A 57,671-nucleotide genomic window follows, 5' to 3' on the forward strand; every position below is an offset into this window, starting at 1 on the left:
TCGTCCGAGCATACAGCAGGAGCTATGCGTTGCAGCAGCTCTACCTTCAACGTCACATTGCGCTTTGCACAGATCGCTTCTGCCCGTTCGTAAATGCGCTGTTCCACTTCATCGCGGATCGCTTCGTCCACATCGCGCAAATCAAGCGAAAACTCGACTCGTCCCGGAATAACATTCACCCCGCCCGGGAAAGCTTGCAGCCTTCCAACCGTCCCTACACTGGTTCCTGTCCGTCCGGCTTCTTCCTCGATGACAAGCATCACTTGAGCGGCTGCTGCCATCGGATCACGGCGCAAATTCATCGGCGTTGCCCCGGCATGACCGGCTTCTCCCTCTATCACGAAATTCAACCAGAGCGGGCCCGCCACTCCTGTCACGATCCCCACAGATAGCCCACGGCTCTCCAGTACCTTGCCTTGCTCGATATGTAGCTCTACATACGCTTTCACACTTCCCGGCGTTCTCGCGGCGAGACTGGTGCGATCCGGATCAAGCCCCGTTTTCCGCATTGCTTCGGCAATCGTGACCCCATTCTTGTCTGCTTGTTCCAGCTCGTCACGCTTGATCAGACCAGCGATACCACGACTGCCGATCATCCCGTAACCAAAACGTGTTCCTTCTTCATCCGTGAACGCGATGACTTCGATCGGATGCTCTGTTTCGATTCCCTGTTCCTGCATCGTCTGTAAAACTTCTACCCCAGCCAGTACGCCAAGGGGACCGTCATAATCGCCGCCATTTGGTACGGAGTCGATATGCGAACCAACCAAAACGACAGGAGCGGCTGGATTTTTCCCTTCTTTTCGGCCAATCAAGTTCCCTACCTCATCTTCGCGAACGGTGAGACCCGCTTCCTTCATAAAGCCTGTGACGAGATCTTTTGCCGCCCGTTCCTCAGGCGTAAAAGACAACCGCGTAATGCCGCCCGCCTCTTGTTTCCCAATGTTGCCAAGCTGTCCCAATCGATCCCACAATCGATCCGAATTGATCATGACGCGTCTCTCCCCTTCTATGTAGAGCCAATAACGGTTGATTAACGGTTATGTCCTTAATTGTATAATAGTCTGTCTATTTTGAAAAGGAGGCATAACTCGTCAAGTAGCGCCACAAACCTCAACATTTTTCTCCGTTATAATTGATTTCCTCCAAAGCTTCTGCGGCAGCTTGCCTAATATTTTCCGTAGGGGAATGTAAGTACGGCTCGATTACTTTTATAAATTTTCGGTTTTTTGATCAACCAAGAATGCTTAATGCATAATCAAGGATAGCGTCGTCTAGCGTTGGCAGAACGTTCTCTAATGGATCCCATTCTACCTTTCTTGCGGCTCCTAGTAACGTCAATCATGTTAATCTCCCTCAACCTTACTCAATTCCCCTTTCAAATGCCTGATCGTCCCTACTCGATCCTCTTCCTCCTGCTCATCAAACAAAAGCTGCTCTAACAGTTCACATATATCTTCCAACCTACGTCGGATTTGATAGAATTTCAGGGCTTGTCGATTGACGACATAATTTGTATGTGTCTTCAGATAGGTAGCCATAAACTCTTCTAAAAACGGCTGATCTACCAAAAACATCAGATCTGCTTCAACCGGAGCCAGCTTCAATCCTTCCCAGTCTATGAGAATGAGCTGTTGACCAGATTGCATCAAATTCCAGTTGTGAATGTCCGTATGACAAAGCTTCATTTCCACCTCACTGCCTCGCAATTCCTCGGCAATCATCTCCAAATCATTCATGCGAGTAGCCAGTATGCTGGCAAAAGGTTTGACGATTTCACTCACATCATCAGGCAGACGATGGATATCTTCGTTCAGCATTTCTCTAAACTGCTCGGCAAATGGGATGCGGAAGTCTTCCTTGATCGCAGCCGTACTGATCGGGATTTCTTCCCCGTACAAATGCAATTGCGCGATGATTTCTGCTAGCTGGCGGACTTGCATCGTGCTTAATGCTTGGCTCCCAATGGTTTTCCCCTCAATATATTCAAACAGCTGATAGATGCCCATGTCGTCTTCATGTTTATACGCTGCGTTTCTTGTCAGCAGCGGCACTGGAAGTTTGCCTTGTAGTCCGGTCTGGCAGGATAGCCACTGGATGATGGGAACGTACTTATCGATCAGCGCTGTCCACTTGGGCGTTGATGCTCTGCTTTTTTCATAGACCTTCAAGAAATAGGAATGCTGGTCGCTGATGACTTTATAAGCAAGTGCAGACCATCCTCCTTGTTGAGGGATAACATCAGCAGCGTCTCTATCATAATGGTGTCGCAATATGGTTTTGAAATGATCCATGAGCTACTCCTTTCTAACTCCTTATTCACACGCTGTAAATTACCACCAACATACAAAAAATTGCCTTACCCCACAAGGAGCAAGACAATTTTTACTAGTATGAAAATTGTTTCGCGTCACGAAATATCTCAGTAATTATTGCACGCCTACTGCATCATACGCGGCTTTTACTGATTTTACTTGTTGGGAATTAGCACCGAAAAGAGCTGTTGCGGATTGAATGGCTGCTTGTCGCATAGCGGAGAAATTAGAGTTTGGATTGAGGTAGTTTGTTAGGGCGTAGTAGTAGATTTTTGCTGTGTCATTGCGACCAATGCCTGTGACAGTTACACCGGTGTGTGTGCCACCCTCTGCGAGGAGATATGCTGCTTTGTTGTTGATACCGCTGTTCGTGTGTACGCCTCCGTTGTCATTTGGACCTGTGTATCGATCGCTGTAGTGATCAGGATCACCAGCAACAGTTGGATCTTCGAGAGAGCGCAGTGCATCTCCAGGCGTTCCTGGCGTGTATACATCTTCACCCATGAGCCAATCGTCGTCGTCAATCATAGCCCCGAAGATATCAGAAATGGATTCGTTCAGTGCACCGGACTCGTTTTGATAGATCAGATTGGCTGTTCGTTCTGTGACAGCATGAGTTAATTCATGAGCAACGACATCCAATCCGGCGGACAATGGGCGGAATACGCTTCCATCTCCATCCCCGTATACCATTTGCGTACCGTTCCAGAATGCGTTGTTATATCTGTTGCTGTAGTGGACTGTGGAGATCAATTTCGCCCCATTGTTGTCAAAGCTGTTGCGGTTATGTGCGTTTTTGTAGTAATCGTAGGTTTTCTGTGCATACGCATGTGCGTCGACAAGCGCTCCATCTGTCCAATTGTTATCCGTGTCAGAACCAAGAGTACCTGGCAGGGTGGTTCTATTGCGTGCAGTGTACGTCTCAATTCCCTTGCCGCGAGTCGTGTCTTTCGCCGTGTAGTTGTTATTGCTTACTTTCGTTACTTCGAACGATTTGGTGTCACCCAGTACTCCTGTACCCGTTCCTGTAATCTCATGAAGCATATTGTATTTGTTAATGACTTCACCAGAATTTGCATCGATGAAATACTTCCAACGCCCTGGCAGCGGATCGAGGAAATTCAGCTCCACTTCGTAAGCCAAATACGATTCATCTTCGTGGATGTACACGTAGAGGTCCCCTTTTGGCTTTACTTCGAACTTCTCGATTTTTTCGTTAATCTCATCCTCCAAATCCTTGATGGCCTCTTTGACCGCTTTATCTGCCTTGAGTTTTGGTTTTTCCGTCAGCTTATCATTGTTTGACAGGTCAGGCGCGTAGTTTCCGAGGAATGCCGTTACATTTCCATCCTCGTTTACGTGAATCGTCTGCTGGTAACCATATACCGGGATGCCCTCGTACATTTCTTGTACACGGTAGTGAGTCATGTCTGTCTCTTTGTCTGTCACTTCATCTAGCACTTTAAAGTGATCTTTCACATCTCCATCAATACGGAAGGAGTCTTGATATTGCTCCAGGAATCCCCAAACTTTTTCTTCGCCATCCAGCTCTTCTGCTTCGAACTCTTCTCCGATAAATTCGGGGGTATCCCACTCAGCGCTATACACGATGCTTTCGGATGCGGCCTGCGTTGCCAACGGAAGGAATGTAGTGGTACCTAATGCGAAGCTGAGTGTTACTGCAAAAACCGATTTCTTCATACTCGTTAACTCCTCCTTGGAAAATATTGTTTTTTATGTAAGTTCATAGTTGTTTACATCTCTTATTATTTGTCATAAATGTGAATTTGAGAACAATTTTTTAACGACAAAAAAATCATTTCCTGAAAGAAATGATTTTTTGGTAAATTTATTACAATTACGATTGTAAGCTGATCCGATACACCTTGCGCGGTCTGCCCCGCGGGTGCGGATTTTCTTCCCGGATGACCTGCGCAAGGCCCTTTGACTCCAGCTCAATCAGTATGCGTCTGGCGCTTCGTGGCAATATTTGTAGATGCGATGCCAATTCGTGGGCATGAATCTCCTGAGACCCGCGCTTTTTCAGGATGGATTCAAGCTTCGCCAGTGTCATGACGCTGAGTGAGGTAAGCTGGCTGAGCGCTTGCAGCTTCTCTGAGTCGTACCGATACGTGAGCTGTTCGTCTCGCCCGAGCGGCCCCACGACGCTTTTGTCATCGAAAAAGACCATCCAATTGCCGCTCCCTCGCTCTTTGGCGTGTAAGAGGGCCGCGCCACCGTGGATTTCCGCTTCATAAGCGGTCTTGCCAATCCCGATCCCACATGTTACCAGATCAGCACGAATGTCGAACATCTCATCCAAGTCGGGAATTGTCGAATAATCACGAGTAACTTCTTGCAAATTCCCCCGCGTTGTAAAAATAACGTAGCGTCCGGGACCCGCTGTCTTCAATGAGCCTTGCAAATGCTTTGCGTAACGCAACAGCTTTTCCATCGTCTTGATCTCGGCATTTTGCCATTCATCTGTAGAAAAATTGCCACCGGCAAGCTCGCGAAAGGGATCAATCTCCATCATCTGTACGGCAATCTGGGTATCTTTGAAGTGAAGCATTTCGTGTGTTCGCAAGAGCATGTGAATGACTGAAATCACGCCTGCACGCGTCGGCACGACCCGATGTACAGGGACACCTCTGCGTGTCAGCTCTAACTCTGCTGTCCGCAAGCAGCTGACAGCCACCTTTGTCTTGCCTGCTTTCCAGAGCTGTTCGTGGTAATCCGCCAGTTCATCGGCTGAAATCGCTCCCTCGTAATGCTTGAGCCATTTGTAGCCGCCAGCGATCCCCGCTTCGTCCATAAAATGCTCCAGTTCTTCTGGTGAAAATGTATCAAAGCTCACTTCGTCCACCCGGACTCCCAATTGATGGGACAGATGAAGCAAGGTTCTGTACAAGCTCGCACCGAGATGAGGCACATACGCCATCGGCACTTGGACCTTGCCTGACTCGCTCACCATGGCATAAGGGACCTGTCCGGAGAAAAGCCACATATCCACCTCATCCACATGTGGCATGATCAGATCGAGGATTTCCTCCTCTTTCCAATAGACAATCGGCAAGTATTCAATTTCAGGAAACTCTCGCATGACTGATTCGATGATGGCAAGTGAATCATCCGCGCCTATTACGCCTAGTCGCAGCTTCAACAAAACTCCCTCTTTCACACCAATCTTCCTACTAGGATAACATACTCCCTTTCTTTTTCTCATCGGGGGATCATTTTACCTGCTGCCTCCCCAATCCAGTGTGCCACGTACAAAACAGGTATGATCAACAAGCTGTAAGGCAATGTACTCCATAGCAACGGCCACGTCACAAGGCCAGCCTCAAGCAATCGATCATACATATATAAACTATACGGCAAAACGAATACCACAGCCGTTACCACACCAGGTGTGTACGTGCGAAGGACAACGGTATGACCAACATGTATGAACACATGGAGAAACATCACATGCAGACAAACCAGGAAAAACGGAAGGTACGTTCCAGACGAAAGTGTCTTGACAGTCAGGATAACCGCTGCCGATAAAACCGCGAAAATACAAGAGACTGCGACGGCAAATTGCGCCGTGCTCATCGAAAGCGACGGCTCCAGCATTTTCATAAGCCGTTCTGGCACAGCCCGTCTAATGATGTCTCTCTTGGCTCGCACCCAGCCTTCTACCATCACGATCTCCTCGAAATCATGAAACATGAAAACGACTAAAAACAGCCAAATCAGATGAGACAGCTCCAGCATGCAAGCACCCTCTTCCTATTCGTTTGTCTGCAAAATTCCATATGCCAAAAAAGATACCGCGTCATCTGCAAGCTGCTCCGCTGTTTTCTCACCCGTCAGCAAATACCGCGTCGTCATACGATCTACGACTGCGATCATTGCCTCTGCCGCTACCTCCACAGACAACTCGACACGAACATGCCCAGCAGTCTGATTTTGTCGCAAGTTGACAGCAACAATGGAAGCCAGCTTTCGATGCAGCTCTTCACCCTCTTCTGCCTGATACAGCACAATCCGGGTCAAGTCAGGCTGCTCTTGAAAAAATTGGAACAAGGCGAGCAAGTTTTCCCGTACCTGCTGGAAGACATCTGCCTTCGTCAAGGCCGTTACCTTTTGACCGCCGTCCGCCAATTCCCATAGCCTGGTTAAGAATGTGTCCGTCAACTGCTGAAACAGACCTTCCTTGCTGTCGAAATACTGGTAAAACGAAGCCTGTGTCAAACCTGCTGCTTTCACGATGTCACTCACCCGTGTACGATGAAAGCCTTTTGCCGCGAACTCAGAAGCTGCTGCCGCAAGCAACCGACTGCGACTCAACTCTCCTTTTGACAGTTTGTCATTGGTCATTTCCTCACCCCAAAAGTAACTCATCAGTTATGTAACTCTTGAGTTATTTTTACATCCCCTGGATTTTTTTGTCAAGACCTACTTGCTTTTTTAATCCACTCTATGTAAAATGTTTGCTCAAAGGGTATCATTTGATGGCAATGAGGAAGAAGAGTAGTCATTTTACGAGACTTCAGAGAGCTGATGGTTGGTGCGAATCAGTGTTAAGGAAATGATGAATGGGCTTCCGAGCTCCAAACCGAACCCGCTCTCATGGCGGCAGTAGGCTTTGGCGTTACGTCCGTACGTTACAATGGACACCGTATCAAGCTGTCTTACACAGAAACGGTACGGATCAAAGAGATTTTGCGTATGGAGATTCCTTGCGTGAAATAACAAGGGTGGCACCACGGTTCATTCGTCCCTGTCCAGGGCGGATGGACCTTTTTGTATTTAAAGCACATATCTCACGATTGAAAGGAGCAACTTTCCCATGAAAACCATCTTTTCCGGCATTCAGCCGAGCGGCATTATGACACTCGGCAACTACTTGGGCGCAATGAAGCACTTCGTTCCGCTTCAAGATCAGTTCAACTGCTTTTACTGCATCGTCGACCAGCATGCGATCACCGTTCCACAGGAGCCTGCTGTCCTGCGCGAAAACATTCGTCGTCTCGCGGCTCTCTATTTGTCCGTTGGCCTCGATCCGAACAAAATGACGCTGTTCGTCCAATCGGAAGTACCGGCCCATGCCAAGCTCGGCTGGATCATGCTGTGTACCTCTTACTTGGGTGAATTGGAGCGCATGACTCAATTCAAGGACAAATCCGATGGACGCGGCGAATCCATTCCAGGCGGTCTGCTGGCTTATCCTCCATTGATGGCGGCTGATATTTTGCTGTACAGCACTGATTTCGTCCCTGTGGGCGAGGATCAGAAGCAGCATCTTGAGCTGACTCGTGATTTAGCCGCTCGTTTTAACAACCGTTATGGCGACATTTTCACCATCCCAGAGGTTCGCCTGCCGGAGACTGGCGCACGCATCATGTCTCTTGCTGAAGGCACCAAGAAAATGAGCAAATCCGATCCAAACCAAGGCGCCTTCATCTCCATGCTGGATGATGCAGACACCATCACGAAAAAAATCAAGCGCGCGCAAACGGATTCCGACAGCGTTGTGCGTTATGACAAAGCAGAGAAGCCTGCTGTCTCTAACCTCATGACCATCTACTCCCTCTGCTCTGGAAAAACGCTGGATGAGATTGAAGCGATGTACGAGGGCAAAGGCTACGGCGCATTCAAAACCGAGCTGGCAGAAGTTGTCGTAGAAACACTCCGTCCGATTCAAGAACGCTTTGAGCAGCTGTTCCACTCCTCTGAGCTGGATGATATCCTGACTGCCGGGGCAGAAAAAGCGAATAAAGTCGCGAACGAGATGTTGTACAAAGTTGAAAAAGCGATGGGGATGGCACGTATCTAATCCATTTCCACAACAAAAAAGCGGGCTGGGAAGCTTTCTCCCAACCCGTTTTCTTTTTGTTTGGTAAAATTAAAGTATTAGACTGGAGTCGTTGATTTAACGCGATTTTAGAATTGAAGAATCGTTAGCTTTTGAAAAATAAGTTTTAGACTGATCCATTAAAAGGAGCAGTTGCGGCCCAAAACTTGATAAATAAAGTCTTAGACTGCCGCTGTTGTCATTCAACTAACGTTACTCGTTAGTTGAGATGTAGCTTACTTATATCTTTGGTTTTCCATACACAAGTCACTTCAGAATAAGGGTCCCATTATATTTATAATAATCTTCAAATACCTCTGTGGCGCGGGAACGTGTAACAAACAACCATGTTGAAACAACTGTGTATTCATTGGAAAAGCTCGGCATACAGCCGAGCTTTTATCTTACAGTCCAGTATACTAAATTTTCTGCGTGTCTTTCCTTTCTTGAAGTTCGTACATCGCAACCTTATAACTTATTACTTCTAAATGTTTTAGGTTTTCATTGATTGTATTCTGCACTTCTAATTTATGCTGCATCATCATTTCTTTTCTTTGCAGGAATGTTTCATCGCCTAATTCATAAAGATCGATATATTCTTTTATTTTAGAAATAGGCATTCCTGTCAACCGCAGAGATCGGATAAAGTTGATCCATCTCAAATCGTCATCATTATATATTCTACGACCATTTGAATCTCGAGAAATATTTCTTAACAACCCTTCCGTTTCATAAAATCTGAGTGTATTTGCAGACACATGTAAGTTATCAACTACATATTTCATTGAAAATAACATCCGATCCGTCCCCTTTCGTTATAGTTACTATAACTAAATGTAGATCAAAAAAATAGAAAAATGCTTTAGTAACCTCTACCTAATAGCAAATTCTATTGTAAAAACCTATATTTGACTTCGAGCAGCAATAATAAACTACATTTGAAGTACCGGGAAATAGAAAACCTCAAAACTGGAGGCAATTAAGCGATGAACTCAAACTATGAAAATGGAAAAAAACTTTTTCAAGAAACTGATGGAGCAGGAATCCAAGCGGTTATTCATGCTTTAAGCGATGTATCTCCCCACATAAGTCGGTACATTATTGAATTTTTTGGGCAAGTTTTCAATAATCCCGTACTCACCTATCAACAAAGAGAAATGATCGTGATCTCTGCGTTAACATCGTTAGGTGATACTCCAAATCAACTAAAATGGCACATGAACTTCGGTTTGAAAGTTGGAATTACGCCGAACGAAATTATTGAAATTGCTACCCATTGTATTCCTTTTTGCGGCGCTCCTCGTGCTTTAAATGCCATTACCGTTGCGAAACAACTTTTTGCAGAACAAAATATCGAAGTAAACATCGAGGACGAACTACTACATTCTGTAGGGGAACGACGGGAAAGAGGCATAGCGAAACTTCAAGAAATCGACGGCAAACATGGTGAGGCGGTTGCCGATTCACTTGCCGAGATTGCCCCTGTATTAGCTGAACAAATCATTGAATTTGCGTTTGGTGAAATCTACAGCCGCTCAGGACTAAACCCTAAACAGCGCCAACTCGTCACATTAGGAGCCTTAACTGCTCAAGGTGGATGCGAGCCACAGTTGCACGTTCATCTCAATGCCTCTATTCGTGTAGGTCTAACGAGACAAGAAGTGATTGAGGCATTACTGCAATGCTACCCATACACGGGATTTCCTAAAGTCTTGAATGCTATAAATGTTGCCAAAAAGATATTTTTAACATAGTTATTCACCGATAGGGCAAGTTGATAAAAAGACCGGACTTCACTCACAGAGTTTTTCCGGTCTTTTTACATACTAACTTGATCAATTCATTTTGAGCACTTCCGACTCATAGGACTTAAAAGCATTTTCCATGCCCATAATGACATCTTTAATCTTCATGTATCCCTGGGTGTAAACCAAGGAGTCTCTAATTTCTTCCCATATATAGTGATACTGCTTCAGATCGTCTACTTCACATACCACAAAATCAGTAAATTCCTTCCCTGGAAGCGCCTCAGCATCAAAAAAGCGGGCCTGAACATGCTGATTGTATTTTTGGACGATCTTCTGCGAAGAAGCAGCATGATTATTGCGCTCTTCCCGAGATAATGCGAGCCAGGAAGGATAAAACTCCAATAACACGATCATCATATCTCGCATCTTCCTATAGAAATATTGAATTCTGCGGATTTTGTAATCGATCAGGAATCAAAGCTTAACGATACAGGAGATACACCTATGTAAGAAGCGAAATGATACTGAATAGGAAGTAACAAAATCATTCTCCAGTGAAAAAACGACATTATATCCCCTGCCGTTGGCCAGTGTGTAAAATAACCGGAATAAACCTTCTGAGCAAAAATAATTGCAGCTTACGTAATCACCAGACTCAATAAGGCGCAAGAATTATCCACGTATTTAAAGAAAGCACATACATAGTGACATTATCACAGGTGACGGCCCAGATGGCGCCGAAGAATTTGGAAAAGCACTAGTTTTAATGCAATAAACTAACTTAAAAGATGATAAAAGCCTTTGGTGTATACCAGAGGCTTTTTCAATGTTTAATCTTCCCTTATTTTATGTTAGTAAATAACTTATCTAACCACTGGTACTATTTCTTTTCTGATCGTGTGTACCATCACTTGTCGTACGGTTCCCCGCGTTTGATCTTAAACTAATTTCTCGTTAGTTGAATAGCTGGCAGCCAGTCTAATACTTTATTTTACAGTCTACAACTTTATTTTTATGGAACACTTTTCGTTAATTGCTCTTAACCGTGACAGTTACCTTGGCTGTTTTGCCAGCGTAGCTGATCGTGATGGTCACTCTTGTCCTTGGTTTGGCGTCATCCAAGACAAGAATACGTCCTGACTCATCAACCTCTACCAGTTCGGGCTTGCTGGATGTGAACTCGATACCCTCCGCTTCAGTAACGTCTTCTTCTGCATCATTACCAAGAATCGCCATTACCTTGAGCTGGGCTTCCTCCCCTTGGGCTAGCTTGAGAGATTTCGGCTCGATCTCGATCCTTTTCAGGGCACTCTCCCCGACGACATAAGAGGCCGCGGTCGTTACTGAAAAGATCCCTAGATCGTCTTCTTTTGTCACCTGAATCGCTTTACCCTTGAGTCCAATTGCTGGTTTCCACATATTGCTCCTGTATGAGAAAGCTTGTAGCTTGGAGCTTGCGTCATCGGCGACTGGCAGACCCAGTGTAAAACCTGTTTTACCGAAGCTGGTCACCTTTTTGCCGTTACTCCACACTTGCAATTGATACGCTTCACCAGGGTTCGGCACACCTTTCCACCCGTTCCCATTTTCTTCTGTCAGAGCGAGGGCAAACTTCCTTGCACGCTGAGCGGAAAAATATGCGCTTGGCACCTCTACCCATGCTTCGCTCTCCAAGGTTACGCGAATACCTACCTCTTTTTCCTTTAATTGTTCAACGAGCTTCTGTTCCAGAGTCACTGTCGGATCAGCAGATTCTCCCTTGCGAGAACCCGTATCGCTCGCATCGTTATCGCCTTTTTTCACCTGAACGAACAGCACAGGGGCAAAACCGATCTTTTCTTTCACGGACTCGACTGCTTTCATGAATTCCCCGAGTATCTCCAGAAGTTCATCTACTTGTTCGTCATCTGCCTTGATCTCATCCCCATCATCTACGACGACAGTGCCAAGCTTTTTCAAAAGCTCTTCTGCTAGTGTACGGACATGCTTGGCTACTTCTTTGGAAATATCCTTTTCATCGAGCGGCTCCAGTGCTGTTTTTGCCAAGCTCGTCAAGGAGGCAAGTGCCAAGCGGGCAATCTCTTCATCCTCGATGCCATCTTCAGTGAGCGGGTCAAATGCTTTGTCCAAAAAGCTCTTCGTCACATCTTGGAGTGTCTCTTCACTGATGGTTCCTCGCTCGGCCTGCTCGGCTACTGCCTCGAGTACAGTCTTGATTGTATCCGTGACTGTCTCCCATTTCTCAGTTGGCGTCCATTGCTTGGCCTCCAGAAGTTTTTCCAGATGGCTGAGTACTTGATCCACCTGTCCTAAAATGATTTTCTCCTCGCTGCTTGCAGAGATGACCTGAGCTGCTTGCTTGTTCAACTCTCGCTGCGAGTCCGGTGTTGGTGTTCTGTCCGGCGGTGTCACTGGCGGTGGTGAATCCGGCTTGGCTGGAACCTGCACGGTCAATGCTGTAGTTTCTGCTGTCGATTGATCGGACGCTCGTGTGACCTCCAAAACAAGGTCTACATTCGTCAGGCGATATGGCAGTGTAATTTTGCCGTCCAGCGCAATGACTGCTGGATCACTAGAAGACTTGATTGCGATAGTAAAGCCTGTAGGTACTACTGGCAGCTTCAAGCGCGTCTCACCTGCTGCTGGCTGTGTGAGCTGCGTAATGCTTTCCGCAACTTCTTGTGCAGTTTTTTCTGGCGTGCCGCGATCCTTCAAGTCCAACTGAACAAGGACAGGATTATGGTCACTCACTCGCCCCTCGTTCTCGGTCAAGCCAGCGTTGATGTGAACGATGTCAACCCTCGTTTCATCCTCCAAATGGTTGCTGACCAAAATTTGATCCAAGACTTGAGAGTTCCCTTGGTACACGTACGTATACTGCTCACCCTTCGGCAGTTTCTCCACCATATTGGTCAAAACGCCATCTGCCAATTCTTGCACCGGATTTGAAAACGGGAAATCATTGAGATCACCCAGCACCACAACATTTGCTTTTGCTTGTGCTGAATGGATTTCTTTTACAAAGCTATTTAACACACGGGCAATCTTCATTCGTTGTACTTCACTGACCAGCTGTGGCGGCTGATCTTTTCCAAACAGCGCTTGATCTCCACCCTTAGAGTTGAAGTGGTTAGCGATGACAATGACTGGCTCGCCTTGGAAAATGAACTCCGCTGCCAGTGGCTTACGGCTCGAAGCAAACGCCGCATTGGTCGGATCTACCCGTCCTGGATTGTGTGACAAATGCGCTACACCATCTCGTGTCTCGATTTGCACCGCATCAGTCGCGCCTCCTGGCGTTCCTGCTGCCAGCTGTACCCGTCCTGGGTTGTAGAAGAAGCCGACACGGATGTTTCCTCCTGGCTGACCACCATCCTGATTGTTCTGTGGGGCAATATCGATGTATCGGTACGTCGGGCCATTTTTGTTTTCCATTGCTTTGATCAATGCATCCGCAGACTGTGTCGCATCTGTTTGCCCATTGTCCGTTGGTCCATTATTATCCTGCATTTCCACCACACCGATAATATCCGGCGCCTTCATGTTATCCACGATCGTCTCGGCGATACGGTTGATTTTGGCGGAATCGGTTTTTGCCGAGAAATTCTCGATGTTGTACGAAGCGATGGTCAGCTTATCTTCTTTTGGCGAAATACTTGTCACTGGCGGCTCATAATGGCTTGGCTGTACCGTAAATGATCGTGTATGGAACAGCTTGTAATTCGCAAAGCTGTAGTCAATGATGCCTACCAGCGGTCCGTCAAATTTGTCGCCGACTTTTACCTCTCCGGTAATCGATTCGAGTTTGTCCGATACCGTGATGCGCTCAGGGTGAAAATCATTGGCTTCCAGCACCACTCCGCCAGCTGGTGTACGTGGCTGACTTGGATGGGCTCGATCATCGATGACGACAAATTCCGTTGCGCGTGGATTGGTAAACGTCTTGGTTTCGCCAACCACGACTGGATTGTCGATTTGTACCAGCATGCCCTCGAGGCTTTCCCAGAAGTCGATGCCGTCTTGGTCTGGATCGAATTTGCCGAGGCTATCGTTGTCGATAATTCCTTTCGGATATTCGTAGTTGTCTTTGCCCAGGATGAGTGGTTCTGGGAGTGATTGACCTGGCTTGACAACTGCGTACGAGGTTGCATCAATTTGGGTCTGGGTGAGATCTGTGCCCGCCCTGTTCGATGGTACGTATTCCTTGACGGTGCCGCTAACCGTTACTTCATCACCAGGGGCGACCGTTGCTTTTGGCTCGTAAACGTAAATGCCTTCAGAGGTAAATGGGTCTGCGTCCGGTTGCGGATCTTGCATATAAAAGCCTTGTACATTGCTGCCGCTTCCGACGATAGCCGTTACGATTCCCGGAACATTGGTGACCGTTCCATCCGCCATCGGTGAACGGTGCGAGGCTCCTTGAATGTCATGAATACGAATGTTATCTTTTTGAATCACATAGCGGAAGGTCGTTAGATTGCTGTCTGTGTAACCATCTTTGACAGCTATGGCTGAAAGGGTCGTATCCGCATCAATCTGGATCGGTCCCGTATACTTGATGCTTCCTCTACTCGGCGTTGAACCATCTACCGTATAGAAGATCGTAGCGTCAGCCATCGTCGTCGAGAGCGTGACTTTTGTTCCTTTTGTCACCATAGGACCAGCTGGGCTCGCTGTGACCATCGGGACTTTATTCTCGTCCTCGACGAGATCAGCCACAGTGCGCGGCACCAGCTTGTAAACATTGCGGTCGTAGTTCACCACGCCTGTCATAGCTGCATAGCTTTTGTTCACTGGAAGTGTCAGAGAGGCATCCGGTCGAGACACAAACGTACCGTGCTGATCCTCCAGCGTGTAATTGCCACTTGATGCTGTTTTGACAGTAACCACCTTCACAGTTACCAGCTTGCCTTCCAAAGCCTCTCCTGTAGCAGCTGCAAAATCAGTAGAAGTTACAACTTGCGGGCTAGGCACACCTGCTTGCTTTTGCACCATTTCCACGTTATCGGTGAGCGCTTCGAGTTGAGCAAGTCCATAATAATCACTCATTTTTCCGGTAGCTCGGATCTTGTCTCCCACCTCAATTTTGCCAGTCAGCCCTGGCGCACGAAGTACGAGTCCTGCCGTCTCATCTTGGAAATACACGTTGTTTTGGCCGCCCGCTTCAAACATCGCCGTCACCGTTCCGACGACAATCACGTTCGTGCCTACCGGGGTGTTTCTTGCTTCTGCAATCGTAGTCGAACCTACGGCTGACTTGGTAATGCTAACTTCCGGGCTCTCAAACGACTTGCCATATTCCCCAGTTGTTTGCTGCGTTACGAAAATATGATCCAACTGATCGATGTTTGGAATCGTAAAAGAAAATGACCCGTTTGCCTGTGCCGTTCCTGTTTCTTTGTTACTTAGCATTAGCGGTTGTTTTTGCGGATCGTATGCACGCAGGATCGCATTCCCTGCTGCCGCACCTGCTACTCCTCGTAGCTCGCCCACACCGTTCAATGCTTGCAGGCTGACTTTATCCTGAATCATAGCTGGGCTGGCTACAGCTGGCCTCAGCTCGATGCTCGTGCTTTCCTTCTTACTCCCTTCCGTTGCTGTCAGATAGACTCCCTGTGCATTTGGATCGGGATTGGCAAAAGTCAGCTCGATCAGTCCGGACGCATCCGAATCTTGCTGGGCCAAAGGAGTGTCGCTACCTGTTCCTGTAGGCTGACTCGCATAAACCTTAATAGTTCGCCCCTGACCGACATAGCCGCGAATTGTTGCTTGGATAGGATCAGTATGATCAAAAATAAGTTCAGTAGCATTCAACTTATCGGTCACGTCTGTTGGTAGCGGCTGTTCTACTGGGCTTTGCGTGTTTTTTGGGGTAGGAGCCCCCGTGATAAAATCATTGCCGTTGTTATTGGTATCCCAGCCATTTCCTCCGTTCGGCACAATGCCGCGCTCGTCGCTAATGCGTTGGACGCTGGTCGTATTCGAGGGAGCTGGTGCTGGTGAGTTGCCCTCAGATGAATTGGCAGTACCAAAGCCGACCATATCTACGACACTGGCCTGGGAGGTGACATCTGCCCCTGTTAACGGGTCGCCATTGTTAACCAGCGCAACCTTCCCATTCGTCCCTGACAAGTTCAGAGTCCCGCTATCGTCAGGAGTTGGCAGTTCCCCCCCTACTGCACCCGATGTTGCTAGCTGAACCAAATAGAAGCCGTAAGGGGCTATGCTTCCAGTCAGCCCTGCCTTTTGCCACGTCGTTCCCGTAGCAGAAGCATACTGCACTGACCAGCCTCCAACCGAAACAGCCTTGTCTGTCGGGTTATACAGTTCAATGAAGTCATTCTTGTAATGGGCACCAGAGTTTCCCCCACCCCCATACACCTCACTAATCACCACATGAACAGCCCGCGCAGCTTTTGCCTGTGGCATCCACCCGGTCGGTAAAACTGTTCCCATCATGACTGCGGCTATTAACGCCAGCTTCGGCCATCGGGAAGCACTTCCTCTTTTTTTCATCATTCTTGCATCATTCCTCCTCACATCATTCGGAAGTAGCTACTATAAGATGGTAAACGTATAACCTGAATCTTATGTAAATTTGATGTAAAGTTTGTATAATCCTTCTAAACATGGAAAAACAAAAACCGCCAAGCTCCATCGTCCTTGGCGGTTTTTCTCTGTTTTTGTCAATTAGCTTTCGTCTACTTTCATACTGCGTGCGATATATAGAACCGGTGTCGAAGCTGCCGATACGACAAACTTGATCAGGTAGGTAGTCAATAGGATTTGCCACCATACGTTCATCGGGAATTCTCCTAAAAAGGCAATCGTACAAAACGTAACGGAGTCAAGCATCTGACTGAAGAGCGTGCTTCCATTATTTCGAATCCAGAGCTGATTTGGACCTGGACATTTTTTCTTCAACCACGAATAGATTTTCACGTCGACAAATTGGCTGACAAAATACGCACACAAGCTACCCAATGCCACTCTTGGCATCAAGCCAAAAATCGTCTGCAAGGAACCTTGGGCGATATCTGTTTCCTGTGGTTCAAACACCAGCACGAGCTGCATGATGATCGTTGCCGCAATTAAGGTAAAGAAGCCGAACCACACGGCTTTTTTCGCTTCTCTTTCTCCATACTTCTCGTTCAATAGATCGCTTACCAAATAAATAGATGCATAGATCGTATTGCCGAGCGTCATGACCAAACCGAACATCTCGATTGTTTTGACAACCTGGATGTTGGCCAGCACGGTAGCCATTCCGATCCACGCGTACAGTCCCATTCTGCCGAACAATCGGTAGCAGAGCAGGAACAGCCCGAAGTTAACCAGAGCAAAAATCACTCCGATCCAAAAATTAAACATATGATTTCCTCCTAGTTTTGATAACGCGGGAGTTTACGAACCGCGGCCCGTTTTGGGCATTCAATCATTTTACTTGCATTCGCTTATTTTATCAACCATTCTCGAGGCATGCACAGCAATCGACATGCGGGACACCAACACTATTCCCTCATCGACTAAACCGGCTAATGCTAATGAAACGGTTTCTCTGGTCGCCCCCACCATGTTGGCAATCTCCTGATGGGAGAGAGCTACGGTCAATTTCCAAAACGGCTCTTCCGCCTTTCCGAACCGCTGACATAATTGAACCAACAGATGCAATACGCGATCCCTAACCGATTCCAAGGCCAGCTTTTCCATCCTCTCCTCCTGTTCCCCCAATCGTTTTGACAACTGCAACATCATATCTTTCAGGCTTGGTGGACATGCTTGCAGCATTTCTTCCATCCGAGTCGCACTCCAATGAGTAAGGGTCGTTTTTTGCATCGCTTCAATGTAGACAGCGCGTGACCCTAACACCATTTCCTCAATCTCGCCAAAAACAGCTCCTGGTCCCAACAATCCCACGGTAAAGGACTTTCCATCCTCGTTCAGCCGAGAAAGACGCAGGAGTCCCTTTTGAATGAAGAAAATGCCCATTCGAGTGTCGGTCGGTGTTTGAAACACCGTTTTCTTGGCTAGAACGATTTGCTCACTCATGATGCAACCCTCACTATCTTAAATACCTAGTTACCTATACTTTTATGTATTTAACTCCATTTGTCAATCACCTCCTCCCCTCTTCCTCCAAAATGAAAAAATGACCACCTCATAAAAGGCGGCCATACTTTATCTTGATACTGCTATACCCAAAACACTGGATAAGCACGTTTCTTATGCATGTTATTAACGAACAAAGCAATCAGCACAACTACTACTGCACCAATGAGTACCGGAGACAACAAAAACTCCCACCCCTTGCCGTCCATGACAATGACGATCGGATTGGCACCCGCAGGAGGATGCGTCGTTTTCGTCACATGCATGGTGACAATCGCAAGACCAACACTTAGAGCTACTACCCATAGCTGCGATCCGCCTACTTGATAGAGCAGTACGCCGACCAAGCTGGTGAAAAAATGCCCTCCGATGATATTGCGCGGCTGAGATAACGGCGAATCCCAGGCCACAAAAGCAAGCACACAGCTTGCTCCAAATGAAGCCATCAACCAGACCGCAGTCGTTAATTCCGTCAGCATGCCCAGTACCCCTATCGTCACTAATCCGCCAAGGCCTCCAATCAAAGCAACTGAGCCAGATATTTTCAAGGGCGTTCTGGTTCTCCCCTTCATTTTGGCTACGAATTCCTTTATACTCCATCCACCATTCATCACAGCCACCTCCTGCTCACATCGTAGCAAGTGACCCTTCCTTGTTCTGTAAGCTATCTTACAAAAACATAAATAATAGCTAGTTACCTAGATATTTAGTAAAATGAAATACAAACACCAAACTGTGAGGCGAATATCCATGACTCAATCACTTGTGCGGCTAAATGCGGACTTTCCAATCCCGATCCATGTGCAAATCAAAGAACAATTGAAGCTTCTCATTGGCGTAGGCCACCTTCAACCCGGCGAAATGCTACCACCTGCTTCCCAATTAGCTGATCAGCTCCAAGTCAACCGCAACACCATTAATGCTGTATACACACAGCTACGGGATGAAGGTCTCGTCTATATGCAAAAGGGTCGCGGTACCTCTATCGCCGACAAACCTGCGATTACTGCTTTTCGCATGCGTCAGCAATCGCTTTATGATCACGCCAAAACCATCATGACCGAAGCACAGCAGCTTCCGTTTTCGCTGGATGAGCTGATGCTTGCTTCCATTGCTTACGGACACTTGTTTCTTTCCCGGTCCAAAAAAGAATCCCGATGGCTCTTGGTGGAATGTCACGAGCATGATCATCCTTTTTATCGTAAGAAAATAGAAGAGATCATCGGTCACCCCATTCAGGTTGCCTATCTTGAAAACCATTCAGATGTCCTCTCTGCCTTACAAGATGCCGACCAAATTGTTACCACCGTCAACCATGCAGAAGAAGTAAAAGAATTAGCTGCTCGTTATCATAAATCGGCCCTCATCATTGGAGCAAATGCCCAGACGAGCACCCTTTTGGAAATCGCTCGCCTGGAGGCAGGCCGTGCAGTTGGGTTTGTTTGTCTCGGAAAAAAAGGCGGAGAATGGATGGCGGGACGCGTACAAGAGGCAGGTATCGAACAGATTCAACACATGACCGCAGGATTCGCTGATGAACGCTCCTTGCAGCAGATTATCCACGATTCTGATTTGCTCTATGCCTCCGCTGCGGTATATGATCAGCTCCTCGCGCTAGCTCCAGACAAAACACGTCTCTATCCCATGCTGTTGGAGCAAAGCAGCGAGGCACTTCTAAAAGAAGCAAGCAACCTCCTAGCACCTTAACCTTTACCTGTTACTGATTTGTAGGATTTATGTCGATAGTCTGTAACCAATGCATCCACCCTATCGTACATAATGAACATATAGCAAGGACAAGCACAAACGACACTTTTCATCATGATCAGTCAGCAAGACTGGGGAGGAGATTCATCACATGAAACACATGAAACACTTGAACAGACTCGTAACAGGAACGGTACTTACTTCTGCACTTTTCACTGGTGGGTATGCCATTACAGCAGATGCAAGCAACACAACTGCTACACCAAAAGGCTTGCAAGAGATTACGAAAAAAACAGCAGACGTAACGGGTGACAAGACCGTAGACACAGTCATTCTGTATGGAAAAAAAGAGAAAAACAGCCCTTACGTGAAAGATCTTACTATCAAAGTAACAGATGGCAAAACGAAGAAATCTTTTAACATTGACGTGAAGGACAACGGCTACGAGCCGAAGCTCTCCGTTCAAGATTTCACTTACGATAAAAAAGACGAGATTATGGTTACTGCAAGCACCGGCGGAAGCGGCGGCTACACAACCAATCACATCTACACCGTTAAGGATGGAAAAGCGAAAGAGCTCAGCCTGCCAGGTCTGGATAAAAACAAAGCAGGTGTAGTCGGAGCGGACTTCGTCGAACTGAAACCAATCGATCTAAACAAAAATGGTCTCTATGTACTGGAAGGTACAGAGCGCCTGACTGGTGATTACAATGCAGATGTTCGCGGCTATCTCAAATCCAAATGGAAGTGGAACCAAAGCAAATGGGAATTGATGAGTGCCAACTTCGAACCAGCTGTAACACCACTCGAAGTCTATCATGATACTTTCAAAAGCCAAGACTCTGCCTTTGCTTTTAAAGGTCCAAAATCGTGGAACGGCAACATCCTTGTCGAGGAAAAAACTGGCCCACATGCAGACGAATTCTTGCCAGAAGCCAAGAGCGTAACCCGCTTCATCTTCAATGCTGACAAAGCAGAAGATCGTGCACCTGCTGTCGTTATCACTGCGTTTGACCTGAATGACTGGAAAAAACTGAACAACCCGGACGAGCCGCCAATCGGTGTTGAAATTGCACGTAACCAAGCAACCAACACGGTTTATGTAGTAAGCTTGCCACAAGACTCCGTATTTGACCCAGCAAGCAAAGAAGGGAAGAAATTCATCCCTCTGATGATGTCTCTGGACCAAGTAAAACAAGCGTTTACGCTGGTAAAACGATAATCAATCCGCATCTCTCCACGAATATTCCCTTTGCCTCTCTTTTAGGCAAAGGGACTTTTTTTGTTGTTAGGGAGGTTTTCCGCTTACAGCTTCGCAAGTCTTTTTTGCTTCTCCTCTACAACCCTTCCGCCACTTTCTAGAGAACAGAACGAAAAACCCCCGACTCAAGTCGAGGGAAAACTACTCTTTTATGTGAATATCGGTAGTATGAGATTCAGCAAAAACAATCCCGCGATGACGTACATGAGCGCAGGCACTTCGCGACGTTTGCCCAATGCGAGCTTCATGAGCGGATACGCTACGAATCCAAACGCAATTCCATCTACAATGCTGTAGGACAACGGGATAATTGCGATGATCAAAAAAGCAGGGAAGCCTTCCGAGAAGTCCTTCAAATTGATATTCTGTACGTTTTGCAGCATCAGTGCGCCAATGATAATGAGCACCGGAGCAATCGCTCCATCTGGAATCATTTTGATGACAGGAAGCAAACCAAGTGAGAGCAGAAACAAGGTACCTGTTACAAGTGCGGTCAGTCCCGTCCTTCCTCCCGCTGCGATTCCTGCCGCAGTCTCCACCGTCGAAACCGTCGGACTGGTTCCCAAAATGCCAGAGATAGCAGCCGACAACGCATTTGCTTGCAGCGAACGTCTGAACTTCTGCGGCTGTCCAAGCATGGAGGTATGCCCATGAATCAAGCCAATATTTTCAAAGACGATGACCATCGCCAATGAGAAGGTCGCGATCCAAAATGGCAACGCCCAAATGGCTGAAAAGGAAAGACCCGCAAATACGCTTCCGTAATCCGCGAACGAGAACCTTCCTCCCCCTCCTGGCTCGACAATCCCGAACAAAAAGCCAAGTCCTGTACCAACCGCAATTCCGATCAGGAAGTTGCCCGGTACATTTCGAACAAACAAAATCAACGTAACTATCAAAGTAATCAGCGTGACGATCACATGCGGGCTGGACAAGTCACCCAGCGCGACAAATGTAGACGGATTCATGACGATCAGCCCGCCTTTTTGCAGACCGATGAAGGTTAAGAACAACCCAATCCCTACGGTAATCGCTTCTTTTAGCGAAGAGGGAATCGCATTGGACAATATCGTCGCAGCCTTGGTAAAGGCAATCACAGTAAAGATCAGACCCGAAACAAAAACAGCGGCCAACGCTTGTTGCCAAGTGAGGCCCATGGATTGGCATAATGTGAACGTAAACAGAGCGTTAATCCCCATGCCGGGAACGAGAATAATAGGAGCATTTGCCCAAAAGGCCATGAGAAGTGACCCGATAAATGCCGTCAATACAGTCGCCAGAATGCCTGCTTCCATCGGTATTCCAGCATCATTTAAAATCGAAGCGTTTACGGCAACAATGTAGACAATGGTGACAAAGCCAATAAATCCGGCGATGAGTTCCCTTTGAAACGTCGTGTCGTAAGCGCGCAAGTGAAATAGCTTTTCCATCCACGTACGCACAGATTTTCCCTTCTTTCCTTTATGTCTATTCCATGAAGTGAAGATTCACAGGTAACATGCTATCATAGCATCATCAATATGAAAAATATCCATAAAATCTAATTTTCATATCGTTTTCATATGGAACCATTCTCGTAGGGAAAGAAGGGCTTGTGTGTGGATATTCGGCAACTGCGTTACTTTATCGCCATAGCAGAAGAAGGTCAGATAACGGGGGCGGCTAAAAGACTGAACATGGCCCAGCCGCCTTTGAGTCAGCAGCTGAAGCAAATGGAGGAGGAGCTCGGAACCATGCTTGTTGAGCGCTCAGGAAAACAAATGGTCCTGACAGAAGCAGGCATCACTCTTTATAAACAGGCGCTTAATATCGTTCATCAAATGGAGGAAGCCCTCTCCGAGGTAAAAGAAACAGGCGAAGGTATTCGTGGGACACTTTCCATCGGTGTCAGTGCACTGTCGGCCTATCGCCTGCCAGAACAAATTCGTGTATTTCAGCAAAAATACCCGCTCATCACCTATAAAATTTGGAAAGGCGATACGCAGCTTCTCAATCAGTGGCTGGAGCGAAGAACCATAGAAGTCGCTATCGTACGCCTTCCCCACTCGTTGAACAACTGCACCATGATTCCGCTGGAGGAAGAGGATTTTGTGCTCATCGTTCCAGCCACCTCCCCCTATGCCAATCGCACAGAAATCGAAATGCGCGAAATCGCCGAGCTTCCACTCATCATGCCGAGCACGCCAGGATTGGGCATTTACGACTTGATTATCAAGGAATTCTCCCGTCTAGGTGTAGAACCACACGTCATCTGCGAGTGCCCGGACATCTCTCTCATCGTCAGCATGGTTGCCTCCTCGGTCGGTTCCTCCATCGTCCCCATCTCGGCGTGGGAAACGCATCAGAGCGAACAAATTCGCGGGATTCGACTCTCCGGAACTTCCATTTATTCTTCCGCTGCTGTCGTTTGGCAGTCTGGACGCCATTTGTCCAAAGCAGCGAATCGGTTTATCGAGACGTTTTCATCGTAACTCCATTCAAGGGTAGCCCATCCGGAATAATCTTGGAAATCCCGCGGGATGATAACTATTACCATTTCTTGTAGATTCCCGGGAGGATAAAGATGACTTTCCTGATATCCTTGGTCATTGTATTTGTTATTGTGCTGTTCGGCGCGATTTCTCCTGAGCTTTTCGCCTCTGCGGCTTCTCAAGTCCTGAAAGTGACCACGACGAATTTTGGCTGGTTTTATTTAATCGTGACTTTCGGTTTTCTGATCTTTTGCATCTTCCTTGCCTTTAGCAGATACGGACAAATCCCTTTGGGGAGCGACGATGACGAGCCGGAATATTCGCTCCCTACCTGGTTTGCTATGTTGTTTTCTGCTGGGATGGGGATCGGTCTTGTCTTTTGGGGAGTGGCAGAGCCCGTCTCTCATTACTTCGCTCCGCCAGCAGGTGTGACTGGGCAAACGACCGAAGCCGCACAAACTGCTCTGCGCTATGCGTTTTTTCACTGGGGCCTGCATCCTTGGGGGATCTACGCTCTCATCGCGCTCACTCTCGCGTATTTTCAATTTCGCAAAGGGGCGAAGGGCTTGATTTCCTCCACCTTTGGCCCGTTGTTCGGTGAACGCATACACGGACCGCTCGGAAAAGGGATCGATATTTTGGCTGTCATCGCCACGGTATTCGGTGTCGCGACCTCACTTGGCCTCGGAACTCTGCAAATAAACGGAGGCTTGTCTCACCTCTTCGGACTGCCGTCCAGCACCACTGTCCAAATCGTGATCATTTCCATTATTACAGTCTTATTTTTACTCTAGGCAACGACCGGACTAGATCGGGGTATCAAGTATTTGAGCAATACGAATCTGGTATTCGCCTTGTTGCTCCTCCTGCTAACGCTCGTATTGGGACCAACCTCGTTTATTTTTGACGCCTTCACCAGCACGCTGGGCAGTTATTTGAACAACCTCATCTCGATGAGCTTGCGGCTGACCCCTTTTACACAAGGGACATGGGTAGCAAACTGGACCCTGTTATACTGGTCGTGGTGGATTGCCTGGGCGCCGTTCGTCGGCATGTTTATCGCACGCGTCTCCAAAGGTCGCACGATCAAGGAATTCGTCATTTGCGTGATGCTCGTTCCGAGCTTGTTGAGCTTTATTTGGTTTTCCGTGTTTGGCGGGACTGCACTTCATCTCGAAATTTTTGATCAAGCGCCTATAGGAGCAGCGGTACAAAGCGACATTTCGACTGCCTTGTTCCTCGCACTGGAGCAGTTGCCCATGGGATACATTCTCGCTGTCGTTGCGATTCTGTTGATCATCACGTTTTTTATCACGTCAGCGGATTCAGCTATTTTCGTGCTCGGCATGCTGTCATCTGATGGCAACCTGGACCCCTCGAATCGGGTAAAAATCACCTGGGGCGTCCTCCAATCCGCAATCGCAATCGTTTTATTGTTAAGCGGTGGCTTAGAAGGACTGCAAACAGCCTCTATTGTGGCAGCGCTGCCCTTTACCGTCATCATGCTCCTGATGTGCTTTTCCCTTGTCATCGCACTACAGGAAGAAGACCGGATTGCGAAAAAGAAACGGAAGGATCAGCAGAAGAAGCTGGAGAGGTTGTTGAAGGAGTTGTAAAAAGGGGACGCTGTCCATCGCGTCCCCCCCCTTGTTATTCATTGGTTGCTTTCGCCTCAGATGTTACCTCAATCCCGTTTCTGCGAAACAGCGCCGCCGTCAGCCCGACACCCGGCACTTTTTTCCCAGAAAAACTGCCATCGTAAACGAAGGAGCTTCCACAGGACGGGCTGTTTTCCTTTAAGATGGCGGATGTGGCTCCAACCGTTTTCGCCAGCTTTAGCGCTTGGTTCGCCCCCATCAAAAATTCCTCGGTGACATCTCGGCCAGTGTCGTCTATGATGCGTGCTTTGCCATCCAGAACATCGTCACCAGTCCCCCCGATGATTTCTGCTGGTGGTCGTGGTGTTGGCAATCCTCCCAGCTGTTCAGGACAGACAGGAATAGCCTTTCCTTCCCGAAGCAATTGCTCCAGCTCTTGGTCCAAGCATGACTTCTGATCGTAACGGCATTCACAGCCGATCAAACAGGCACTAATCACTTTCATGACAACCGTCTCCCCCTTTTATCTATCTACAACTTGCGCAGCTTCACGCTTTGCACCATATGATTCTGCCCTTTGTCCAAAATCAATTGCGCGCGAACACGCGTCGGCAAAATGTTTTGGCGCAGGTTGGCTCCATTGATCTCCGTCCAAATACCGGTGGCTACCTCAGTCGCCTCCTCGTCAGACAAACTCGCGTAACGCTTGAAATACGAGGATGGATCGGAGAACGCAGTCTGACGCAGCAGCTTGAATCGCTCTACATACCATTGCAGGATGTGTTTCTCTTCCGCATGAACGTAAATCGTGAAGTCAAAGAAATCGGAAACAATGACCTCGGAAATACGGGCATCGTTTTCTTCACCTCTAGGCGGTTGCAGCACATTCAAGCCTTCCACAATCAAAATGTCAGGCTGTCTGACGGTCTGCCATTCATCTGGCACGATGTCATATACAAGGTGGGAATAAACTGGCGCTTTCACTTCAGGCAAACCCGATTTTACATCGGATAAAAAATTGATAAAGCGGCGCAAGTCATAACTCTCCGGGAATCCCTTGCGCTTCATGATTCCTCTGTCTTCTAGAACCTTGTTCGGATACAAGAATCCATCGGTCGTTACCAAATCGACCTTCGGATGATTCGGCCAGCGGGATAACAGCGTCTGCAAAATGCGAGCCGTTGTACTTTTGCCCACAGCCACACTGCCTGCGATACCAATAATGAATGGAACCTTACCATCCTGGTTCCCTAAAAAAGTGTGGGTCGCCTGGTACAGCTCCTGCGTGCCCCCGACATACAAATTCAGCAGACGGGACAAGGGAAGGTAAATGTCGGAGACTTCGGTCATGGACATTTTCTCGTTCAAGCCCTGCAAAAGGGAAAGCTCGTTATCAGATATGGTCAACGGCGTGGAAGCCCGCAGAGCACTCCACTGCTCGCGATTAAATGTAACATAGGGTGATGCCATGGGAATGTACATCCTTTCCATCATGAAAGTGCTTTCTTTAAATCAACACAAAGTTAGTTTACACCAGCATGTCTCTCTTGGGAACAAGGGTGTTGCCCCAAATCAGACCAGCTCTGCACTTTGCCTTCCTGTGTACATAAGAAAAGACTCTGTTACAGTTAAAATTCAGCTGAAAAACATCGACTAAAAGAGTATTGAATTGATGCGCTTACAGCATCCTCCCATAAACTTTCAAGTGAAAATATATTATGCACCGATTCTTGGCGTGCCTTTAAAACATACGCTACTCACAAAGAGATGGATACAACGATTCAGGGAATTTACTATAAAATTTGGAAACCTATGATACAATTCGGTTAAATAAATTTGTGGCATAACATTGTTTCTTATTCATCTAATGGGGCAGGATTGTTGAATTAGGTGATTGAATCAAAAGTTGCGAAGGGGAATTCAATGGCTTATAAATTTAGTATTTTGACCCAAGAACAAGCTGAAAATATTGCATTTAACTGGCATTATGATGGTGAGTATTCTTTTTATGATATGGAAGCTGATAAAGAAGATTTAGACGAATTTTTAAACCCAGAGGAACGAGGGGACTCAACGTTTGCTGTAACAAAAGAAAATGAATTGTTTGCTTTCCTTAGTATTAGTAAAGTTACTGACAGAATTTTTGATATTGGTTTAGGAATGAGACCAGATTTAACTGGAAAAGGCAATGGAATAGAATTTGTAAGGGCAGGTATTAACTTTATTCAATCAGAATTTAAACCTGAAAAAATCACATTATCAGTGGCAACTTTTAATCAAAGAGCGATAAAACTATACAGAAAAGTTGGATTTAAAGATGTAAAGACTTTTATGCAAGATACAAATGGTAGCACATTTGAGTTTCTAAAAATGGTATATGAGTGTTAATAGCTCTTTTTCAAGTAAAAGGTCCAAATAATTGGAAGTTCGTATTTTTTCCTTAATAGCAACATTAAACTTTAACAGAGCCTAAGAAAAAAGCCGATACCCCATGGCATCAGCTCTGTTTGTAAAAGAGTTTCTCGTTATTTTCCCAAGTGGGCTTGCAGCATCCACACATGCTTTTGCAAGCTGTCCATGATGCCTAAGAACATATCGCCAGTCGCTTCATCGTCCCCTGCTTCCGCGGCTGTAATCCCTTCTTTTAGCTCTTTGATCAGCAGTGTAAAATCGCTTACGACCGCCTCTACCATCTGATCCGCAGACTCTCCACCTGTCGCTTCCTTAATGGATGCCTGCTCCATACAGGCCTTCAACGTCGAAACGGGCTTGCCCCCAACCGTTAACAGCCGCTCCGCCAGCGCATCTACATTTTTGGCTGCCTCGTTATATAGCTCCTCGAATTTTTCATGCAGGGTAAAAAAATTCGGTCCTTTGACAAACCAGTGATAATGATGCAGCTTCATATACAGCACAGACCAGTTGGCCACCTGTTTATTAAGTACGTCGGTCACAGGCCGACTCATTGTCATACTCATCCGGACGCTCCACCTCTCATGGTATAGATATAGCGTTTGTAGTATGTGGTGAATTGGGCGGTTCTATTCTTTTCATGTCAGTTCATTCTTTCTACCCAGCTCATTTCTTGCTTTTTCTAGCGTCTGTAAAATTTCTTCCCGCTCTGAATCCTCGTATCTGTCCATAACATCTTGCAAGCCACATTCAATAACCTGCAAGTATTCGTCATAGGTTATACAAGCTGTTTCTTCGGGATAGCCGGGGAATTCCATGCTCAGGACAACTTGGTCGATCGCACATCGCTCAGGATCATCCAGAGCGTACGTCCTGTATGTCGCAATCATACAAACATCATCAAAAATGACGCCTTCTCTTGTAAAGATGATATTTATGCTTTTCAATATTCGCCGTTTATTGATGAAAACGCCTCCGATGAACCGCTGATTCCAGTCGTGATTAATCATTTTTCATACATGTTACGTACTTTTTTAATCCGCAGGGTTAACTCTGCTTTTTCATCTAGCGAAAGCTGCTCATTTAATTGATCAGGTTGAAACTGTTGTATCTCACTTTTAAGTAAATGAAACCGTTCATAATTCGTTATGTTTTTACTGATTAAAAACTCAGCTATAGTTGTTTGGACATTCATATTTTCTCCACGTGTATTTTTGCAGTCCCTTTGAAATCTTTCTTGTGCAGCAAGAATAATGATATCACCGTCATGGCTTGTTTCTTGCGTGAATACATTCAGAAATTTAATTACCTCGTCCTTCATTTCAGAATAGTACCATCTAACTAGCGGATGAGCATCGACAGGTTTGTGTTCTATATTTTGCAAAACATGGTCCCTACGCCTCATCAGATATGTCAATTGCTCGGTTGTTAACACCTGTTGCAGTTCGAACATATTCAACTGATTTAATGCTTCTACAGTGTGCTTTTTGAGGTTAACGAAAATCTTTGCTGGCAATAGAGATAGTTCACCGAAAGCGACATTAACAACGATCTTCTCCATTTCCCCCATGTTTTCCACATTTTCGTATACATCCCATGTTCTAGCGAGGCATTCGGACAGACTCATGTTCCTTGCTCTGTACGCTAAATAATCTTTATTAATTTCATCAAAGAGCTCTTGGTATTCCCACTCCAAGCTTTCTTCCATTTTACTTTCCCCCTTGCTCTAAACATTCAAGCTTAGTTCCGCGTATTTATAACGAACGAGGGGAAGATACTCTTCCAAATATTCCGTTCCATCTCCTGACTCTATCTCTTTTGCTACATGTAAAACCATTCGAGTTCGCTTCCCTTCACTTGCAGCACTCATGTGGAAAAGAAAAGCCATCATACACGATTTGCTTCATGACTCACGGTTGCATCCACAACCATTGAGACAGCTCTCCGTAATTTAGTAGCTCAATAAATGAAGCTAACTAGCCATGTATTTTCACAAGAAAATCCTCTAATACTCCCCTAGTCGCAACACCAGCTCTGGGAAGCAATTCATTTACACGAACGAGCACAGCAGGATTGTCACGTATCATTTGTTTCCCTTCTAGGGTCGTATAGCTTCTCAAAGTATCTACACAGATCACGAAAAGTTCCTCATCATCCGTATCCAGCAACGATAGTAGAATGTTCAGTTCATGCTCGTTACAAGAACTGTCCATACAGTACGCGAGTTTTCGCTGCCATTCTAACGGTTTCATCAGCACATGACTGGACAGGTCTTCCCAATCCTTTTGGCTGAACTTCGTTAACATGTCATACACTATCATGCAGCCATCGTCATACCAATAATCAACGGTATTTTGGCAGCCTGTTATGAAAACATCTAATTCTTTGTACATGCTGATCACCTCCATTCAATATTCAAGTTTTTTCTCATGTCTTCCAAATACACTTACAGTAGATGACCGTAAAAATACTTTTGACCCTTCTCCCATTTTCTGTTTGCAAGACCTTTCACATAGCTTACATAATCTTTATAATTCTCGCTCGTGATTATGGTGTGGTAGTCCCCAGGTACTTTTTCACCTGACCAAGTCGACAATAAAGATGGAATAAGTTCCATTCGGAGCATTTGTTCATGATTGGCAGCGATAAATACCCTTTGCATGAGTATTTTTGTCAGATCCCCAAGAAAGGACAAATTTTGATGATAGTAATATTGCCCCGCATCACAATCTTCCATGAAATCTTTGTAATACTCACCAATCTCATCAACTGTCGCATTATCACCCAGGTGTTCTTTGAAATTTATAAAGCAGTCAATCGAATCTCTGATCATTACCGAAGTGTCACGAATGGAGTCCCACTCTTCCAGCAAGGCCATCAGATATGGAATGACTTCAAGGGAAAGTGTCGTAATAGCCTCAGACGCAAAGGTATCCACTGCCGCTTTGTTCCCTTCTCCAAGAAAAAGAAGATGATTGGAATCTCTCAAGTCTTCGTGTGTTGAGATGGAGCAAAACACTCTAATACACAGGTTTAATAGAGCCTCGTCATTCGTGTAATTCATGAGCTGAAAAAGTAGTCGTTTTTGCGTGAAATCTCCCAATTTGAATAGTTCAATCAGATGAAATAAGGCTTCGTGCTCTGTGGTTGCACGTAACAGGTTTTCTTTTATAGTAGATGGGCTGGAGGATGATGGTTGCCCAAACCAAATGTTGTTTGAAATGCTGATGCTTTGTTCCATTCCCTATTCACCGTCCTCATTCCATTCTTGTGGCTTTTTTATGTACGCTGCTGTGTGGATATCATTCTGCACTATCCACTCCTCAACCCATTTTGCATCTGCAAATCGTGTTTTATAGAGACGCGCTCCATCTAGGACTGCACCTAAATTTCCAGGACGAGTTCTTTCAATACAAAGTCACCGAGTACATCTATAACTGAGACTTTTTCCATTCCTCGTTCTTCACTGCATCATCATGATATTTATCCTATAAACTCCTCTACGAGTAAATCGTCAGAAGTGTGCTTAGGGAGAACAACTAGGACCTAGAATGAAATCTGTGCTTTTTCCATGTAAAAAAACCACAATTTACTCATTTCCCTTTTTACTGTCAATCATAAGCTAATTCGAGATTGACAAAAGGAGGATTACTATGGCGAATAAAGCGAAGGTTAGCCCACAATTCAAACGGCTCTGTACCCGATTTGGAAAAATATTAGGGGGCGAGTCGGAAATTGATAGTGGGCCGGTTTGTTTTGTCATGCGGCTTACAAATCTTCGAGAAACCATCTTGGGAAGACGTACGCTTTCCCCTTTAGTTCGAGCTCAAATGTTTTCGTTTGAATCTCTTGATAAGTCGGGCCGTGCCCTTTGTTTGGGAGAGACTGCCGTTCACCAAAATCAAGTGAACCGCTTGATGTCGAATCTCCGCAAACGTGGGATTAAAGTGACGGCACTTCACAACCACTGGCTAAAAGAAAATCCGCGCTTAATGTATATGCATTGGGAAGCGATAGAGAATCCTATCGTATTCGCCAGGAAAACCAAAGAGTCCATCGCATTCCTGGGTTAAATGGTGGAGCCATGAAGTTTTCATTTCATCATAATCGAAAGGATGACGAATATGGGCAAAGTAAAGGCAAAAGCAAAGGCAAGTCCTCAGTTTAGACGGCTGTGTAACCGATTTTCTGCCATTTTAGGTGGAACAGAGCATGAAATTACAAGAGGTCCTGTTTGTTTTGTCTCCAGAAATAGAAAATTCAATGCATCCATATTAGGCAGAAAAACAACATCCCCGTTGGTCCGCTATCAATTGTTCTCCTTCGAATCCTTGAACAGTTCAGGCCGTGCACTATGTTTAGGGGAAACGGCTCTCTTCCAAAATCAAGTAAACCGTTTGCTATCAAACCTTCGCAAAAACGGAATAAAAGTAACAGCAGTCCATAATCACTGGCTCTTTGACAACCCGCGTCTTATGTATATTCATTGGGAGTCGATCGATAATCCCATTGCATTCGCAAGAAAAGTGAAGCGTTCTATTGCGTTTTTGGGGTAATCATTGGTATTGCTAATAGAAAACAGCGGCAGTATGACGTGGTAATATCGTCCAAGACTGCCGCTCAGTCTCAAACCAAAAGCCCGAGATTTCGTACAACGGCAATCCACGAATAGTATCCCCTGAATCTCCGTGCATTTGCGGATTCACGGGATATTGCCATTTTCGTTACTACTTTCACCTTTTCTTATTATCTCGCGCGTTTTGTTTCACGAGCTGCTGTGCAATTGTATTTCCAATCAGGTAGGCTGGTGCAGACGTGTTGCCATCCACCGTGAATGGAATAATCGAATCATCAGCAACAATTAAGTCCTTTACTCCGTGGACTTGACCATAGCTATCCACCACTCCGCCCTTGCTTAGAGGCGCCATGCGAAGCGCACCTTGTTCATGATGATTATGGTCAAAATTATTTTTGATGAACTCTTCAAGCTTGCGATTATTATTGATGATGTCTAGAGTCGGCGAAACAAGCCGGTATGATCGATCGATCGCAGTTAATTGTGCGGCTATCTTCTTGATATATACCTTATAGCAGTTTTTAACTGCTTCAAGATCTGCGGGATTATGGAGATATCCTTCATCAGCCAGCACGATTTTCAACGGATCATTGCTTTGTATTTTTATGGAACCACGGCTTTTTGGTTTTAGGAAAAGGATAGCGATCGTCAGTTTCCCTTTTGAGCCGATTCCAATCAGTTGGACTGCCCGACGAGTTTTGTTTGAGCCTGGAGTCGGATCTGGCAAAAAGGCCCCACCTGTAAAAAGTGCATTTGGATCATCCTCAGGTAATGGATTATCTTTCGGATTGGCACTAAACTCAGCAAAGTTGAGCGTGTGGTTTCTAAGGCCTTTGCCTACATGGGGGTTGGCGAAAACAACTGGGATTCCTTCGTCCTTAAGCATTTTGGCGGGACCGATTCCAGAAAGCATTAGAAGCTGAGAACTATTGATGCCTGCTGAGATGATTACTTTTTTCCGAGAGTAGGCTCGCACGCGCTTACCCTCTTTGAGAAATTCTACGCCAATTGCTCGCTTATTCTTAAATAATACCCGAAGAACTGTTGATTTAAAGAAAACTTGCAGCTTTCGACCATTGACTCCTTGACCAGCAGTAGTCATGATATCTGATGATAGAAAAGCGGTGGAAGCACTTTCTCGCTGTCCATTGGGTTGCTGAAATAATTGCCAACGCGTAAAGGGTCCAAGGGGTGTTTTCGGGTCATTGTAATCGAGAATTTTTCGAAATCCTGTTGCTTTCTCGATGGCTGACACTAATTTTTTGGACATGGGTGTTGGATTTTCAGGTGCTTGCCGAATGTCGATCAATCCCATATAGCCACGAGCCTCTTTATTGTTTGTCTTTCCATTGTAATTCTCCATTTTTCGGAAAGTGCGAGTTGCATTCTTTGGGGACCAAAGAGGTCCCAGCAGCTTCTCCCATTGCTGAAAAACTGCTGACGTAGGTCTTACATACTGCTGTGTGTTAATAGAAGTGCCTCCACCCAATAATCGCCCCGTCGTCCATTCAAAACTTCGTTCATTTACTTTTTCCTGAGGTACTCCTTCTCCTTGCCAAAAATATTGAGGAAGATACATTTCCTCCAGCTCTAAAGCAAACGTTGAGTTGCTAATTGGCGTGTCCCTATCATTATTTTCTCCTGCTTCCAATACGAGAACGGATGTTTTTTTATCGTCCGTTAGTTTCTTTGCAATCACAGAGCCTGCTGGACCGGTGCCTACAACAATGTAATCAAAAGTGATTTTCCCATCTTTCTGTTTGCTTCCGCTCATTCGCTACTCCCCTACATGTACAGTTTGGATCATCTCATGAACTCGAAAGACACATGTGATCTAAAGAAATTGGGTTAATGTAGGGTATTATTCATGAATGATGATGGTGAATGATTTAAAAAAAGCTCATTCCGTCTACCACGACAGACGGAATAAGCCTACTTCACTAACTATGCTGTTTCTATTTTTTCGGTGTTGGACTTGGCAAACTTTCAAACGCGTACCCATTAATCCCGGCAAAATCCATCTTTTTACGCAAATCACTGACAAACTGCGTAAAATAAAGGCCACGATCCATGCTGCCCGCATATTTTCTCAAGTCGTAATCGTAGGATAATGAATCGTATATGTGCTGTAAATCATCGACCAGCACCTTTTTCATATCCGCTTTTTTAATAGCTGGATCGATACTGCATTCGTTCACGAGCGCCTGTAATGTTTCCTTGAGCGCATCGTTGTCATAGGACGGGTGGGAGAGTAAAAATTTCAAATCGTACAAGTCTTTAAACCTCGGCCTTACAATCGTTTGATGCAGCTTCCAAGCAACCTGGATGGACAGAGGCACAGTGTACGGAACCAAGAAGCTTTCCCCAATGGCAGGTTGGTACTGTAGCGGAACCGGTTCTGCATCCATTTCCAGGTTAAACGAAATATCCAGATTAAGCTCGTTATAGTCATTCGCTTCCCTTGTTTGACCTGTGAAATAATAGGCAATATCCGTATTGATCGTCGGAAAATCATCTGCCATTGCGTAATCGATATATCTCCAAAATGCATTTTTTCGAAAACTTCTAAACACCACGCCGTCGTTCAGATCCATTTCGGTTACTTGGATCATCCATTGTGTAAATACTTCATGGGCATGTTCAACATCCCTGATCTTCCCCGCATACAATAAATCGATATCATCCGCATCCCGAATCTCTCGGTTGTCCAAATATTGTCTAGTTAGAAGGCTGCCTTTTAATACAAAGGGCATATTCACAAGAGCAATTCTTCTCAACAGTGCTTCCAAAACAATGAGCTCTCTCGCCTCATATTCCAACTCTGCTACATCGTCGTATGTAATCATCATGATCCTCCCTCTACTCATTAGGAAATCCAGCCGCTGTCCAGTTCTTCCCGGCTGTCATAAATGCATAGTTCGTACTGTTCTTTGATTAGCCCGATCTGATTTGCTTGCAAAATGGTATGAATCTTTTCTACTCGATCGTAAAACTGTTTCGGGCTTTCATATTCTCGAACGGTGATAAATCTCACTTTTCCATTCGCATTCAAAGAGTTTCTCGAGATATGTCCGCCATGACCCTCACATAAATTTCGTAACGCCGCAACATCATCGACCTGTACTTTGCCATGCCATTCGAAGTAAGGCTTCGAGTTTTTTAGGATGGGCTGGTAAAAGTACGTTTCTTCTTTTGGTGAGATCTCTACTTTTTTTCGGACGATGGTAAAACCGTTGTTTTGAAACGTAGCTGCAATCTTTTCCATCTCTTTATTCGCTTCCTGAAAATCTGCTCGCTTGATTACTCCTGTTATCATCGGTTGATTGATGTAATTTCCCTGATCCAAAACGATCATGACCGGTTTCACTTGTTGCGATTGGCAAAGATCGATAAAAGCTTCCTTTTCATCAAGTTGTAGATCGTTGAAGGTAACATGAAACTCGAATTCCATTGCTTCACTCCCTGACTTTCTTGTATGGCACATTCAATTCTTTCCTTTTCTTCCTAATTTGTATCGACATAACTTTTCTATTTCTTCACCGCTTCGTTTAAATAAAAAAGTAGAGGTACGTTGAAAAATCATTTCTCAACATATCTCTACTTTGTATGAGTGCTAGTTGCTAACCATTTAGCTTGGTGGTTGCTGAAAAGTCCAGAGAGTGTACTTTTATGGACCAATGCCCCAAGATTTCATCGAGTTTTAAAGCGTAAGTCCTAAGCTTTGAGCCTAAAGAGCTTTGATACGTAAGTTTTGAAAGCTGAGCTCTCATCTTTGAGCTTTCATCCTCATATTCGCCAAATAATTATAGGATGGCCTAGTTAACCCACTAGGCAAGGGACTCTCGTTTATCAGCTATTCAAATGATTAGCAAATTACACTGTTAATCCACAAGATGGATTTTGGTAATCGTATTGGATTCGCTTAAAATAAAATCGACTTCACACTCAAACTCGTCAATTTCTTTACTAAGCGTATCCATTTTCTCTTTCAATTTCAATGGATCTACGAGCTTCGCTTCATTCTGCTCTTTAAACGGTTTGGAGATCGCTTCCATTTCCGTATCCTTCACCTTGGAGTCTTTGCCAAAGTTCGCTTCGAGCAGCTTTTCCAATCGCAGCTGTACTTCTTCATTTTTCTCTTCCACCTGCGTGACAGCGTGGTTGTAATCTCTTCTCATTTTCTCCAGCAGTGATTTCTCATATTGAATGGAGGTTTTTCGCTCGATTGCTTCGGCTACTGTCATTTTCTTGCCGCTAATCGTGACCATTGTCTTCGCGTTGGATTCGACGATTAGCGACTTAATTTTTTGTCTTCTTTTTATTAGATCAATGGTGGATTGGTAGTTGCGTTCTGTTGTTTCCACATACAGTTCTGTTGACGTGTAACCAGATACGGGCTTCGGTCCAATAGCCGAAGATATGAAAGTCGTTTCATTGATTCCTTTTTGGATTCTTTTATCGAGTAGTTTTAATTCTGAGAGTCCTCTTGTGATAGACATTTCCATCGTGTCGTTCCTCCTCGTGGAGTTTTGATAGGAGAATTGTAATGTATATTTTGGGTACATTTGGTAGTTTACTATACAACTTTTTGAAAATGCCTGTCAAATTTCAGCCCTATTTCATAACCCAGTTTCATAGTCTTCTACCAGCTGTGACCAGTAATTTTCGCTATTTCACTTTCTATGAAATGGAACAAGAAAAATGTGTTCAAGTTTTTATTAAGCATATAACTCATTACTACTCTCCATTATTTTCAAAAGCTCATTTCTCCCTAACGTCAAGGTGAAATGAGCCTTTAAAGTTTATTCGTTATTAACAATATCAAAGCTGTAAATATAGTCGATACAGCATTCGGGCAGCTTCCCCGCGAGTAACAGCCTCGCCGGCTCTAATCTGTTTATCAGCAGGGACATCGATCAAGCGCTGCTTCACAGCCAAAGCCATCGTTGGTCTCGCCCAATCGGAAATCGTGCGTTGGTCTGTAAATTGACTCAAGTAGTCTTCCGTATTCGAAGGGTAGTAATAATTTTTCTTTTCATGTAATGATCTTGCACCAATCGCAGCCATTTCTTCCCGGGATATGGTATGATCCGGCCTAAATGTACCGTCGGGATAACCTTTGACGATATCCTTTTTCTCAGATGAAGCGATAAATGGAACATGCCACTGCGGCGGATTCACGTCTGAAAAGCTCTCCGTCGCCGTTTCGTCCAAAGCGTAAAAAGCTCTTACAAGCATAGCCGTGAACTCTGCACGGGTAAGCGGTGAATCGGGCTCAAAGTTGCCATCTTCTTTCCCAGTTACGATTCCTTTCGATCCCAGGAACTGTACGGCTTGCTGTAACTCAGGATCCCGATTGTCAACATCTGGGAACGTTTTTTTATTATCGTCCAAGAAATACGTTCCAGAACGGTTTATTTCGGCTTCTATGCCGTTATGGTACGGATTGAACTTTCCTCCGATAGGCTGCGTTACTTTCCCATTCGTATAGAATACGCTCGTATGTGTCGCGTCTGCCTGATTTGCAGGCAGAATGAGCCTGATGTTGCTTGATACGTTCGAAAGCTCCTGCCCTTTGTCATCTAAAAATTGTACGTGATATCCGCCGTTATTGTTTTCGACCAAGCGAATAACGATAACCGGGAGCGAATGGAACAGGCGATTTACGGTCGCAAGGTCAAACGTCAGTTTCGCATCCCCCGTATGAACGGTAAGATATCCGACATCCTTACGATTCGTGAAGCTATCCTTATTCAGTTTGACTGTAAAACCTTTTTGTTCAGGCAGAGACGCTACTATTTCCCCATTTACGACTAACTCTCTAGCAAGGGCAATGTTGTTATCCGATAGCGTCTGCTCCACGGCAGTCTTAGCCTTTCGCGCATTGTCAGCTACGCGGTCAATCAACTCAGGCGTGATGACGAGTTGGCCGTCAACAAGCTCCGACTTTTCGCCACTTGCGGCTGTAATCACTAGCTCTCCTGCTTGGGTCAGTCCCTCCACAATAAACGGACGCTGTCTGTCAGCAACAGGAACCGACTGGACGGCTGTGTAATACGTCTCGGACAGCCTATTACTGTCGACGACGTACAACAAAAAGTAAGCAGTCACGTCCGGAGAACCAGCTCTGCTTGCAGTTGCCCTCACAATGGTCTGCCCGGGCTTGTTCGCTTTTACAACCTGTGTACCATTCACATTCGCTAAGGTTCCTATGCTCGGATCGTCAATGGTGTATGTCATTTTTGTCCCGGGAAGCAGATTATTTACCGCAATGAATTGTTTGTTCCCGGGTTGCAGCATCGTGACATACGGATAGAGACTCATTTCCGGCGTAGTTCGTATCACAGCCTGGGCAGTTGTTCCAGAGCGATTGCCCGTTGGTTTGTCTGCTGTCCCAGGGCGTTCGGCTGCTGGTTTGTCTGCTTTCTCTGAACGATTACGTGCTACCGTTTCATCCATGAAAACAACTAGCTTCGGCAAGGCAATCGAATCTGCCCAAGCCCACAAAGTTTGATCCTTTTTTAATACATAGTAATACCTAACTTGTGGGGAATAGTCATTTTGGTATATAGAAGCGATGTCCGTAAACTCTGGGAAAACTTTATCGTTGCTGTCCACTGACCAAAGCTGATCGTCTTCTCGGAAGGCATACGTTTTATCGATATTCCGATCTCTCATAGAGTCAAATTGCACGATCGTTCGCGCGTCTTTTGCTGCATGTAAATACAAAGGATATTTTTTCGTGTCAGCAGTTGGCCAAGACAAGACAGTGCCATCTTTCATATAGGCATAGCTGGTAGAAATGCCCGGCTCTATCTTGACGATATCAGCAAATCCGTTCATCTGCTCTGGACTTGTAATTTTCGAGCGGTTATTCGGCAGATACGAATTTGCCTTCCATCTCCAAATCGTACCGTCCTTTTTCACAGCGAATACGATGCCGGCAGCCATTTTAATGGATACGACATCATCTAGCAGCTTTGTTCGGACTAGAACGGGTGAGGCACCCTTCGTGGTATCTATTTCACTTCCCAAACTCCATACGGAACCGTCTGATTTTAGTACGAACAAGACCTTGTAGGCACTGTTATAATCCGCGACTAGTGACGTTGCATTTTTCAAATCTTTGATTTGCTTCGGAGCACTAGCGGTACTCGCTTCAAGAGTAGTGCCGGGGGCGGCGTCCCAATACCACACCGTTCCGTCATTTTTTAGGGCCGCGTAGTTAACAATATAGTTTCCCCGGGCCGACTTCCTTTTGACTGTCATCTCCTTCACATTCTGCAAGCCCGGAATTTGCATCTTCTTGGCTTTATAGAATGGATCTGAAGAATTAAGAGGATGTCCATAGATGTACCAAGACCATACGGTTCCATCTTTTTTTGACAGTAGCACATTATCGTTAAGGATGTGGTAATCCTCCCCGATACGTGTATATTGCTGTTCGTAATCAACTCTTGTGTCATTCCCATTGGCTTGAACCGTATTAAATTGGGCCGTCTGGATTAACACAAGGCTTAACAATGCTGCCATCAATCGTTTCATAGTTGTCCTCCACCAAATATCTCCCCGATAATCTCTTTGCTCTGTCTCCCAATTACCATATTTTGCACCAAACTTCATATTAACAGAACAAGAAATATTTACAATAAACCTACTATTTTTTAGCAGAATGCATTGGCCCTCCATCTATCAGGACAGGAAAAAGCAAAAAAACCAGGGCCTATTCTCCCTGGCTATCACACATCACACAAGTCCTTCCATTTTCCCTTTTTGTACCGCGTCATCCCGATTCCGCACGCCGAGCTTGTCATACAGAGCAGACGCATAGTTACGAACGGTCCCGTCTGACAAATACAGCTTGGAAGCGATTGTTTTATAACGCATGCCTTGGGAAAGCATCTGCAAAATCTCCTGCTCCCGCTTCGTTAAACCATAAGCATTCTCGTCTTTTTCGCTTTGTTTCGGCACAACGAGCAAATCTTCCTGTTCGTTTACTGGCTGTCCATCCAGCATTTTATGAAACAGGTCCTGAGCAATCATCGTACCGCCGCGATGGACGAGGCGAATTGTTTCCGCTAGCTCGCGTGATTCAATCGATTTCAAGAGATAGCCGTCTGCACCACTGCGCATGATTTCCTTGGCTTTTTCAGTATCCTGAAACGTAGACAGGACAAGAATACGAATACCGGGCCATTTTTCCTTTATTCGTTTTGTCGCAGTAATCCCGTCCATATTCGGCATCTCCAAGTCCATCAGCACCAGGTCTGGTTCCAGCTCCTCGCACAGCTCCACAGCCTGCACCCCATCCTCGGCTAACCCGACTACCCGCAGGTCCCGCTGTCCCTCGAGTATCGAGCGCAAGCTTTCCCGAATAAACGAGTGATCATCTACGATAACCAAACGAATGATTTCGTCGGCGCTCTCGACCATCCTCGGCACCAAACAAGTAACGAGAGTTCCTTCTCCTCGCTCTGAGAATACGGATACTCTTCCTTGCAAATGAGCCGCCCTCTCTTTCATCGTCGTGATCCCGAAGCCATCCTCCCAATTTTCTACCCCGTGACCGTTATCCTGTACTTCCAGCCTCGTCTGTTGCTGCTCAAAATGCAAGGAAACGACGATGTCCGTAGCGTGCCCGTGGCGTACGGCATTCGTCAATGACTCCTGCAAGCAACGAAACAAGGTCATTTTCACCTGCTTACCAACAGGATACTCTTCTCCAATCGCACGAAATCGCACATTCACTTTTGCATGTGTCTGAAACTCCTCCGCAAGCTGCCTCAGTGAATGACCCAAGGGAAGCGTCTCTTGCGGTGACCCCATCTGATGCAAGTACCCTCTCACTTCCTTCATGCCTTTTCGTGCAAGCTGCAAGAGGGATTCGAGCTTTTGCAACCCTTCCTGCGACGCTATATCCTGACGTAAGGTTTCCATCCCCATGATGATCGAGACATAGGAATGCCCCATCGTATCATGCAGGTCCTTGGAAAGCCGATCCCGCTCCTCCAGCAGAGTCACTCTCTCGATTTGGGTGAGGTATTGCTCCAGCACACTGTTTTGCTTGCGGATAATTTCATTTTGCCGATGATTGACGATGAGCAAATGAAAGGCAAACCCTATCGCATAAGCAAGCCCGACTTGCGAAAAAATCACGAAGACATCAAATACATGAGAAAAAAACATAATCACCAGTGGGATAAAAACAATCGTAATGGGAGCCGACCAGCGAAACGATTTCTCCGCACTATTGGCGGCAATCAAAAAAGCAGGCATCAATAAAGTAAGGTACGCCTCTGGAAACATAGACGTGAGATAAATCGATAATCCGCCAAACAAGAGCATTTCTGCTATCAGATAATAACGATAGCTCAGCATTAAACAAATCCACGGGACGGAAAAAACCATCATTTCCCAAAGTATAACCATCCATAAGGGCAGCGTGAGATAATCTCCAAATTTTACAGTCGTAACGGTCAGTGAAAAGCAACCGATCAGACGTAAAAAAAACATCACCCAGTCATACCAGGCCCATTGTTTCACGATATCTAACAAACCATCATCTCCTAATTGCTTTGAACATCAAGCGGGTGTACCCACCAACTAATTGTACCAGACCATTCCCTAGCTTGGAGCATCCGATCATGAGTATGAGTCCTAAACTCATGATTTGCAATGCCTTCAGCTCTGAATCCACTACGCTCCCGAAAAAATGTATCTCCACGAAAGGATAGACCAGCGGCATGAACGCAAAACATACGGGTGCAATGTAGATAAGTACTCCGACCACCAGGCAGATGCACCCTAGGACAAATTTTTTCATCAGCCAATAAACGGATATCCAGTTTCTTACATCCAATAATTCCGCCTTTGCCTGCATCCATTGATTTCCCTTGGCTCTTTGTCTCATTGCCAACGGTTCTATGGAAATATCCGTATAAATCTTCGTCTGAATACGTTCATGCTGGACAAAGGTTTGAGTTGTACGCAACACATTGGTGAGCAATGGAATTCCCACCACGGTAAATGACAAGGCCAAGCCAAGCACGATACTGACCATGTAAAAACATAAATAAAATACTCCCGAGACAAATGTATACAACAAAAAGATAACATTTTGAAAGTTACGCATGATCGCTCTTTTCATTTAAGCTAATTCTCTCCTATCTATACCTTTTCCGACACGATGGTGACGGTCTGCTTTTACCGTAAACCACTGCGCGTCACATGAGCCAGTATCAAAATGTCATATGACAGGCGAAGTCATGTCATTTCATCAAAATCATTTTGTCAGTCGGAAAAGTGATGACAGGAAGTAACTACCGAGTATGACACGAGCTTTGGCATACTGTGTTCAAGCGCTCACTCTTAGAGTCGGTGCGTCAAACCGTATTGCCTACACAAAAAGGAGAATCGCACATGAAAAAAGTGATACAAAAAATGAGTCTCGTCGTTTTTCTTCTCTCCACAACCTTGATTTCCGCATGCACACAGTCGCTCGGTGCTGTTGAATCCACTCAGACTGCTTCCATTGCTACCCAAGGACCTGTGGATGCCAAAGAAATAGAAGCGTTTGCCGATCCACTGTTTGCAAAAAAAATGAAAGAATTTAATGTGGCTGGTTCCAGCTTTGTTGTCGTCCGTGATGGCAAAGTCATCGTGAACAAAGGCTACGGCTTTGCTGACAAGGAAAAGAAAACCCCTGTTGATAAAGACACGGTGTTCCAAATTGGCTCAGTATCGAAAACCTTTACCGCCTTGGCTGCCATGCAGCAAGTCGATGCGGGTAAAATTGACCTGCATGCCAATATAGAGGAATATCTCGGTGGGCTAAAAATTCCGAATAAGACAGGAAAACCAGTCACCATGTACGACTTGCTCGCCTACACACCCGGCTTCGAATTTCCGGACGAAACTACCTTTACCGGTCCACAATACATCGGGCAGGACATCTCGATGGATGAATTCTTTCCAAAGCACATGCCGGTCATCGTCCGACCACCTGGCGAAGTCTATACGTATGATAATACAGGATTCTTGCTCGCTGGCTACGCTGTGGAAAAAACAAGTGGAATCCCCTTTTACCAGTATATGGATGAGAAAGTGTTCAAACCTCTCGGAATGTCCTCGACCAGTGTACGCTTGAAGCCTGAGCTCATGAAGAGAATGGCTACCAATTACTTTAATACTGGCGAGCAACGTCCGCTAGAAGGAACCGCTCCAACTGATGGACCGCAGGGAAGCATTATATCAACAGCAGATGACATGGCAAAGTACATGATCATGCACCTGCAAAACGGAAAATTTGACGGCAAGGAAATCGTCAGCCAGAAAAGCTTGGATTTGATGCATACGCACCAGTATTCCGCGGGTGACATCCCGATCACAACCTTAGGCTTTGAAAACTATTTTCCAGAGTATGCAAATGGTCAGAAAGTTGTTTTGAAGGGCGGAAACATGCCAGGCCACTCTTCCCTGATGGTATTGATCCCGGAACATAAAACCGGCTTTTTCATGTCCTACAACAATGATTCAATGGTTAGCGCTGATATTTACAAAGAATTCATGGATCATTATTTCCCAGAAACAGAGAAAAAAGCTGAGCCTGTTTACATGACCTTGAGTGAAGCGGATGCACAAAAATATGTCGGGCTGTATCAAAATACACGTGCCTATTGGACACGCACTTCTATTACCTATGAGAATGGATCACTCGTGCTTGAGAGTGAGGCAACCGGAAAACAAAAACTGCGAATGATTAAACCATTGCTATTTGAAGATGAGACAGGCGAAAAAGTATCGTTCAAGGAAGACAAAAACGGTAACATCAACTACTACTATTACACAACAGCAATAGGCGTTAACATTGCTGGCGAATCTCAAAGAATGGAAATGGAAAAGACCTACTCAGACGTCCCTAACACTAGCAGCTATAAGACCCATATCAACAACCTCAGCGCCCTTTCCATTATGGGAGCCAAATCAGGAAGTAAATTTGATCCTACAGGGACCATGACACAAGGCGAATTTGCTGACACCCTGATCAAAGCAGAAGGCCATTACGTAATGGCCGGGACGGACCTTAGACCGCAAATGGTTGCGGGCATCCCTAATTTGAACCCATCGGCACCAATCACAAGACAAGTCGCTGCTGCCATGATCCAAAATTTAAAGCAGCTTGAACCAGTGGCAACCAGCAAAGTGACGCTGCAAGACAACGCCGACGCGTGGGCAAAAGATGCGATCACTGCTCTTGTTTCACAAGGCATCGTCGATCCTGACACGAAGGTAAACGCAGATGGCTCATTCAATTTCCGCTCAAAAGATTTACTGAAGCGTCAAGAAGCCAGTGCCTTGCTTGACTTAGCATTTGGTTACTATTCATTGCCGATTAAACGATAAGCATCCTTTTCCTCTTTTTGGGATAAAGTAGGGACTTGTTGTATACCCTACTCCTTTGAGGGAGGTGACTGGTCGTGGAAAATAGCGATAAACACAGGGAACAAGCTGAGCAAAAAGTTTCAAGTGACTTGAATGAGAAGGAAATCGAGCTTCAGCATCAATTTCAAATGTTCCCTACCCCTGATGAAAAACGCGCTTCAAAAGTGATTACTGAGCTGAAAGATTAATAACTACTCTCCCCCCACTTTAAGGCTGTCGAGAAACTCGGCAGTCTTTTTCATATGCTCTTAGAACCTGCGTATGAGCCAGTGACAAATTGTCATATGACAGAAAGTTACTACCCAGTATGACATGAGCTTTGCCATACTATGCAAAGCGCTCACTCTCGGAGTCGGTGCGCCAAAACGCATTAGCAAAACCCAAAGGAGAATCCCACATGAAAAAGGCTTTTCAAAAAATGAGTCTCGCAGTTTTTCTTCTCTCTACGAGCTTGATTACCGTATGCACGCAGCCGCTCAGCGCAATGGAATCCAATCAGACTACTTCCATTGCTGCCAACAATATAAAAGGACCGCTGGATGCCAAAGAAGTAGAAGCGTTTGCCGATCAACTGTTTGCAGAGAAGATGAAAAAATTTAATGTCAATGGTTCCAACTTTGCTGTCGTCCGCGATGGCAAGGTTCTCGTGAACAAAGGTTACGGCTTCGCTGACAAGGAAAAGAAAATCCCTGTTGATAAAGACACGGTGTTCCAAATTGGCTCTGTAACGAAAACCTTTACCGCCATGGCCGTCTTGCAGCAAGTCGATGCGGGCAAAATAGACCTGCATCGTAATGTAGAGGAATATCTCGGCGGGCTAAAGATTCCCAACACGACCGGAAAACCACTCACCATGTACGACATGCTTACCTACTCAAGCGGCTTCGATATGCCTGACATCACTACCTTTCTTGGTCCACAATACATCGAGCAGGACATCTCGATGGATGAATTCGTTTCAAAGAATAATATGCCGTCCGTCATCCGACCACCTGGCGAGGTCTATACATATGATAATACGGGATTCTTACTCGCTGGCTACGCCGTGGAAAAAGCAAGTGGAGTTCCTTATAACAAGTATATGGATGAAAAAGTGTTCAAGCCTCTCGGAATGACCTCGAGTAGCGTCCGCTCAAAGCCTGAGCTCTTGAAGAGAATGGCTGCCCATTACGGTCCTAATGGCGAGCCACATCCGGCAGATGGATTCCTTCCAACTGATGGTCCGCAGGGAAGCATTCTATCAACGGGAGAAGACATGGCCAAGTACTTGATCATGCACCTGCAAAACGGAAAATTTAACGGCAAGGAAATCGTCAGCCAGAAAAGCATGGACTTGATGCATTCTTATCAAATTTTCGCAGAAAAGGACATCCCGGTCACAACAGTAGGCTTTGAAAACCTTTATAGAGAGCTGGCAAATGGTCAGCACGTTGTTTTCAAGGGTGGAAACATTACTGGACATGCTTCCCTGATCGTTTTGATCCCTGAACAAAAAACTGCCTTTTATATGTCCTACAACAATGATTCAGACATGAGATCCGATATTTTCAAAGAGTTCATGGATCATTATTTCCCCGAAACAGAAAAAGCGGAGCCTGTTTACTTGCCCTTGAGTGAAAAGGATGCGCAAAAATACATCGGGCTGTACCAAAATACGCGTGGCTTTTGGAACCGTACTTCTATTGCCTACGAGAATGGCTCACTTATGGTGGAAGATGCAACCATTGGAAAACAAAAGCTGCGCATGATTCATCCACTACTGTTTGTAGATGAGGAAGGCAGTAAAATCGCATTCAAGGAAGAGAAAAACGGTAACATTACATACTTCTATTATTCCACCCCAAAAAACGTCTCACTTGCCGTTGCCCATTCACAAAAAATGGATAGGAAAGAGACTTACTCAGACGTATCTAATAGCAGTAGCTATAAGACCTATATCAACAATCTCAGCGCTCTTTCCATTATGGGGGCAAAAACAGGAAGTAAATTTGATCCTACAGGGACCATGACACAAGGCGAATTTATTGACGCCCTGGTCAAAGCAAATGGCTGGTACGGATTTCCCGGGGATGAAATCAACAATAGAAAGCAATTGGCCGCAAGCCTCCCTGATTTGAACCTTTCGGCACCTATCTCAAGACAAGCCGCTGCTGTCATGATCCAAACTTTGAAGCAGCTTGAACCGGAGGCAACCAGCAAAGTGAAGCTGCAAGACAAAGCCGATGCATGGGCAAAAAGTGCGATCACTACTCTTGCTTCACAAGGTATTGTCGATCCTGATACGAAGTTAAGCGCAGATGGCTCTTTTACATTCCGTGCAAAAGATTTGTTGAAGCGTCAAGAAGCAAGTGCCTTGATTGATTTGGCGTTTGGTTATCATTCTTTGCCGATTAAGTGGTAAGTAGCTTTTTCCTCATACAGTAGGTACCATTCTCCCTTGAGGGGAGACGACTCCTCGTGGAAAGAAGAATTTAGGAAGTTCCCTTCCCTCCTGTAATTTTGGGCATGCTTCAAAGGCTTATTCCTCCTCGTCGTTCGAGTTGGAATAAGCCTTTGAAAAATAAGAAAAAGACGGTCACCAGATTGACAACCGCCTTGAAAAATTTAAATTTAATTACATTTTATATTAGTTATCGTCTAGGGAAATAAATAGTTGTGATTCATTTCCCAGTTCATCAGATGAAATAAAAGTATACACGACACCGTCGAGTTTATAATCAATTTTATAAGCCACATTATCTTCGGTTGAGACCCACGTTTTCTTGACCTGTGCATTTTCAAGTTTACTCATTATATCTTTAAAATTCATTCCTGGCATTGCGCCTTTTACATTAACATTTCTAATGTTTGTAGCCTTGTTTACATTCAGGTAGGTTGGATTTATATCATCTGTATCATTTGGAAAAATGAATGATATCCCTAAGCTTTCCACAAATACAAACGGAAATACCATATGGGACTCCATAACTGAAATAGTCCCTGTTTCATTGTCTTTCTCCGTTATTGTTGAGATGTTTGATTTTGTTGAGTTTAAATACTGTTTTAGTTCTTTGGCAGATAAGTCTGTTGTTTTCGTATCCGAAGCTTGATTTACAGTAGTAATTAATCCCTCTGTTTTGTCCACAGGCGTAACCTGTTGACTCATTTCGGATGTATTAGAGTTAGGCTTTTGGGAATTACAAGCAGAAAAGACTATCGTCGAAGATAGTAGGGTTAAAGTAACTAACAATTTTTTCATTGCTTAATCTCCCTCAATCAAAAGATCTGAAAATGTCTTGCCAATCACCGAATGCACTTTGATAACTTCCACTTCTTACCTACCCTTGCTCTTGAGCGAGAGTAGCTAAAATGACTTTTGGATTAATACCTTTTTCTATCCTCTTTCTACCAAACTTTTATTCTTATTATTCATAATATCGGTAATTTGTTGCAGTGTTAATGAGTTCGAACCTCTAAATTCTGTATCAGTAATAGTCTGTTCTTTTGTTACAGTCTCCCCGTACTGATTAACGTAAGGTTACATTCCTGCATTACCCGTCCCTTAATCCATAAGCTGCTCGTATACAGCTCGTGCCTAAGCAATAGACCTCACTTACTTTTCTACTTCCTGTACGAGTTGCTGGTTCTTCAACTCTTCTGCCACTACCTGTTCACGTTTTGCCATTCGAAACTTTGCATATAAGCATGCATGGTGAAAGCTTTAATTTTTTTTATTAACACATAATTCAGCTAGTAAGGTTTCACCAATATTGTCAATTTGTTTATCTAAATCACCTGCTATAAACCCACACAAAGCATTATTCCTACTTTCGATGTAAAAGCTAATGTCGTCTTTAAAACCTATGTGATGAGTCAAGTCACTAAACCATGCTCTTTGAAAATCATATGTTTTCGAAAATTTATCAATTATGCTAAGAACATCCGATTCATTGTGCCTCTGTATTGCTTCTTTAAGCATGTTTGGTGATCCAGCAAAGATTATACACTTATCATAATTTAAACTTTCATATTTACTAAATGCACATTGAAATAACAATTTTTCAAAGTTATCTGCAAAATAGCTTACAAACTGGCTGTCCTCATTAGTCATAACAATCTGAGGATTATCAGTTTGGGTAAAATCAAATGATAGTTGACCATCAAATAATTCTTTTTGAAAAAAATGTACATATTTATCACTTAAAGTATCTGGTGCTTCCTCATGTATCGCTTCATAAGAATCAATTATCTCAGAAATGGAAGCATATCCTGGAAGTTGAGTTTTAAGTAAACCCCTATCATCCTGCCCCATATAATGTAAATAAATCTCATATTCTTTAGGAAAATGATAGTTATAATTATTAATTTGCGTTAGATATTTTAGGGTATCTATGCTCTCTTTTTTTGCTGGTTCTATTTCATTTATCCATTTCTCATCAAATCTTGATATATATTTTGATAATCGTTCAAAAAGATTTGTACAATCTCCTATGGGTGGAATGTGATTACTTTTTATTGGCATTTGCATATTTCATGTACTCCTCTATATTTTTTATATCACTACACGTTAAACATGGATTCATTTGGTTTGAATCTTGTGCATATGGATACGGATTTTCTTTTTTAGATGAGCGCCAAACAGTATCCATGCCTGCTATTTTACTTGGGTTATCATGTGCAGCATTTACTACTTTTGATTCTACAGTAGTCTCTGGAGTTCTAGGTGGGTATGAAGCCACGTTTCCCGTTCCCTCAGTATCTCTCTGCTCTTGTTCTCTTCTCTCTCCCGGTCTTCCTTCCCATCCCTAGGACGATGATGCCCTCCATCCCATACAAAACAGGCTCATTCCCTCTCATCGTTCGAGTTGGAATAAGCCTTTGAAAGTTAGTTTAAGCGCTTATTAAGCTTTTTTGTGTTTGATTTGTTGTTTGTACGATTTTACTGTTGGAGTTGTAAACCAAGTTTACTCCAAACTTTTGACATACCCATGCAATCGTCGCCAGCCACTATATTTAAAGAGTCAAGTACTTATTATGAGGTTGAGCTTTTAATTATCTGCCAAACGTTCTAATACTCGTTCTATTCTCAATTGCAATTTTTGTTTTTCACTTTTAGACAGTTGTTCTCCTACATCGTCAACGTTAAATTCTTTAAGGGTAATTTCAATATGTTTAAGTTGAATAGTATCCGTCAATCCGTCCTCTAATAATCTCTCAGCTAATGTAGTGTAGACTCCGATTTTCTCACTCTTTGTGTTTCTACAATCTCTTTTAAATCTCTCCAATACTTCTTTTGCTATTTGATCAGGAGTTTTGTCTTTGGAAGTTATAGAATGATAGTAGTTGTTAACTTCATCAATCATTTCATCATAGTACCACATCGCTCTTGCATTATTCGTTAATTGTTTTTGACTTAGATTATATAAAACTTCTTTCTTTCGCGTTATTAATTCTTCATATTCGCTTTCAGATAATATATGTCGTAGAATTTCGTAGTCAACCTCATCTAAAAGCTTTATTATTATGTCTTTTGATTTATGAAATACGTAGGGTTGCTTTAATACTAACTCACTATACCTAACTAAAATTGTAGCTTTTTCTAGATCACCACTATTCATTATTAGCTCGAAATCCTCGAAAGTCTTGGCCAATGCTTCTAAATTACTCATGTTCCTATATTTGTATTCCTGAAATGTCCCATCAAATGAATTTAAAATCTCTCTAAAATTTAATTTAGGAATCATAATCTAACCTCCGTTTTTTTTATGAGTGCGATAGGATTTCCATGCATTAAATATCTTATATTCTGTATTGTCAATCCTTAAGGACTCAATGTCTGATTGACCGACTCATGCTCTTTCACCATATCTATCGTTCTATGTACGTACATTGTTGCAATCACATTTGAAAAAAACGCAAGAAAGTGAAGCTAACAAAAAACAGGTCAATCATGGTGGTATCTGACCATAATCGACCTGTTCGATGCAATGCTATTACGTTAAATAGGGTATAAAATTCAAGCATTGATGTGCGTACATCTTAATTCCTGAAAACTTCCTACAGGTAGAACAAAGATAAACTTCGTAATGATGAAATGAAGTGATTCATTCGGCACTAGGTGGGGGCTTCTTGAAAGCCGCCGCTCATACTCTTTCATTGAGTGGTTATTGGTGTTGCAGCAACGGATGAAGAAAGAAACCGCAACACTGGCGGCTAACTAGCATTGCGATATTGTTTTTAGGATAGTAAATGGGTTTACACAAAAATCTTGACAAACTCAATTAAACATACCAGTTGCAAGCCTTTCTACAATTTCTTTGTCCCACTCATCGAGATTACTCGTTAGCTCATCATAGCGTTTTTTTGATTCTATTGTATCAAGTACTTTAAGTGCTGCCATGCTAAAATGCCCTAAAGTATCTGTGCCAAATAATTTATTTACCTTGGGATCTCTAAACTGGCTGATATAAGTTAATTTATCAACGATCTGTTCGTTACACAATTTTCTACTAACAATCTGAATGATGGCACTCGTTTGTACCATATTATGATGAATGTCTAAGCTTTTTACTAATTCAATATCTTCTAGTTTACCTTCACGTATTTCTTTAGCCAAACTTAATGGTTTCATGTTTTATAACCCCTATCTAATCTTTTTGTGGTCTATAATTATCTATTAGGTATTGTCTTTCGTCTCTATAATTGTTCCACAGATGTTCCGCAAGAGCCTTATTACCAATCCTTTCTGCCTCTTTAATCTCCACCATATATGCTCAGAGCTCCATAATAATTCGATTTTTGAACTCGTAAGTAACTTCTGCCGCCGGATAACCTTTTGCCTTGTCATCTAAAAAATGTTGATCTTCATGTCTCAAAGCGCTTATTGAAGCATCTTCATAAATATTTAATTGCCCAGGACCATTTCCTTTTGGTGCATATGCCATGATATCACGGTCTAAGATTCTTACTTCTACCCCTTCTTCCTTGGCCTTCTTAATAATACTATCCCATTCTTCAGAGTGAGAGAGACGCCCAGGACCATAAATGTCCCTAAACGGGTCAGCATCATTTTTCCCTAACATACTATCAGGTAATCTAGCTTTTCCCGTCCCCTAAGTTGTAATCTTAAACTGGGGAATAAAGAAGGTGGCAATCGTTTTACCAATCACCACCATTCTATCATCCTGCTTGACGGTCTGTTAGGGGAGTAACCATCCTGTATTCCGTCTTGTTCTTCATCATGCTATAGATGATGTTTACAAGCCTTCTCATAACGCATATGAGGGCTTGTTTCTTTGTCTTGCCTTCTGCTAGCTTCCTTTGGTAGAACTCGTGCATGAGGGGATTTCGCTGTTTCTTGTTGCTTCCTTTGGCTACTTGGATTTGTTGAACAGCTAAGTTGTGAAAGATACTATTCAATACTCGATTGCCTTGTCCGCTTGCTTGATCTTTTCCCTTGCCGCCCGAACTAAAGCGAACAGGAGCAATTCCTGCAAAACGTGCTAATTTATCCGCTTTTGAGAAGCGGTTAATATCACCGATTTCCGCCACCAGTTGAGAAGCGGTTACGACATCAATGCCATCCATCGACTCTAATTTGTAATCTAGTTGAGGCATGACCTGTCGAAGTTGAGCTTCTGTTTCTTTAATCAGTTCTCTGCTTCGTTTCATGTCCTGTACCATGTTCACAATGAGGAAGTCTCTGGATTCTTGGTAGTTTCGCTTTGTCTCCCCATCCTTCTTTACCAATTCCAGAATTCCTTCTGCTTTACGGGTAGAACAGGTGTTATGGCTAGCTTTGCGAAGATAGGTTGCCAGTTCCTCTTCCCCCACCGTCTCCAAGTGATGTGGTGCAGGGTATTCTTCCCAAAAGGCAAGGGCGGCTTTCCCGTCAATGTCACAAAAGAACTTTTTATAGGACGGAAAGTGGTAGCTTAGTTGTTGGTGCAATTGATTTTTCAATGAACTGGCATGTTTGACCAATGCGTTACGTCTTGCCACCAGTTGCCCGATTGTCCAGTAAATATCCTGTGGATTTGCGTCTGGCAGTTCATCCAGTCTGGAGAGCAACACTTTGGCGATACAGTACGCATCCCAACTGTCGCTCTTTTGTGTGGTGGCATAGCTCTTACGCTCATTGTAGGAAAGGGCAGAGTTGACTTCCTTGACGATTTGTTTTTTCTCGACAAGATGAACGGCGAGTGCTCTACCGTTGCCGCCCGTGTCTTCCAATCCATAGACAGGAGTCATTCCTTTTTTGCAATGCTTCTTGACCCACTTCAACAAATCATCGAAACTGTTTGGCTTGTTTTCAATTTGGATTTCATCCAGTTTTGTATTCCAACAGTCGATAATGACGGCTGTATGGTGGGCTTTATGTAAATCTAGTCCGACATATATATGCTTTTGCTTGTAGTGCATAAAAGGAATCACCCCTGTATACAAATTCTTTGATGATTAGGAATAGAATGGGGGCAACCTCAGTTCGAGCGTTACTCTCTCGAGCCGCAATGGGACGCAAGCCTCTCCATTCAGTTCCTGTTACAGAATGGCTTCATGCAAGCCAACTGCTTGTATATCTCCATAGCAATATGTACCGCTATAAAAATCACGTTTGTCTAAGATTCGTTTAACTTGTACTTTTGTAAACAATCTGCCTTGCCCAGTTGTATAGCCTTCTTGGTTCAAGGTTTCAGCTATTTGGGTTAATGACCAAGCAGGATACTGTTCCTTGATTTCAAATACTCTACGAACGGTCTCGGCGTGTCTCTCGTCTACTTGGATACACTTCTGCCCTTTCTTGGCTTTGTATCCGAAGGTAGCTCTACCACCTGCATAGCCGCCCTGTTGGGCTTTCTTGATCCTTCCTCGACTTAACTTCATAGCGATTTCAAGACGTTGGTAAGCGTCTAGCAACTCCATCAAACCGTTAATCAGGAAGTCATTCGGGTCTTTCTTGTAAATGCTGTAGGTGGGTTGTTCGATGCTCCGAACGTCCACCCCGTATTTTTTAAATTCTCTGTGAACGAGAACCTTCACAATGTCAGACCGCCATAAACGGCTTGTATGGAGGACGACAACTGCATCAATGGTTTTACTGGCTAGGGCGGTTAGCATGCTCTGGAAGCCTATCCTGTCCACCTCAAGAGCATCCTCGTTGACCTTTGCTCCACTGATTCCTTCGTCCACATATATGTTCATCAAGTTCCATCCTTGCTCCTGACAATAGGAGCGGATTTCATCCTGCTGATACCCTAGACTGTAACCGTCCTTTGCTTGTCCGCTAGTCGAGACTCTTACGTAACCGATGACGTTCTTCATGTTGTCGCTCCCTCAGTAAACTGCATCTCACTCGTAATTAACGCCTGTTCTAACTTGAGATGACAACATTCCGTACGTAAATCCATCTCAATACGATTAACGGCTAATACAATATCCTCTATGGCTGTACGCTGACAACGAAACCCTTCCCGAATGGTAAAGTCCAAGATAGCAGATTGATAAGTGATACAGGTCTTCAATTTCTCATGAACAACAGCTTCTCTCATCTGCAACTGTTCCAGTCTGTGGATTAAGTGATTCAAGCCATCTCCCCCTCCGTAACAGTAATTGAGATTATCGTAACGCCTAATAGATACAAATGAATTATATATCTACTAAACGATACAATCAATCACTTTTATTAGACCCACCCAATCCGTATACGTATAATAAAGAGAGGTTGATGTTTGGAAAGAAGGTTAGCTATGCCTATTATCGTGAAACTCAAGGAAATATTGGCTGAAAGAAACATGTCCCAACGCGAACTAGCCAGACTTACGGGATTAAGACCAAATACAATCAGTCATCTATGCTCAAATGAAGTCGATAGAGTCCATCTCAGCACGTTTGAAGTCATATGTAAGACGCTCGACATCGAACTTCATGACCTTATCGTTATGGAAGATGAGTAGCACATTGCCGCACCGCCCTCATAGAACCGCGTTATCAGTAGATACACCCCCCTCTTTGTAAAAGCCTTATGTGTGTTCTCAGAGCCATTAAGAGAGCCGTCCGACAGGGCAGGGCGGAGAAGGGGGGCGGCGGAACTCTTTCTTTGATTATTGAGTAAAGTATCCGCAAAAGAGTTATCCGCCGCTTTTTCCAATCCCCTCCAAGAATCAAGAATCTCCCCCGAAATCGCAGACCGCCGCACGGCGTCTGCTGATTCTTCTTTCATTGATTCTTCTATTGGTTCTTCTTTATTGAGTATTGTTTATGATTATTATTAGTGAGACTATCTGACGCTTCATAACAGACTTTATGTCTATCATCCAGACTCCCTGTCCTTCTAAACCGACTCTATGTCTAAATCGTGGACACATTGTCTACAGCACCCTTTTTGCATCCTTCAACAGACTATTTGACGGTTATCTGGGCAGAGAGTCTGCTGAAATGACAGACTCATCATTTTTACCCGTTCACATCGGGCGGAAAGCGTTTGGTCATTTCAGCTTTCAGGAACTGAGCATAGCTTTCCAGAATCTCCTTCTCAGCGAATTTGTCAATGGGCAGTCTTCTTTCATTGAGTCTTTGAAGTTGGTCAATATACGACTTGTATTCGTCACGCTTGACCATTCCCTGAATCCAAAGCGTCAACTCTCGCTCGTTTACTTGCTTCCGTACGCTTCCGATAACCTCATGGGTCTTTTCCGACATTAACAGATATGGGTGGCAATGCAGATAATTCGAAAGGGAATAGGTGTTATTCTTACCCTGACTGACTAGAATCATCTTCTTGTCTGCCAATTCCTTGATATGGCGTTCTACTGACTTTGAACTGCATCCGATGTTTCTAGCCATCATTTCGATGGTCGGATAGCATTGACTTTTGTCGCTCATATACGCGATCAGGTCAATCAGAATCAGCTTTTCATATTGTGTTAAGCCGTAGCACCGATGAATTTTATGCGGCACTTTGGTAAACCCCTTATGTTGTGACGTAAACTGACTCTCTTGGCTCACCTTGTCCATGTACTCATTTGCGGCTTGGTTATTCTTAATCAACCAGAAGTTACTCATTTTCATTACCATCCTTCTCATAGTTTTATGCCGCTGCATGGCGGCTATGAAGTTGGGAAGGTGGCTAGCCTACACGTTACCTTACCTGTTATATGTCAACTGGTCGTCACCAGATTCATTTCTCCACTGTAACAATCGCGATAACATGCCATTCTGTTGCTGATAAAATCAAAAATATTTTCGATTTAGCCCCCACTACTATTAATTGTCGTGCTACACATCCTTAAAGGTGCGATTGGTTAGTTTTTCATCCTCTCTATCAGGGCGACGTTCTTTACAGTTGCGATTGATTTCAAAAAACTGCGAGAAAACGAAGCTAACAAAAAACAGGTCAATCATGGTGGTATCTGACCATAATCGACCTGTTTAATGTATCGGAATAGCACTTTTTAGGGTATAAAACTAAAACATTGATGTGCGTACAAATAAAATGAAAAAGTCTTTATACGAATACAACTTGAGTTAAGTCTACTTAGACTCATCTGCCCTACTCATTCGGCACTGGGTGGGGTCTACTCATCAACAAACCGCACTAGGATAAAAGACCACAATACGGGTGGCTATCTCGTATTGTGGCAATGTTGGTTGTATTGTACGATCTTGTTTTTGGGGTTGTATGTTTTCCCAGATTATTTTACAGCCTCTAAAATCCACTAAATACAATAGGGCTATCACTAAACATTGTTATTAAGATCAATTCTCTCCAAATTAGGATCGCTAATATCCGTTTCTAACCTACTGCTATGAAAATCAATCCAATTGTCGAGAACAAAAGCAGCACTACCACAACTCAAAGCCCTGTCGCTATCAAATCTTAATTTCCCACCTCTTTCAAAAAATTTTATGATAGGTTCATAAATATTTGCTACTTTTAAAGCTTCCGAAAATCCTTGTTCAACAATATATGCTGTTTCTAAATAATTTCTACATATTTTATAGTGTATTGGGTTGTTAATGTCAGGCACACTTTCATCTACAACCCTATCAATTTCTAGCAACAAAGCATTGTTTTCAATATTTAGGACTTTTAGTGGACTTCCTATTGGACTTTGAATAGAAAAATAAGGCTTTGTAAAAATAGCCATTCTTCTCAAATATTCAGCCAGCAGAACTGAGTGGGATTCTTTGGGCTTTTCTTCAATATTCCAATCTAATTGATTTATTCTTTGTACCGCACTACTAAAAGACAATATCATATTCATCACCTTTTTTGATTTTATAGAATATCGAACTTTCCTCCTTATATCCAGGAAATGTTCCAAATTCAGGTTGTGGTTTAGCATTATCATGTGCACCAGGAGGTTTGGATTTCCACATTTTCAACTCGAAATCCCAAGATTCTGGATGTCTATAGTATTCTTTCCCTGAATCCATTCGGGCTTTTTCATCTAATTCATGTGCTTTTAACTGTTGAATCCACTGTTTCTGAGCAGAAGTCAGTTCTCCTTCTTGGGCTTTATGGAAAACATATACTACTTCAGGATCAGGTGTTAATCTAGATTTATAAAAATATAAACCTTTTTCATCATAAGCTGGGAAATCATATTTATTAAGAAATAGATGTGATTTTAAATCTATTGCATCCTGTAAATCCAAGCCAGTATTCTTAGCAAAGTCCTCTATATTTTTCAATCCTGTACTTCTTATTTCTTCAGCCTTCTTTTCAGCAGCAATATCAATCTTAAATTTAATTTCTTCTTCAGGAGGATCAGCATACCTCTTTGTATCTTCACCCGTCCCCTCAGTATCCCTCTGCTCTTGTTCCCTTCGCTCTCTTTCTTCTCTTTCTTTTCTCTCTCTTTCTTCTCTTTCTTTTCTCTCTCTTTCTTCTCTTTCTTTTCTCTCTCTTTCTTCTCTTTCTTTTCTCTCTCTTTCTTCTCTTTCTTTTTCTTCACGTTCCTTCCTCTCGCGCTCTTCTCTATCCGGCTCTTCCTCCTCTTTTCTACGACGATGATTTCCTCCACCGCCGCCTCCATTTCCATTCCCGTGACTGTTCCGCTTTTCGATAAAAACTACTGGCCAACTAATTCCACCACCGTCAATTGGACTAGTCCACATCACTCCCACTCGTATATCTATTTCACCTTTCATCCGTTCAAGAAACGCATCAATTATATTTTTTAATTTAATCATCGACTCTGCAAAACTCTT

At 44.3% G+C, this 57,671-nt stretch carries 51 protein-coding genes, 1 pseudogene and 1 other annotated feature (2 of these 53 cut by a window edge); of the genes and pseudogenes, 13 read left to right on the forward strand and 39 right to left on the reverse strand.

Features of this window, described 5'->3' with window-relative positions:
• The 6 genes from HP570_RS09300 to HP570_RS09325 form a co-directional block, all read right to left on the reverse strand.
• On the reverse strand, nucleotides 1-992 hold the 5' portion of the coding sequence (locus HP570_RS09300) for a Zn-dependent hydrolase (RefSeq protein WP_173625537.1). It extends 232 nt beyond the left edge of the window; 992 of the gene's 1,224 nt are visible here — the first part of the coding sequence; the start codon lies at nucleotides 990-992; its stop codon lies off the left edge, out of view.
• Nucleotides 993-1,346: 354 nt separating this feature from the next.
• The gene (locus HP570_RS09305) at nucleotides 1,347-2,294 is read right to left on the reverse strand and encodes an aminoglycoside phosphotransferase family protein (protein WP_173625538.1); all 948 of its coding nucleotides are present in this window, start codon (nucleotides 2,292-2,294) and stop codon (nucleotides 1,347-1,349) included.
• A gap of 135 nt (nucleotides 2,295-2,429) precedes the next feature.
• Nucleotides 2,430-4,016 carry a M4 family metallopeptidase gene (locus tag HP570_RS09310; protein ID WP_012685056.1) on the reverse strand — a complete coding sequence of 529 codons (1,587 nt, stop codon included), beginning with the start codon at nucleotides 4,014-4,016 and terminating at the stop codon, nucleotides 2,430-2,432.
• Between the two features lie 157 nt (nucleotides 4,017-4,173).
• Nucleotides 4,174-5,496, reverse strand: coding sequence for a helix-turn-helix domain-containing protein (locus HP570_RS09315; protein WP_309139188.1), 1,323 nt, complete (start codon nucleotides 5,494-5,496; stop codon nucleotides 4,174-4,176).
• Nucleotides 5,497-5,537: 41 nt separating this feature from the next.
• Entirely contained in the window at nucleotides 5,538-6,074 is a 537-nt protein-coding gene (locus tag HP570_RS09320) for an HXXEE domain-containing protein (protein WP_173625539.1), read from the reverse strand.
• 15 nt (nucleotides 6,075-6,089) lie between these two features.
• A complete protein-coding gene (locus HP570_RS09325) occupies nucleotides 6,090-6,704 on the reverse strand; it encodes a TetR/AcrR family transcriptional regulator (RefSeq protein WP_173625540.1) in 615 nt (204 codons plus the stop codon).
• Between the two features lie 107 nt (nucleotides 6,705-6,811).
• Nucleotides 6,812-7,088, forward strand: a binding site (T-box leader).
• 64 nt (nucleotides 7,089-7,152) lie between these two features.
• Between HP570_RS09325 and trpS the strand changes: the two genes are divergently transcribed.
• Nucleotides 7,153-8,139 carry a tryptophan--tRNA ligase gene (gene trpS, locus HP570_RS09330; RefSeq protein ID WP_012685052.1) on the forward strand — a complete coding sequence of 329 codons (987 nt, stop codon included), beginning with the start codon at nucleotides 7,153-7,155 and terminating at the stop codon, nucleotides 8,137-8,139.
• 437 nt (nucleotides 8,140-8,576) lie between these two features.
• Here trpS and HP570_RS09335 read toward each other — a convergent pair whose 3' ends face one another.
• On the reverse strand, nucleotides 8,577-8,954 hold the full coding sequence (locus tag HP570_RS09335) for a MerR family transcriptional regulator (RefSeq protein WP_012685051.1): 378 nt from the start codon (nucleotides 8,952-8,954) through the stop codon (nucleotides 8,577-8,579).
• 189 nt (nucleotides 8,955-9,143) lie between these two features.
• On the opposite strand from HP570_RS09335, the gene HP570_RS29935 reads away from it, so the two are divergent.
• Nucleotides 9,144-9,911, forward strand: coding sequence for a carboxymuconolactone decarboxylase family protein (locus tag HP570_RS29935; RefSeq protein ID WP_012685050.1), 768 nt, complete (start codon nucleotides 9,144-9,146; stop codon nucleotides 9,909-9,911).
• Between the two features lie 81 nt (nucleotides 9,912-9,992).
• Here HP570_RS29935 and HP570_RS09345 read toward each other — a convergent pair whose 3' ends face one another.
• The 5 genes from HP570_RS09345 to HP570_RS09365 all read right to left on the reverse strand — a co-directional run bounded on the left by HP570_RS09345 (nucleotide 9,993) and on the right by HP570_RS09365 (nucleotide 18,625).
• The gene (locus tag HP570_RS09345) at nucleotides 9,993-10,331 is read right to left on the reverse strand and encodes a darcynin family protein (RefSeq protein ID WP_173625541.1); all 339 of its coding nucleotides are present in this window, start codon (nucleotides 10,329-10,331) and stop codon (nucleotides 9,993-9,995) included.
• A 603-nt stretch (nucleotides 10,332-10,934) separates the two neighbouring features.
• Nucleotides 10,935-16,424, reverse strand: a complete 5,490-nt coding sequence (locus HP570_RS09350; RefSeq protein WP_173625542.1) for a chitobiase/beta-hexosaminidase C-terminal domain-containing protein — start codon at nucleotides 16,422-16,424, stop codon at nucleotides 10,935-10,937.
• A gap of 171 nt (nucleotides 16,425-16,595) precedes the next feature.
• Complete coding sequence (locus HP570_RS09355; protein WP_173625543.1) at nucleotides 16,596-17,276, reverse strand: queuosine precursor transporter; 681 nt, start codon at nucleotides 17,274-17,276, stop codon at nucleotides 16,596-16,598.
• Nucleotides 17,277-17,345: 69 nt separating this feature from the next.
• Entirely contained in the window at nucleotides 17,346-17,954 is a 609-nt protein-coding gene (locus tag HP570_RS09360) for a Crp/Fnr family transcriptional regulator (RefSeq protein ID WP_173625544.1), read from the reverse strand.
• A 143-nt stretch (nucleotides 17,955-18,097) separates the two neighbouring features.
• The gene (locus HP570_RS09365) at nucleotides 18,098-18,625 is read right to left on the reverse strand and encodes an HPP family protein (RefSeq protein ID WP_173625545.1); all 528 of its coding nucleotides are present in this window, start codon (nucleotides 18,623-18,625) and stop codon (nucleotides 18,098-18,100) included.
• Between the two features lie 139 nt (nucleotides 18,626-18,764).
• Between HP570_RS09365 and HP570_RS09370 the strand changes: the two genes are divergently transcribed.
• A complete protein-coding gene (locus HP570_RS09370; protein WP_173625546.1) occupies nucleotides 18,765-19,721 on the forward strand; it encodes a GntR family transcriptional regulator in 957 nt (318 codons plus the stop codon).
• A gap of 151 nt (nucleotides 19,722-19,872) precedes the next feature.
• Complete coding sequence (locus tag HP570_RS09375; protein WP_173625547.1) at nucleotides 19,873-20,943, forward strand: hypothetical protein; 1,071 nt, start codon at nucleotides 19,873-19,875, stop codon at nucleotides 20,941-20,943.
• 188 nt (nucleotides 20,944-21,131) lie between these two features.
• On the opposite strand, the gene HP570_RS09380 is transcribed toward HP570_RS09375, so the two are convergent.
• Nucleotides 21,132-22,424 (reverse strand): NCS2 family permease, encoded by a 1,293-nt coding sequence (locus tag HP570_RS09380; protein ID WP_173625548.1) that lies wholly within the window; start codon nucleotides 22,422-22,424, stop codon nucleotides 21,132-21,134.
• A gap of 156 nt (nucleotides 22,425-22,580) precedes the next feature.
• Between HP570_RS09380 and HP570_RS09385 the strand changes: the two genes are divergently transcribed.
• Both HP570_RS09385 and HP570_RS09390 read left to right on the forward strand, forming a co-directional pair.
• Nucleotides 22,581-23,453, forward strand: a complete 873-nt coding sequence (locus tag HP570_RS09385; RefSeq protein WP_173625549.1) for a LysR family transcriptional regulator — start codon at nucleotides 22,581-22,583, stop codon at nucleotides 23,451-23,453.
• 92 nt (nucleotides 23,454-23,545) lie between these two features.
• Nucleotides 23,546-25,069: pseudogene (locus HP570_RS09390) on the forward strand (glycine betaine uptake BCCT transporter).
• A 34-nt stretch (nucleotides 25,070-25,103) separates the two neighbouring features.
• On the opposite strand, the gene HP570_RS09395 reads toward HP570_RS09390, so the two are convergent.
• Nucleotides 25,104-25,556, reverse strand: coding sequence for a 2-thiouracil desulfurase family protein (locus HP570_RS09395; protein ID WP_087344565.1), 453 nt, complete (start codon nucleotides 25,554-25,556; stop codon nucleotides 25,104-25,106).
• Nucleotides 25,557-25,582: 26 nt separating this feature from the next.
• Entirely contained in the window at nucleotides 25,583-26,521 is a 939-nt protein-coding gene (gene coaA / locus HP570_RS09400) for a type I pantothenate kinase (RefSeq protein ID WP_254495147.1), read from the reverse strand.
• A 453-nt stretch (nucleotides 26,522-26,974) separates the two neighbouring features.
• Between coaA and HP570_RS09405 the strand changes: the two genes are divergently transcribed.
• A complete protein-coding gene (locus HP570_RS09405) occupies nucleotides 26,975-27,439 on the forward strand; it encodes a GNAT family N-acetyltransferase (RefSeq protein ID WP_012685036.1) in 465 nt (154 codons plus the stop codon).
• 137 nt (nucleotides 27,440-27,576) lie between these two features.
• Here the strand turns inward: HP570_RS09405 and HP570_RS09410 are convergent, their stop codons facing one another.
• From HP570_RS09410 to imm47, 5 genes are all read right to left on the reverse strand, one after another.
• Nucleotides 27,577-28,029: a Dps family protein gene (locus HP570_RS09410; RefSeq protein WP_081437224.1), complete on the reverse strand. Its 453-nt coding sequence runs from the start codon at nucleotides 28,027-28,029 to the stop codon at nucleotides 27,577-27,579.
• Nucleotides 28,030-28,101: 72 nt separating this feature from the next.
• Nucleotides 28,102-28,473 (reverse strand): hypothetical protein, encoded by a 372-nt coding sequence (locus HP570_RS09415; RefSeq protein WP_012685034.1) that lies wholly within the window; start codon nucleotides 28,471-28,473, stop codon nucleotides 28,102-28,104.
• Entirely contained in the window at nucleotides 28,470-29,171 is a 702-nt protein-coding gene (locus tag HP570_RS09420; RefSeq protein ID WP_173625551.1) for an Imm3 family immunity protein, read from the reverse strand. The genes HP570_RS09415 and HP570_RS09420 overlap by 4 nt, the downstream gene beginning before the upstream one ends.
• Before the next feature lie 268 nt (nucleotides 29,172-29,439).
• On the reverse strand, nucleotides 29,440-29,856 hold the full coding sequence (locus HP570_RS09425) for a hypothetical protein (protein ID WP_012685031.1): 417 nt from the start codon (nucleotides 29,854-29,856) through the stop codon (nucleotides 29,440-29,442).
• Nucleotides 29,857-29,909: 53 nt separating this feature from the next.
• A complete protein-coding gene (imm47, locus tag HP570_RS09430) occupies nucleotides 29,910-30,704 on the reverse strand; it encodes an Imm47 family immunity protein (protein ID WP_012685030.1) in 795 nt (264 codons plus the stop codon).
• A gap of 412 nt (nucleotides 30,705-31,116) precedes the next feature.
• On the opposite strand from imm47, the gene HP570_RS09435 reads away from it, so the two are divergent.
• Nucleotides 31,117-31,536, forward strand: coding sequence for a DUF1259 domain-containing protein (locus HP570_RS09435; protein WP_064202519.1), 420 nt, complete (start codon nucleotides 31,117-31,119; stop codon nucleotides 31,534-31,536).
• A 51-nt stretch (nucleotides 31,537-31,587) separates the two neighbouring features.
• Nucleotides 31,588-32,019: a DUF1259 domain-containing protein gene (locus HP570_RS09440; protein WP_012685028.1), complete on the forward strand. Its 432-nt coding sequence runs from the start codon at nucleotides 31,588-31,590 to the stop codon at nucleotides 32,017-32,019.
• 177 nt (nucleotides 32,020-32,196) lie between these two features.
• On the opposite strand, the gene HP570_RS09445 is transcribed toward HP570_RS09440, so the two are convergent.
• The 7 genes from HP570_RS09445 to HP570_RS09475 all read right to left on the reverse strand — a co-directional run bounded on the left by HP570_RS09445 (nucleotide 32,197) and on the right by HP570_RS09475 (nucleotide 42,186).
• Complete coding sequence (locus HP570_RS09445) at nucleotides 32,197-33,813, reverse strand: GMC family oxidoreductase (protein WP_173625552.1); 1,617 nt, start codon at nucleotides 33,811-33,813, stop codon at nucleotides 32,197-32,199.
• 181 nt (nucleotides 33,814-33,994) lie between these two features.
• A complete protein-coding gene (locus HP570_RS09450; protein ID WP_254495149.1) occupies nucleotides 33,995-34,888 on the reverse strand; it encodes a nucleotidyl transferase AbiEii/AbiGii toxin family protein in 894 nt (297 codons plus the stop codon).
• Nucleotides 34,889-34,905: 17 nt separating this feature from the next.
• Nucleotides 34,906-35,490 (reverse strand): hypothetical protein, encoded by a 585-nt coding sequence (locus HP570_RS09455; protein WP_173625553.1) that lies wholly within the window; start codon nucleotides 35,488-35,490, stop codon nucleotides 34,906-34,908.
• Between the two features lie 430 nt (nucleotides 35,491-35,920).
• A complete protein-coding gene (locus HP570_RS09460; protein WP_173625554.1) occupies nucleotides 35,921-36,544 on the reverse strand; it encodes a hypothetical protein in 624 nt (207 codons plus the stop codon).
• Nucleotides 36,545-36,860: 316 nt separating this feature from the next.
• Complete coding sequence (locus HP570_RS09465) at nucleotides 36,861-39,584, reverse strand: S-layer homology domain-containing protein (protein ID WP_173625555.1); 2,724 nt, start codon at nucleotides 39,582-39,584, stop codon at nucleotides 36,861-36,863.
• A 201-nt stretch (nucleotides 39,585-39,785) separates the two neighbouring features.
• A complete protein-coding gene (locus HP570_RS09470) occupies nucleotides 39,786-41,594 on the reverse strand; it encodes a helix-turn-helix transcriptional regulator (protein WP_173625556.1) in 1,809 nt (602 codons plus the stop codon).
• Nucleotides 41,595-41,598: 4 nt separating this feature from the next.
• The gene (locus HP570_RS09475; RefSeq protein ID WP_173625557.1) at nucleotides 41,599-42,186 is read right to left on the reverse strand and encodes a sensor domain-containing protein; all 588 of its coding nucleotides are present in this window, start codon (nucleotides 42,184-42,186) and stop codon (nucleotides 41,599-41,601) included.
• Nucleotides 42,187-42,458: 272 nt separating this feature from the next.
• Here HP570_RS09475 and HP570_RS09480 point away from each other — a divergent pair, with 272 nt between their 5' ends.
• The 3 genes from HP570_RS09480 to HP570_RS09490 all read left to right on the forward strand — a co-directional run bounded on the left by HP570_RS09480 (nucleotide 42,459) and on the right by HP570_RS09490 (nucleotide 46,881).
• The gene (locus HP570_RS09480) at nucleotides 42,459-44,441 is read left to right on the forward strand and encodes a serine hydrolase domain-containing protein (RefSeq protein WP_173625558.1); all 1,983 of its coding nucleotides are present in this window, start codon (nucleotides 42,459-42,461) and stop codon (nucleotides 44,439-44,441) included.
• 74 nt (nucleotides 44,442-44,515) lie between these two features.
• A complete protein-coding gene (locus HP570_RS09485) occupies nucleotides 44,516-44,668 on the forward strand; it encodes a hypothetical protein (protein WP_173625559.1) in 153 nt (50 codons plus the stop codon).
• Between the two features lie 209 nt (nucleotides 44,669-44,877).
• Nucleotides 44,878-46,881: a serine hydrolase domain-containing protein gene (locus tag HP570_RS09490; protein ID WP_173625560.1), complete on the forward strand. Its 2,004-nt coding sequence runs from the start codon at nucleotides 44,878-44,880 to the stop codon at nucleotides 46,879-46,881.
• A 225-nt stretch (nucleotides 46,882-47,106) separates the two neighbouring features.
• Here the strand turns inward: HP570_RS09490 and HP570_RS09495 are convergent, their stop codons facing one another.
• The 9 genes from HP570_RS09495 to HP570_RS09535 form a co-directional block, all read right to left on the reverse strand.
• Nucleotides 47,107-47,718: a hypothetical protein gene (locus HP570_RS09495; RefSeq protein ID WP_173625561.1), complete on the reverse strand. Its 612-nt coding sequence runs from the start codon at nucleotides 47,716-47,718 to the stop codon at nucleotides 47,107-47,109.
• A 462-nt stretch (nucleotides 47,719-48,180) separates the two neighbouring features.
• Nucleotides 48,181-48,987, reverse strand: a complete 807-nt coding sequence (locus HP570_RS09500; protein ID WP_173625562.1) for an SMI1/KNR4 family protein — start codon at nucleotides 48,985-48,987, stop codon at nucleotides 48,181-48,183.
• Nucleotides 48,965-49,198 carry a hypothetical protein gene (locus HP570_RS09505; RefSeq protein ID WP_173625563.1) on the reverse strand — a complete coding sequence of 78 codons (234 nt, stop codon included), beginning with the start codon at nucleotides 49,196-49,198 and terminating at the stop codon, nucleotides 48,965-48,967. Before HP570_RS09505 ends, HP570_RS09500 begins: the two co-directional genes overlap by 23 nt.
• A 309-nt stretch (nucleotides 49,199-49,507) precedes the next feature.
• Nucleotides 49,508-50,203 (reverse strand): Imm3 family immunity protein, encoded by a 696-nt coding sequence (locus tag HP570_RS09510; RefSeq protein ID WP_173625564.1) that lies wholly within the window; start codon nucleotides 50,201-50,203, stop codon nucleotides 49,508-49,510.
• Between the two features lie 533 nt (nucleotides 50,204-50,736).
• Nucleotides 50,737-51,090: a hypothetical protein gene (locus HP570_RS09515; RefSeq protein ID WP_173625565.1), complete on the reverse strand. Its 354-nt coding sequence runs from the start codon at nucleotides 51,088-51,090 to the stop codon at nucleotides 50,737-50,739.
• Between the two features lie 142 nt (nucleotides 51,091-51,232).
• The gene (locus HP570_RS09520; protein ID WP_254495152.1) at nucleotides 51,233-51,541 is read right to left on the reverse strand and encodes a hypothetical protein; all 309 of its coding nucleotides are present in this window, start codon (nucleotides 51,539-51,541) and stop codon (nucleotides 51,233-51,235) included.
• 97 nt (nucleotides 51,542-51,638) lie between these two features.
• Entirely contained in the window at nucleotides 51,639-52,880 is a 1,242-nt protein-coding gene (locus HP570_RS09525; RefSeq protein WP_173625566.1) for an IS110 family RNA-guided transposase, read from the reverse strand.
• A 120-nt stretch (nucleotides 52,881-53,000) separates the two neighbouring features.
• Nucleotides 53,001-53,780 (reverse strand): recombinase family protein, encoded by a 780-nt coding sequence (locus tag HP570_RS09530; RefSeq protein WP_173625567.1) that lies wholly within the window; start codon nucleotides 53,778-53,780, stop codon nucleotides 53,001-53,003.
• Nucleotides 53,777-54,043: a hypothetical protein gene (locus HP570_RS09535; protein WP_054977407.1), complete on the reverse strand. Its 267-nt coding sequence runs from the start codon at nucleotides 54,041-54,043 to the stop codon at nucleotides 53,777-53,779. The genes HP570_RS09530 and HP570_RS09535 overlap by 4 nt, the downstream gene beginning before the upstream one ends.
• Before the next feature lie 162 nt (nucleotides 54,044-54,205).
• Here HP570_RS09535 and HP570_RS09540 point away from each other — a divergent pair, with 162 nt between their 5' ends.
• On the forward strand, nucleotides 54,206-54,412 hold the full coding sequence (locus HP570_RS09540; protein WP_054977408.1) for a helix-turn-helix domain-containing protein: 207 nt from the start codon (nucleotides 54,206-54,208) through the stop codon (nucleotides 54,410-54,412).
• A 499-nt stretch (nucleotides 54,413-54,911) separates the two neighbouring features.
• On the opposite strand, the gene HP570_RS09545 is transcribed toward HP570_RS09540, so the two are convergent.
• From HP570_RS09545 to HP570_RS09555, 3 genes are all read right to left on the reverse strand, one after another.
• Complete coding sequence (locus HP570_RS09545) at nucleotides 54,912-55,520, reverse strand: helix-turn-helix domain-containing protein (RefSeq protein WP_088910850.1); 609 nt, start codon at nucleotides 55,518-55,520, stop codon at nucleotides 54,912-54,914.
• A 674-nt stretch (nucleotides 55,521-56,194) separates the two neighbouring features.
• Nucleotides 56,195-56,716: a hypothetical protein gene (locus tag HP570_RS09550; RefSeq protein ID WP_173625568.1), complete on the reverse strand. Its 522-nt coding sequence runs from the start codon at nucleotides 56,714-56,716 to the stop codon at nucleotides 56,195-56,197.
• On the reverse strand, nucleotides 56,700-57,671 hold the end of the coding sequence (locus HP570_RS09555) for a late control protein (RefSeq protein WP_173625569.1). Its footprint extends 2,175 nt past the window's final position; 972 of the gene's 3,147 nt are visible here — the last part of the coding sequence; its start codon lies beyond the right edge, outside the window — the gene reads right to left on this strand; it ends in the stop codon at nucleotides 56,700-56,702. The genes HP570_RS09550 and HP570_RS09555 overlap by 17 nt, the downstream gene beginning before the upstream one ends.

Origin of the sequence: Brevibacillus sp. RS1.1 (genome assembly GCF_013284365.1) — a bacterium.
Taxonomy (GTDB): Bacteria; Bacillota; Bacilli; order Brevibacillales; family Brevibacillaceae; genus Brevibacillus; species Brevibacillus brevis_D.

Coding starts and splice junctions, on each gene's coding strand:
- HP570_RS09405 (WP_012685036.1), top strand. CDS start 26,975: ATGGCTTATAAATTTAGTATTTTGACCCAAGAACAAGCTGAAAATATT.
- HP570_RS09460 (WP_173625554.1), bottom strand. CDS start 36,544: ATGGAAATGTCTATCACAAGAGGACTCTCAGAATTAAAACTACTCGAT.
- HP570_RS09465 (WP_173625555.1), bottom strand. CDS start 39,584: ATGAAACGATTGATGGCAGCATTGTTAAGCCTTGTGTTAATCCAGACG.
- coaA (WP_254495147.1), bottom strand. CDS start 26,521: ATGGCATCACCCTATGTTACATTTAATCGCGAGCAGTGGAGTGCTCTG.
- HP570_RS09515 (WP_173625565.1), bottom strand. CDS start 51,090: ATGAAACCATTAAGTTTGGCTAAAGAAATACGTGAAGGTAAACTAGAA.
- HP570_RS09350 (WP_173625542.1), bottom strand. CDS start 16,424: ATGATGAAAAAAAGAGGAAGTGCTTCCCGATGGCCGAAGCTGGCGTTA.
- HP570_RS09435 (WP_064202519.1), top strand. CDS start 31,117: ATGGCGAATAAAGCGAAGGTTAGCCCACAATTCAAACGGCTCTGTACC.
- HP570_RS09490 (WP_173625560.1), top strand. CDS start 44,878: ATGAAAAAGGCTTTTCAAAAAATGAGTCTCGCAGTTTTTCTTCTCTCT.
- HP570_RS09540 (WP_054977408.1), top strand. CDS start 54,206: ATGCCTATTATCGTGAAACTCAAGGAAATATTGGCTGAAAGAAACATG.
- HP570_RS09425 (WP_012685031.1), bottom strand. CDS start 29,856: ATGTACAAAGAATTAGATGTTTTCATAACAGGCTGCCAAAATACCGTT.
- HP570_RS09475 (WP_173625557.1), bottom strand. CDS start 42,186: ATGAAAAGAGCGATCATGCGTAACTTTCAAAATGTTATCTTTTTGTTG.
- HP570_RS09310 (WP_012685056.1), bottom strand. CDS start 4,016: ATGAAGAAATCGGTTTTTGCAGTAACACTCAGCTTCGCATTAGGTACC.
- HP570_RS09305 (WP_173625538.1), bottom strand. CDS start 2,294: ATGGATCATTTCAAAACCATATTGCGACACCATTATGATAGAGACGCT.
- imm47 (WP_012685030.1), bottom strand. CDS start 30,704: ATGGAACAAAGCATCAGCATTTCAAACAACATTTGGTTTGGGCAACCA.
- HP570_RS09525 (WP_173625566.1), bottom strand. CDS start 52,880: ATGCACTACAAGCAAAAGCATATATATGTCGGACTAGATTTACATAAA.
- HP570_RS09495 (WP_173625561.1), bottom strand. CDS start 47,718: ATGAAAAAATTGTTAGTTACTTTAACCCTACTATCTTCGACGATAGTC.
- HP570_RS09345 (WP_173625541.1), bottom strand. CDS start 10,331: ATGCGAGATATGATGATCGTGTTATTGGAGTTTTATCCTTCCTGGCTC.
- HP570_RS09335 (WP_012685051.1), bottom strand. CDS start 8,954: ATGTTATTTTCAATGAAATATGTAGTTGATAACTTACATGTGTCTGCA.
- HP570_RS09320 (WP_173625539.1), bottom strand. CDS start 6,074: ATGCTGGAGCTGTCTCATCTGATTTGGCTGTTTTTAGTCGTTTTCATG.
- HP570_RS09445 (WP_173625552.1), bottom strand. CDS start 33,813: ATGAGCGGAAGCAAACAGAAAGATGGGAAAATCACTTTTGATTACATT.
- HP570_RS09520 (WP_254495152.1), bottom strand. CDS start 51,541: ATGTTAGGGAAAAATGATGCTGACCCGTTTAGGGACATTTATGGTCCT.
- HP570_RS09370 (WP_173625546.1), top strand. CDS start 18,765: ATGACTCAATCACTTGTGCGGCTAAATGCGGACTTTCCAATCCCGATC.
- HP570_RS29935 (WP_012685050.1), top strand. CDS start 9,144: ATGAACTCAAACTATGAAAATGGAAAAAAACTTTTTCAAGAAACTGAT.
- HP570_RS09530 (WP_173625567.1), bottom strand. CDS start 53,780: ATGAAGAACGTCATCGGTTACGTAAGAGTCTCGACTAGCGGACAAGCA.
- HP570_RS09395 (WP_087344565.1), bottom strand. CDS start 25,556: ATGAAAGTGATTAGTGCCTGTTTGATCGGCTGTGAATGCCGTTACGAT.
- HP570_RS09480 (WP_173625558.1), top strand. CDS start 42,459: ATGAAAAAAGTGATACAAAAAATGAGTCTCGTCGTTTTTCTTCTCTCC.
- HP570_RS09420 (WP_173625551.1), bottom strand. CDS start 29,171: ATGGAAGAAAGCTTGGAGTGGGAATACCAAGAGCTCTTTGATGAAATT.
- HP570_RS09365 (WP_173625545.1), bottom strand. CDS start 18,625: ATGAATGGTGGATGGAGTATAAAGGAATTCGTAGCCAAAATGAAGGGG.
- trpS (WP_012685052.1), top strand. CDS start 7,153: ATGAAAACCATCTTTTCCGGCATTCAGCCGAGCGGCATTATGACACTC.
- HP570_RS09440 (WP_012685028.1), top strand. CDS start 31,588: ATGGGCAAAGTAAAGGCAAAAGCAAAGGCAAGTCCTCAGTTTAGACGG.
- HP570_RS09415 (WP_012685034.1), bottom strand. CDS start 28,473: ATGATTAATCACGACTGGAATCAGCGGTTCATCGGAGGCGTTTTCATC.
- HP570_RS09500 (WP_173625562.1), bottom strand. CDS start 48,987: ATGCAAATGCCAATAAAAAGTAATCACATTCCACCCATAGGAGATTGT.
- HP570_RS09545 (WP_088910850.1), bottom strand. CDS start 55,520: ATGAGTAACTTCTGGTTGATTAAGAATAACCAAGCCGCAAATGAGTAC.
- HP570_RS09550 (WP_173625568.1), bottom strand. CDS start 56,716: ATGATATTGTCTTTTAGTAGTGCGGTACAAAGAATAAATCAATTAGAT.
- HP570_RS09375 (WP_173625547.1), top strand. CDS start 19,873: ATGAAACACATGAAACACTTGAACAGACTCGTAACAGGAACGGTACTT.
- HP570_RS09510 (WP_173625564.1), bottom strand. CDS start 50,203: ATGATTCCTAAATTAAATTTTAGAGAGATTTTAAATTCATTTGATGGG.
- HP570_RS09360 (WP_173625544.1), bottom strand. CDS start 17,954: ATGAGTGAGCAAATCGTTCTAGCCAAGAAAACGGTGTTTCAAACACCG.
- HP570_RS09410 (WP_081437224.1), bottom strand. CDS start 28,029: ATGAGTATGACAATGAGTCGGCCTGTGACCGACGTACTTAATAAACAG.
- HP570_RS09455 (WP_173625553.1), bottom strand. CDS start 35,490: ATGGAATTCGAGTTTCATGTTACCTTCAACGATCTACAACTTGATGAA.
- HP570_RS09355 (WP_173625543.1), bottom strand. CDS start 17,276: ATGTTTAATTTTTGGATCGGAGTGATTTTTGCTCTGGTTAACTTCGGG.
- HP570_RS09325 (WP_173625540.1), bottom strand. CDS start 6,704: ATGAGTTACTTTTGGGGTGAGGAAATGACCAATGACAAACTGTCAAAA.
- HP570_RS09450 (WP_254495149.1), bottom strand. CDS start 34,888: ATGATGATTACATACGACGATGTAGCAGAGTTGGAATATGAGGCGAGA.